Source organism: Streptomyces sp. NPDC085524, from assembly GCF_044541755.1.
Taxonomy (GTDB): Bacteria; Actinomycetota; Actinomycetes; order Streptomycetales; family Streptomycetaceae; genus Streptomyces.
In genome coordinates, this window is sequence record NZ_JBITTH010000016.1 from 115,344 (window position 1) to 170,168 (window position 54,825).

At 73.1% G+C, this 54,825-nt stretch carries 56 protein-coding genes (2 of these 56 running past the window's edge); 27 read left to right on the forward strand and 29 right to left on the reverse strand.

The annotated features are described in order from the left end of the window. From ACIGFK_RS24455 to ACIGFK_RS24465, 3 genes are all read left to right on the forward strand, one after another. Positions 1–382, forward strand: the 3' portion of a protein-coding gene (locus ACIGFK_RS24455) for a cytochrome c oxidase assembly protein (protein WP_376657132.1). The gene continues 575 nt to the left of window position 1, outside the view; only the last 382 of its 957 coding nucleotides appear in the window; its start codon lies beyond the left edge, outside the window; its stop codon occupies positions 380–382. Positions 383–414: 32 nt separating this feature from the next. After that, complete coding sequence (locus ACIGFK_RS24460; protein ID WP_376657131.1) at positions 415–573, forward strand: hypothetical protein; 159 nt, start codon at positions 415–417, stop codon at positions 571–573. Between the two features lie 84 nt (positions 574–657). After that, a complete protein-coding gene (locus ACIGFK_RS24465) occupies positions 658–1,368 on the forward strand; it encodes a lysophospholipid acyltransferase family protein (RefSeq protein ID WP_376657130.1) in 711 nt (236 codons plus the stop codon). Between the two features lie 34 nt (positions 1,369–1,402). On the opposite strand, the gene ACIGFK_RS24470 is transcribed toward ACIGFK_RS24465, so the two are convergent. The 7 genes from ACIGFK_RS24470 to ACIGFK_RS24500 all read right to left on the reverse strand — a co-directional run bounded on the left by ACIGFK_RS24470 (position 1,403) and on the right by ACIGFK_RS24500 (position 7,797). Further along, positions 1,403–3,019 (reverse strand): alpha/beta hydrolase, encoded by a 1,617-nt coding sequence (locus tag ACIGFK_RS24470; RefSeq protein ID WP_400053644.1) that lies wholly within the window; start codon positions 3,017–3,019, stop codon positions 1,403–1,405. A 246-nt stretch (positions 3,020–3,265) separates the two neighbouring features. Continuing rightward, positions 3,266–4,051 (reverse strand): urease accessory protein UreD, encoded by a 786-nt coding sequence (locus tag ACIGFK_RS24475; RefSeq protein WP_376657129.1) that lies wholly within the window; start codon positions 4,049–4,051, stop codon positions 3,266–3,268. Further along, entirely contained in the window at positions 4,048–4,743 is a 696-nt protein-coding gene (gene ureG / locus ACIGFK_RS24480; protein ID WP_376657128.1) for an urease accessory protein UreG, read from the reverse strand. Before ureG ends, ACIGFK_RS24475 begins: the two co-directional genes overlap by 4 nt. 19 nt (positions 4,744–4,762) lie before the next feature. Beyond that, positions 4,763–5,437, reverse strand: coding sequence for an urease accessory protein UreF (locus tag ACIGFK_RS24485; protein WP_376657127.1), 675 nt, complete (start codon positions 5,435–5,437; stop codon positions 4,763–4,765). A gap of 16 nt (positions 5,438–5,453) precedes the next feature. Further along, complete coding sequence (locus ACIGFK_RS24490; protein ID WP_376657126.1) at positions 5,454–7,175, reverse strand: urease subunit alpha; 1,722 nt, start codon at positions 7,173–7,175, stop codon at positions 5,454–5,456. Continuing rightward, a complete protein-coding gene (locus ACIGFK_RS24495; protein ID WP_376657125.1) occupies positions 7,168–7,479 on the reverse strand; it encodes an urease subunit beta in 312 nt (103 codons plus the stop codon). Before ACIGFK_RS24495 ends, ACIGFK_RS24490 begins: the two co-directional genes overlap by 8 nt. A gap of 15 nt (positions 7,480–7,494) precedes the next feature. Then, positions 7,495–7,797 (reverse strand): urease subunit gamma, encoded by a 303-nt coding sequence (locus tag ACIGFK_RS24500; protein ID WP_376657124.1) that lies wholly within the window; start codon positions 7,795–7,797, stop codon positions 7,495–7,497. 314 nt (positions 7,798–8,111) lie between these two features. Here ACIGFK_RS24500 and ACIGFK_RS24505 point away from each other — a divergent pair, with 314 nt between their 5' ends. Beyond that, on the forward strand, positions 8,112–8,507 hold the full coding sequence (locus ACIGFK_RS24505) for a VOC family protein (protein WP_376657123.1): 396 nt from the start codon (positions 8,112–8,114) through the stop codon (positions 8,505–8,507). Between the two features lie 8 nt (positions 8,508–8,515). Here ACIGFK_RS24505 and ACIGFK_RS24510 read toward each other — a convergent pair whose 3' ends face one another. Further along, a complete protein-coding gene (locus tag ACIGFK_RS24510) occupies positions 8,516–8,971 on the reverse strand; it encodes an ATP-binding protein (RefSeq protein WP_376657122.1) in 456 nt (151 codons plus the stop codon). 197 nt (positions 8,972–9,168) lie between these two features. Here ACIGFK_RS24510 and ACIGFK_RS24515 point away from each other — a divergent pair, with 197 nt between their 5' ends. Both ACIGFK_RS24515 and ACIGFK_RS24520 read left to right on the forward strand, forming a co-directional pair. Next, entirely contained in the window at positions 9,169–10,053 is an 885-nt protein-coding gene (locus ACIGFK_RS24515; protein WP_376657121.1) for a helix-turn-helix domain-containing protein, read from the forward strand. Positions 10,054–10,065: 12 nt separating this feature from the next. After that, positions 10,066–10,287 (forward strand): DUF397 domain-containing protein, encoded by a 222-nt coding sequence (locus ACIGFK_RS24520; protein WP_376657120.1) that lies wholly within the window; start codon positions 10,066–10,068, stop codon positions 10,285–10,287. Between the two features lie 5 nt (positions 10,288–10,292). Here the strand turns inward: ACIGFK_RS24520 and ACIGFK_RS24525 are convergent, their stop codons facing one another. Further along, on the reverse strand, positions 10,293–11,474 hold the full coding sequence (locus tag ACIGFK_RS24525; protein ID WP_386466945.1) for an 8-amino-7-oxononanoate synthase: 1,182 nt from the start codon (positions 11,472–11,474) through the stop codon (positions 10,293–10,295). Positions 11,475–11,631: 157 nt separating this feature from the next. Between ACIGFK_RS24525 and bioB the strand changes: the two genes are divergently transcribed. From bioB to bioD, 3 genes are read left to right on the forward strand one after another with little or no spacing between them, the layout of a single operon-like run. Beyond that, the gene (gene bioB / locus ACIGFK_RS24530) at positions 11,632–12,873 is read left to right on the forward strand and encodes a biotin synthase BioB (protein WP_376657118.1); all 1,242 of its coding nucleotides are present in this window, start codon (positions 11,632–11,634) and stop codon (positions 12,871–12,873) included. Then, positions 12,866–14,188, forward strand: a complete 1,323-nt coding sequence (locus ACIGFK_RS24535) for an adenosylmethionine--8-amino-7-oxononanoate transaminase (RefSeq protein WP_400053586.1) — start codon at positions 12,866–12,868, stop codon at positions 14,186–14,188. The genes bioB and ACIGFK_RS24535 overlap by 8 nt, the downstream gene beginning before the upstream one ends. 1 nt (position 14,189) lies before the next feature. Further along, the gene (gene bioD, locus ACIGFK_RS24540) at positions 14,190–14,909 is read left to right on the forward strand and encodes a dethiobiotin synthase (RefSeq protein WP_376657116.1); all 720 of its coding nucleotides are present in this window, start codon (positions 14,190–14,192) and stop codon (positions 14,907–14,909) included. 99 nt (positions 14,910–15,008) lie between these two features. Here bioD and ACIGFK_RS24545 read toward each other — a convergent pair whose 3' ends face one another. Then, a complete protein-coding gene (locus ACIGFK_RS24545) occupies positions 15,009–15,431 on the reverse strand; it encodes a GNAT family N-acetyltransferase (protein ID WP_376657115.1) in 423 nt (140 codons plus the stop codon). Between the two features lie 260 nt (positions 15,432–15,691). Here ACIGFK_RS24545 and ACIGFK_RS24550 point away from each other — a divergent pair, with 260 nt between their 5' ends. The 5 genes from ACIGFK_RS24550 (at position 15,692) to mug (ending at position 20,952) form a co-directional block, all read left to right on the forward strand. Beyond that, the gene (locus ACIGFK_RS24550) at positions 15,692–17,032 is read left to right on the forward strand and encodes a hemolysin family protein (RefSeq protein WP_376657114.1); all 1,341 of its coding nucleotides are present in this window, start codon (positions 15,692–15,694) and stop codon (positions 17,030–17,032) included. After that, positions 17,029–18,057: a hemolysin family protein gene (locus ACIGFK_RS24555; protein WP_376657113.1), complete on the forward strand. Its 1,029-nt coding sequence runs from the start codon at positions 17,029–17,031 to the stop codon at positions 18,055–18,057. Before ACIGFK_RS24550 ends, ACIGFK_RS24555 begins: the two co-directional genes overlap by 4 nt. A 53-nt stretch (positions 18,058–18,110) precedes the next feature. Beyond that, the gene (locus ACIGFK_RS24560; RefSeq protein ID WP_386466941.1) at positions 18,111–18,902 is read left to right on the forward strand and encodes an SGNH/GDSL hydrolase family protein; all 792 of its coding nucleotides are present in this window, start codon (positions 18,111–18,113) and stop codon (positions 18,900–18,902) included. Between the two features lie 71 nt (positions 18,903–18,973). Further along, complete coding sequence (gene purB, locus ACIGFK_RS24565) at positions 18,974–20,407, forward strand: adenylosuccinate lyase (RefSeq protein ID WP_376657111.1); 1,434 nt, start codon at positions 18,974–18,976, stop codon at positions 20,405–20,407. Then, complete coding sequence (mug, locus tag ACIGFK_RS24570; RefSeq protein ID WP_400053645.1) at positions 20,404–20,952, forward strand: G/U mismatch-specific DNA glycosylase; 549 nt, start codon at positions 20,404–20,406, stop codon at positions 20,950–20,952. The genes purB and mug overlap by 4 nt, the downstream gene beginning before the upstream one ends. 15 nt (positions 20,953–20,967) lie before the next feature. Here the strand turns inward: mug and ACIGFK_RS24575 are convergent, their stop codons facing one another. From ACIGFK_RS24575 to ACIGFK_RS24585, 3 genes are read right to left on the reverse strand one after another with little or no spacing between them, the layout of a single operon-like run. Continuing rightward, a complete protein-coding gene (locus tag ACIGFK_RS24575) occupies positions 20,968–21,405 on the reverse strand; it encodes a hypothetical protein (protein ID WP_376657110.1) in 438 nt (145 codons plus the stop codon). A 40-nt stretch (positions 21,406–21,445) separates the two neighbouring features. Continuing rightward, a complete protein-coding gene (locus ACIGFK_RS24580; RefSeq protein WP_400053590.1) occupies positions 21,446–22,195 on the reverse strand; it encodes an ABC transporter permease in 750 nt (249 codons plus the stop codon). Positions 22,196–22,225: 30 nt separating this feature from the next. Beyond that, the gene (locus tag ACIGFK_RS24585) at positions 22,226–23,137 is read right to left on the reverse strand and encodes an ATP-binding cassette domain-containing protein (protein WP_376657108.1); all 912 of its coding nucleotides are present in this window, start codon (positions 23,135–23,137) and stop codon (positions 22,226–22,228) included. Positions 23,138–23,245: 108 nt separating this feature from the next. Here ACIGFK_RS24585 and ACIGFK_RS24590 point away from each other — a divergent pair, with 108 nt between their 5' ends. The 3 genes from ACIGFK_RS24590 (at position 23,246) to ACIGFK_RS24600 (ending at position 26,338) form a co-directional block, all read left to right on the forward strand. Next, the gene (locus ACIGFK_RS24590; protein WP_400053593.1) at positions 23,246–24,424 is read left to right on the forward strand and encodes a sensor histidine kinase; all 1,179 of its coding nucleotides are present in this window, start codon (positions 23,246–23,248) and stop codon (positions 24,422–24,424) included. 4 nt (positions 24,425–24,428) lie between these two features. Further along, positions 24,429–25,079, forward strand: coding sequence for a response regulator (locus ACIGFK_RS24595; protein WP_376657106.1), 651 nt, complete (start codon positions 24,429–24,431; stop codon positions 25,077–25,079). 101 nt (positions 25,080–25,180) lie between these two features. Beyond that, the gene (locus ACIGFK_RS24600) at positions 25,181–26,338 is read left to right on the forward strand and encodes an ROK family transcriptional regulator (RefSeq protein WP_376657105.1); all 1,158 of its coding nucleotides are present in this window, start codon (positions 25,181–25,183) and stop codon (positions 26,336–26,338) included. Positions 26,339–26,659: 321 nt separating this feature from the next. Here ACIGFK_RS24600 and ACIGFK_RS24605 read toward each other — a convergent pair whose 3' ends face one another. After that, a complete protein-coding gene (locus tag ACIGFK_RS24605) occupies positions 26,660–27,430 on the reverse strand; it encodes a GntR family transcriptional regulator (RefSeq protein ID WP_376657104.1) in 771 nt (256 codons plus the stop codon). A 287-nt stretch (positions 27,431–27,717) separates the two neighbouring features. Between ACIGFK_RS24605 and ACIGFK_RS24610 the strand changes: the two genes are divergently transcribed. From ACIGFK_RS24610 to ACIGFK_RS24625, 4 genes are all read left to right on the forward strand, one after another. Further along, positions 27,718–28,569: an alpha/beta fold hydrolase gene (locus ACIGFK_RS24610; protein WP_400053596.1), complete on the forward strand. Its 852-nt coding sequence runs from the start codon at positions 27,718–27,720 to the stop codon at positions 28,567–28,569. 203 nt (positions 28,570–28,772) lie between these two features. After that, a complete protein-coding gene (locus ACIGFK_RS24615; RefSeq protein ID WP_400053598.1) occupies positions 28,773–30,341 on the forward strand; it encodes an alkaline phosphatase D family protein in 1,569 nt (522 codons plus the stop codon). A gap of 176 nt (positions 30,342–30,517) precedes the next feature. Further along, entirely contained in the window at positions 30,518–31,975 is a 1,458-nt protein-coding gene (locus ACIGFK_RS24620) for a GNAT family N-acetyltransferase (RefSeq protein WP_400053600.1), read from the forward strand. Between the two features lie 220 nt (positions 31,976–32,195). Then, complete coding sequence (locus ACIGFK_RS24625) at positions 32,196–33,899, forward strand: DUF885 domain-containing protein (protein ID WP_376657100.1); 1,704 nt, start codon at positions 32,196–32,198, stop codon at positions 33,897–33,899. 90 nt (positions 33,900–33,989) lie between these two features. Here ACIGFK_RS24625 and ACIGFK_RS24630 read toward each other — a convergent pair whose 3' ends face one another. Continuing rightward, entirely contained in the window at positions 33,990–34,505 is a 516-nt protein-coding gene (locus ACIGFK_RS24630) for a rhodanese-like domain-containing protein (RefSeq protein ID WP_376657099.1), read from the reverse strand. 94 nt (positions 34,506–34,599) lie between these two features. On the opposite strand from ACIGFK_RS24630, the gene ACIGFK_RS24635 reads away from it, so the two are divergent. Continuing rightward, positions 34,600–35,046: an Lrp/AsnC family transcriptional regulator gene (locus ACIGFK_RS24635; RefSeq protein WP_386466927.1), complete on the forward strand. Its 447-nt coding sequence runs from the start codon at positions 34,600–34,602 to the stop codon at positions 35,044–35,046. Between the two features lie 50 nt (positions 35,047–35,096). Here the strand turns inward: ACIGFK_RS24635 and ACIGFK_RS24640 are convergent, their stop codons facing one another. From ACIGFK_RS24640 to ACIGFK_RS24655, 4 genes are all read right to left on the reverse strand, one after another. Continuing rightward, positions 35,097–38,108 carry an AAA family ATPase gene (locus ACIGFK_RS24640; RefSeq protein WP_400053603.1) on the reverse strand — a complete coding sequence of 1,004 codons (3,012 nt, stop codon included), beginning with the start codon at positions 38,106–38,108 and terminating at the stop codon, positions 35,097–35,099. Beyond that, the gene (locus tag ACIGFK_RS24645; protein WP_376657096.1) at positions 38,105–39,274 is read right to left on the reverse strand and encodes an exonuclease SbcCD subunit D; all 1,170 of its coding nucleotides are present in this window, start codon (positions 39,272–39,274) and stop codon (positions 38,105–38,107) included. Before ACIGFK_RS24645 ends, ACIGFK_RS24640 begins: the two co-directional genes overlap by 4 nt. Positions 39,275–39,358: 84 nt before the next feature. Then, on the reverse strand, positions 39,359–39,985 hold the full coding sequence (locus ACIGFK_RS24650) for a YigZ family protein (protein WP_400053605.1): 627 nt from the start codon (positions 39,983–39,985) through the stop codon (positions 39,359–39,361). 85 nt (positions 39,986–40,070) lie between these two features. Beyond that, entirely contained in the window at positions 40,071–40,490 is a 420-nt protein-coding gene (locus ACIGFK_RS24655; RefSeq protein ID WP_400053607.1) for a hypothetical protein, read from the reverse strand. A 118-nt stretch (positions 40,491–40,608) separates the two neighbouring features. On the opposite strand from ACIGFK_RS24655, the gene ACIGFK_RS24660 reads away from it, so the two are divergent. Beyond that, entirely contained in the window at positions 40,609–41,013 is a 405-nt protein-coding gene (locus ACIGFK_RS24660) for a CoA-binding protein (protein WP_400053609.1), read from the forward strand. 34 nt (positions 41,014–41,047) lie between these two features. Here ACIGFK_RS24660 and ACIGFK_RS24665 read toward each other — a convergent pair whose 3' ends face one another. Beyond that, positions 41,048–41,680 carry a helix-turn-helix domain-containing protein gene (locus ACIGFK_RS24665; protein WP_376657092.1) on the reverse strand — a complete coding sequence of 211 codons (633 nt, stop codon included), beginning with the start codon at positions 41,678–41,680 and terminating at the stop codon, positions 41,048–41,050. Between the two features lie 105 nt (positions 41,681–41,785). Between ACIGFK_RS24665 and ACIGFK_RS24670 the strand changes: the two genes are divergently transcribed. After that, on the forward strand, positions 41,786–42,652 hold the full coding sequence (locus tag ACIGFK_RS24670) for an EamA family transporter (protein ID WP_386466919.1): 867 nt from the start codon (positions 41,786–41,788) through the stop codon (positions 42,650–42,652). Positions 42,653–42,661: 9 nt separating this feature from the next. Here ACIGFK_RS24670 and ACIGFK_RS24675 read toward each other — a convergent pair whose 3' ends face one another. Then, a complete protein-coding gene (locus ACIGFK_RS24675; RefSeq protein WP_376657090.1) occupies positions 42,662–43,408 on the reverse strand; it encodes an acyltransferase in 747 nt (248 codons plus the stop codon). Positions 43,409–43,547: 139 nt separating this feature from the next. Here ACIGFK_RS24675 and ACIGFK_RS24680 point away from each other — a divergent pair, with 139 nt between their 5' ends. Further along, complete coding sequence (locus ACIGFK_RS24680) at positions 43,548–44,093, forward strand: gamma carbonic anhydrase family protein (RefSeq protein ID WP_386466917.1); 546 nt, start codon at positions 43,548–43,550, stop codon at positions 44,091–44,093. A gap of 207 nt (positions 44,094–44,300) precedes the next feature. Here ACIGFK_RS24680 and ACIGFK_RS24685 read toward each other — a convergent pair whose 3' ends face one another. From ACIGFK_RS24685 to ACIGFK_RS24700, 4 genes are all read right to left on the reverse strand, one after another. Next, complete coding sequence (locus ACIGFK_RS24685) at positions 44,301–44,966, reverse strand: DedA family protein (RefSeq protein ID WP_386466915.1); 666 nt, start codon at positions 44,964–44,966, stop codon at positions 44,301–44,303. Positions 44,967–45,024: 58 nt separating this feature from the next. Beyond that, complete coding sequence (locus tag ACIGFK_RS24690; RefSeq protein WP_400053612.1) at positions 45,025–47,544, reverse strand: beta-glucosidase; 2,520 nt, start codon at positions 47,542–47,544, stop codon at positions 45,025–45,027. Positions 47,545–47,657: 113 nt separating this feature from the next. Then, positions 47,658–47,858, reverse strand: coding sequence for a DUF2191 domain-containing protein (locus ACIGFK_RS24695; RefSeq protein WP_376658206.1), 201 nt, complete (start codon positions 47,856–47,858; stop codon positions 47,658–47,660). A 49-nt stretch (positions 47,859–47,907) separates the two neighbouring features. Then, positions 47,908–48,366: a DUF4442 domain-containing protein gene (locus ACIGFK_RS24700; RefSeq protein ID WP_376658205.1), complete on the reverse strand. Its 459-nt coding sequence runs from the start codon at positions 48,364–48,366 to the stop codon at positions 47,908–47,910. Positions 48,367–48,463: 97 nt separating this feature from the next. Between ACIGFK_RS24700 and ACIGFK_RS24705 the strand changes: the two genes are divergently transcribed. Together ACIGFK_RS24705 and ACIGFK_RS24710 are read left to right on the forward strand one after the other, a co-directional pair. Further along, entirely contained in the window at positions 48,464–49,483 is a 1,020-nt protein-coding gene (locus tag ACIGFK_RS24705; RefSeq protein ID WP_376658204.1) for a hypothetical protein, read from the forward strand. 126 nt (positions 49,484–49,609) lie between these two features. Beyond that, entirely contained in the window at positions 49,610–50,932 is a 1,323-nt protein-coding gene (locus tag ACIGFK_RS24710; protein WP_376658203.1) for an MFS transporter, read from the forward strand. Between the two features lie 52 nt (positions 50,933–50,984). On the opposite strand, the gene ACIGFK_RS24715 is transcribed toward ACIGFK_RS24710, so the two are convergent. The 4 genes from ACIGFK_RS24715 to ACIGFK_RS24730 form a co-directional block, all read right to left on the reverse strand. Continuing rightward, a complete protein-coding gene (locus tag ACIGFK_RS24715) occupies positions 50,985–51,776 on the reverse strand; it encodes a spermidine synthase (protein ID WP_376658208.1) in 792 nt (263 codons plus the stop codon). Positions 51,777–51,854: 78 nt separating this feature from the next. After that, positions 51,855–52,700, reverse strand: coding sequence for a patatin-like phospholipase family protein (locus ACIGFK_RS24720; RefSeq protein WP_376658202.1), 846 nt, complete (start codon positions 52,698–52,700; stop codon positions 51,855–51,857). Positions 52,701–52,848: 148 nt separating this feature from the next. Further along, complete coding sequence (gene tuf / locus ACIGFK_RS24725; RefSeq protein WP_376658201.1) at positions 52,849–54,030, reverse strand: elongation factor Tu; 1,182 nt, start codon at positions 54,028–54,030, stop codon at positions 52,849–52,851. Positions 54,031–54,293: 263 nt separating this feature from the next. Next, positions 54,294–54,825 carry the 3' portion of a DNA alkylation repair protein gene (locus ACIGFK_RS24730; RefSeq protein ID WP_400053616.1) on the reverse strand. It continues 185 nt past the right edge of the window, so only the last 532 of its 717 coding nucleotides appear in the window; its start codon lies beyond the right edge, outside the window; the stop codon is at positions 54,294–54,296.

Here is a 54,825-nt window from a genome sequence, read left to right on the forward strand (position 1 = left end):
CTGGCCGATCATGGGCGTCGACCCGGGCCCGCACCGCCCCGGCTACGTGATGCGGATGCTGGAGCTCTTCGCGGGCATGCCCTTCCACGCCTTCTTCGGCATCGCCCTGATGATGGCCACCCAGCCGATGATCAAGACGTACTCGAACCCGCCGGCCTCCCTCGGGATCGACCCGCTGCTCGACCAGCAGTGGGGCGGCGGGATCGCCTGGGCCTTCAGCGAGATCCCCTCGGTGCTGGTGCTGATCGCGCTGATGTACCAGTGGTACCACTCGGAGCAGCGGGCGGCGAAGCGGTCCGACCGGGCCGCCGACCGGGACGGCGATCAGGAGCTGGCGGCGTACAACTCGTATCTCGCCTCGCTCCGCGCGCGTGGCCAGTAGCGCGGGAGCGCCTTCGCGCGCCACCATGGGGCATGACCGGATCCGTGAAGGCGATGGCCGTCCTGACCTTCGCCGCCCTGGTGGCCGTCGCCACGTACTCCGTGGCCCTCGGCAGCAACGGCTGGCTTTGGTTCGGATGGATCGTGCTGGGGCTGCTGACTGCCGGAATGGCTGCTTCCCGTAACGGTTGACGAAGTCACGTCACCCCCCTCGGGCAGGCGGGCTCACCGTCCGTAGGATGACCGTGACAACGGGACATCGACGGGAGTGACCTGGTGTTCTACCACTTGCTCAAGCACGTCTTGCTCGGTCCGCTGCTGCGGCTGCTGTTCCGCCCCCGGATCGAGGGGCTGGAGAACATTCCGGCCGAGGGCGCGGCGATCGTCGCGGGCAACCATCTGTCGTTCTCGGACCACTTCCTGATGCCGGCGATCCTCAAGCGGCGGATCACCTTCCTCGCGAAGGCCGAGTACTTCACCGGCCCCGGCGTGAAGGGGCGGCTGACCGCCGCCTTCTTCCGCAGCGCCGGGCAGATCCCGGTGGACCGGTCCGGCAAGGACGCCGGGCAGGCCGCCCTGCGGGAGGGTCTGGGGGTGCTGGCCAAGGACGAACTGCTGGGCATCTACCCGGAGGGCACCCGCTCGCACGACGGGCGACTCTACAAGGGCAAGGTGGGCGTGGCCGCGATGGCGCTGCGCGCGGGCGTGCCGGTCATCCCGTGCGCGATGGTCGGAACCTTCGAGATCCAGCCTCCCGGGCAGAAGATCCCGAACATCCGGCGGGTGACGATCCGCTTCGGCCGGCCGCTGGACTTCTCCCGGTACGAGGGCCTGGAGGGCGAGCGGGCCGTGCTGCGGGCCGTCACGGACGAGATCATGTACGCGATCCTCGAACTGTCCGGCCAGGAGTACGTCGACCGGTACGCGGCCGAGGTCAAGGCCGAGGAGGAGGAAGCACGGAAGAAGGCCCGGCGCTCCTCACGCTGAGCCTTCTCCCGTACGTCACTGCCGCTCCCGGTCCTTAACGGATGGCCGGGAGCTCCTCACGCGCCGGGAACACTGAGTCCGCCGGTGCGGCGTCGGACGTCAGCGCCCGGGCCGCGGAGGGGGCCGGAGCGACCGGGGTGGCGTGCGGGTCGCACGTCACGTCCTGGGCGTCGACCTTGCCGGTCAGCAGGTAGGCGTCGACCCGCGTGTTGATGCAGGGGTTCACCAGGCTGGTGACACCGTGCGAGCCGGCGTTCTTCTCGGTGATCAGACGCGAGCCGCCGAGACGGCGGTGCAGCTCGACCCCGCCCTCGTACGGCGTGGCCGCGTCCCGCTCGGACTGGACGATCAGGACCGGCGGCAGACCGCGCTTGGCATTCGCGCCGACCTCGATCGGGTTGCTCTGCTTGGACTTCCAGGTCGCGCAGGGCAGGTTCATCCAGGCGTTGGACCAGGTCAGGAACGGGTACTTCTCGTGCAGCTTGGAGTTGTCCCGGTCCCACTTGGCCCAGCTGGTGGGCCACTTGGCGTCCGCGCACTCGACGGCCGTGTAGACGGCGTTGCCGTTCTCCGAGGCCGCGTTGCCCGCGGTGTCCGTCATGTCCGGGGCGATGGCGTCGATGAGCGCCTGCTCGTCACCGGCGGCCCAGGCCGCGAAGGTCTGGGCGACGGGCACCCAGGACGAGTCGTAGTACGGCGCGCCCTGGAAGAAGCCGATGAGCTCCGCCGGGCCGACGATCCCGCCGAGCGGGTGCGCCTTGGCCTTGGCGCGCAGCTCCTGGTACTTGGCCTCGACCTTGGCACGGGTGTCGCCGAGGTGGAAGGACGCGTCGTTCTTGGCGACCCAGTCCTGCCAGTCGTTCCAGCGCATCTGGAAGGCGACGTCCTGGCCGAGGTTGGCCTCGTACCAGATGTTGTCCTGCGCCGGGTTGACCACGCTGTCGACGATCATGCGGCGCACGTGGTTCGGGAACAGGGTCGCGTAGACCCCGCCGATGTAGGTGCCGTAGGAGACGCCGAGGAAGTTCAGCTTCTTCTCACCGAGGGCGGCCCGGATGACGTCCAGGTCGCGCGCGGTGTTCGGAGTGGTCATGTACGGCAGCATCTCGCCGCTGCGCTCCTTGCAGCCGTCCGCGTACTCCGCGGCGAGCTTGCGCTGGGCGCTCTTGTCGGCCTCGGAGTCCGGGACCGGGTCGGCCTTGGGGGCCTTGACGAACTCCTGCGGGTCGATGCAGGAGATCGGCGCCGAATGTCCGACACCGCGCGGGTCGAACCCGACGAAGTCGTACGCCTTGGCGGTGTTGACCCACAGCGGGCTCTTGGTGGTGGACCGGCGCGGGAAGCGCATGCCCGAACCGCCGGGACCGCCGGGGTTGTAGACGAGCGCGCCCTGGCGCTCCTCCTTGGTACCCGTGCTGACCGCGCGGTCGACGGCGATGTCGATGGTCTTGCCGAAGGGCTTGGCGTAGTCGAGCGGAACCTTGACCCAGCCGCACTGGATCGGGGCGGCGAAGCCCCAGTCGGCCGGGCAGTCCTTCCAGTCGATCCCGGTACGGGCGGCCCGCGCGGCGGCGAGCTGGACGCCCAGCGCCTCCGGGAGCCCGTTGTCACGGCCGGCGGTGGCCGCCGAGGCGGGCGTGGCGAGCAGCATGCTCGCCGCCAGCGTTCCGGTGATCAGTGTGGCGGCGCTCCCCAGCGCCGCGTTGCGTATCACGTGGTTGATCCCCCTGCGTCAGATACGGCGCGGACCGCCGGGTGCGGCGGTCCGCATGCAGGGGGATCCTTGCGCCTTACCGGGAGTTGGCGACAGAGCCGGTTCGACTTCTTTGCCAACCCGATAACCGGAAAGGTGTGTACCGCTGAGCGGTGTCTGCTTCGTCCCGTGTTCGCCCCGCGGTCACCAGCAGTAGGTACCGCGGGCCTCCTCCAGCAGCGTGCGCAGTGCGAGTGCGTCGGGAGCGAGGGCCGTGACCAGGACCGCGGGTCCGGCCAGCGGGGTCACCGCCGCGAACTCCCCCAGCGTCCGGGCCTGCGGCGGCTGCCCGGAGAAGTCCGGATTCACGACGAGGAGTTGGCCGAGGACCCGGTGCCCGGCGAGGCCGGCCGGGCCGTCCCAGCCGCCGGGGGCGCCCGGTCCGCAGGCGAGCTCCTGGTCCAGCAGCGGCCGCCCGTCCCGGGTGACGGAGAGGCGGCTGCGCAGCAGGCCCGGGGCCTCGCCGCTGCGGCCCAGCACCTGTTCCTCGCGCAGCAGCAGCCGGGCGGTGGGGGCCAGCTCCACCCGCGTGCGCACCCGCAGTTCGCTGCCGCGTACGGAGACCAGCGGCTCCGGCAGCCAGCGCACGGACGCCCCGTCGCCCAGGGTCAGGCGTACGTCGTACCGCGCGGGCTCGCCGCCCCGGCCGGGCAGGGCCAGGGTGGCCGCCGCCGAGCCCATCGCGAGGTGCGCCCCGGGCCCGACCTCGGCCTCGACCGTGAGGTGGTCCCCGCCGAGGGGGGCGCTCATGGCGCCGACGAGCATCACTCCGGCCTCGGCTCCGGCGCCCCGGGTGCGGCGCAGGGCGAGCGGTCCTTCCCCGGCCAGCAGCGGCAGGGCGGTGCCGCCCCGCCCGTCGGCGGCCGCGCGGATGCGGGCGGTGGCCCGTACGCCCGCCGGGGGCGGGGAGAGGGGAGGTGCGGTGGTCACCGGGTGCTCCAGGCGGCGATCCGCCCGCGCACCCAGTCGGCCACCGGGCCCACTCCTTCGGGGCCGCGCAGCGACTGGAAGGCGACGGGCAGTTCACCGCGCTGCTCGGCGGCGTCGCGGGCCATCCGGCCGAGGTCGGAGCCGACGTGGGGGGCCAGGTCGGTCTTGTTGACGACGAGGAGGTCCGCGGTGGTGACGCCGGGGCCGCCCTTGCGGGGGATGTCGTCCCCGCCCGCCACGTCGATGACGAAGATCTGGGCGTCGACGAGTCCGCGGGAGAAGGTGGCCGTGAGGTTGTCCCCGCCGGACTCGACGAGGATCAGGTCGAGTCGGCCGTTCTCGCGGAAGGTGTCCTCCAGTTCCTCGACGGCCTCCAGGTTGGCGGAGATGTCGTCGCGGATGGCGGTGTGCGGGCAGGCGCCGGTCTCGACGGCGGCGATCCGCTCGGGGGGCAGGACGGCCTCGCGCAGCAGGAACTCGGCGTCCTCCCGGGTGTAGATGTCGTTGGTGACGACGGCCATGGAGAGCTCGCTGCGCAGGGCGCGGCACAGGGCGGCGACGGTGGCGGTCTTGCCGGAGCCGACGGGTCCGCCGAGGCCGATCCGCAGGGCGCGCCGGGTGCCGTCGGGCCGCACCGGGTCGGCGCTGTGGGTGTGCCGCTGGGGATAGGTCACGGCGTGGTCGAGGTGCATGGGGGGTCTCCTTGGGGGTTCAGGAAGCGAAGAGGCGTACCGGCCAGTCGGCATGGGCCTGTGCCGAGATGTCCAGCAGCGGTGAGGAGGCCGCGGGCAGCGCGTCCGCGCCTTCGGAGCGGGCCAGCAGCGCGGCCGACTCCGCCTCGGCGCAGACGCCGTCGAGCTCGGGGGCGAGCCGGGCCAGCACCCCGCTCGCCTCGAAGGGGTCCAGGCCGAGCAGGCGCACGGTCGCGGTGGCGGGACCGCTGACGCTCTCGTACGCCGCCACGTGCGCGGCGTCGAGGGACCTGAGCCCCGCCGCCCGGGCGGTGACGCCGAGCACCACGGGCTGGTGGGCCCCGCGCGGGAAGGCCGCGGTCAGTGCGTCCAGTTCGGGCGCCGGCCAGGTGGCCCGGGCGGCGCGCAGCAGTTGCCGGCCGAGCTTGCGGGCCGCGGAGCGCAGCGCGGGCGAGGGGGTGCGGGCGTCGGCGGCGGCGTCGAGCGCCACCGGGTCGAGCCCGAGGGCGGCGGCCGCGGCGAGGGCGGCCGCGGTGAGCCCGGAGGTGTGCAGCCGGCCCCGGCAGAAGTCCTCCAGGGTGGCGGCGTCGTGGATCCGGCCCGCCTTGCAGGCGGCCTCGGCCCCGCCGGAGTGGGCGTGCCCTCCGGCGGGGAAGCGGCCGTCGGCGAGGACGAGCAGTGCGGCGAGGCTCATCGGACTGCGCCGCCCATCAGAAGAGGAAGTATCTCTGGGCCATGGGCAGTTCCACCGCGGGCGCGGGCTCCACGGCCTCGCCGTCGATGGTGACCGTGAAGGTGTCGGCGTCGACCTCGACCCGCGGCATGGCGTCGTTGTTGCGCATGTCCGCCTTGGAGACCTTGCGGGTGTTCTCGATGGCCGTGAAGGTCTTGCCCAGGCCGAGCCGTTCGGGCAGTCCGTCGTCGAGGGCCGCCTGCGCGGTGAAGTTGAGCGAGTTCAGTGCGGGTGCGCGACCGTGGCTGCCGAACATCGGGCGGGGCAGGACGGGCTGCGGGGTGGGGATGGAGGCGTTGGCGTCGCCCATCTGCGCGTAGGCGATCTGGCCGCCCTTGATGACCAGTTCGGGCTTGACCCCGAAGAAGGCGGGGTTCCACAGCACCAGGTCGGCGAGTTTGCCGTTCTCGACCGAGCCGATGTCGCGGGCGAGGCCCTGGGCCACGGCGGGGTTGATCGTGTACTTGGCGACGTAGCGGCGGGCGCGGTGGTTGTCCGCGGGGCCGTCGCCGGGCAGGAAGCCGCGCCGCTTCTTCATCACGTGGGCGGTCTGCCAGGTGCGCAGCACGACCTCGCCGACCCGGCCCATGGCCTGGGAGTCGGAGGAGATGATGGAGATGGCCCCGAGGTCGTGCAGGACGTCCTCGGCGGCGATGGTCGAGGGCCGGATCCGGGATTCGGCGAAGGCGAGGTCCTCGGGGACGGCCGGGTTGAGGTGGTGGCAGACCATCAGCATGTCGAGGTGTTCCTCGACGGTGTTGACGGTGTGCGGCCGGGTGGGGTTGGTGGAGCTGGGCAGGACGTTCGGCTCGGAGACCACGCTGATGATGTCGGGTGCGTGCCCGCCGCCGGCGCCCTCGGTGTGGTACGAGTGGATGGTCCGCCCTGCGATGGCCGCCAGGGTGTCGGCGACGAAGCCGGCCTCGTTGAGGGTGTCGGTGTGGATGGCGACCTGGGCGCCGGTCTCCTCGCAGACGCTCAGGCAGGCGTCGATGACGGCGGGGGTGGAGCCCCAGTCCTCGTGGATCTTGAATCCGAGGGCACCGCCCCGCAGTTGGGAGTGCATGGCCTCGCGGGAGGTCGTGTTCCCCTTGCCGAGCAGGCCGATGTTGACCGGGTAGGCCTCCAGCGCCGCGAACATCCGGGCCAGGTGCCAGGGTCCCGGGGTGACGGTGGTGGCCTTGGAGCCTTCGGCCGGTCCGGTGCCGCCGCCGACGAGGGTGGTGATCCCGGAGGCGAGCGCCTCCTCTATGACCGTGGGCGAGATGAAGTGCACGTGGGCGTCTATGGCGCCGGCGGTGACGATCTTCCCGTTGCCCGCGATGATCTCGGTCTCGGGGCCGATGACGAGCGCGGGGTCCACTCCGTCCATGGTGTCGGGGTTGCCGGCCTTGCCGATGCCGCAGATCCGGCCGTCGCGGATGCCGATGTCGGCCTTCACGATGCCCCAGTGGTCGAGGACGACGACACCGGTGATCACGGTGTCGGGTGCGCCCTCCGCCCGGGTGGTGCGGGCCTGCCCCATGGACTCGCGGATCACTTTGCCGCCGCCGAAGACGGCCTCGTCGCCGGCCCGCCCGGGGCCGCCGGCCAGGTCCTGTTCGATCTCGACGAAGAGGTCCGTGTCGGCCAGCCGGATCCGGTCGCCCGCGGTCGGCCCGAAGAGGTCCGCGTACACCTGCCGGGAGATCTCAGACATCGAGCGGCCCTCCGGTCTCGCCGCGCAGGCCCGGCACGGTGCGCAGTCCGGCCAGCGGTACGAGGTCCACCGCGACCGGGATGCCCGGCTCGAAGCGGACGGCCGTGCCGGCGGCGATGTCGAGGCGCAGCCCGCGGGCGGCGAGCCGGTCGAATTCGAGGCCGGGGTTGACCTCGGCGAAGTGGTAGTGGGAGCCGACCTGGACGGGCCGGTCGGCGGCGTTGAGCACGGTGAGGCGGGTGACGGGACGGCCCTCGTTGAGGAGCACCGGTCCGTCCCCGTAGGCGATCTCGCCCGGGATCATACGGGTGACTCCCCTTCAGACGATCGGGTCGTGGACGGTGACGAGCTTGGTGCCGTCCGGGAAGGTCGCTTCGACCTGGACGTCGTGGATCATCTCGGGGATCCCCTCCATGACCTCCTCGCGGGTCAGGACGGTACGGCCGGAGGCCATCAACTCGGCCACGGTCCGGCCGTCGCGGGCCCCTTCGAGGATGTGCGAGGTGATCAGAGCGATCGCCTCGGGGTGGTTGAGGCGGACTCCACGCGTCCTCCGTTTCGCCGCGACGTCGGCGGCGACGTGGATGAGCAGTTTCTCCTGCTCGTGCGGTGTCAACTGCACAGGTATCACCATGTTTCCGGGACAAGGTCAACTTCGATGCCGGGCGACCCTAGCTGCCGGCAACACTCTGTTGACCTGCGCGTATCCGAGCCAAGCGTGTCTTGCCCAACGCAGAGGAAGGCTTTCCGTCCCGACCACCGGTCCTTTACCCGACCATGGGTGATCATTGGCGGTCGAACGTGAACCCACGCTAGGGGCTTCGCTTTTCCGCAGAGTTAACCCACGTTTCCGGGAGGCAACCGGTTCAGCCCGATGGCCCGCCGCTCGACGTTCCGTATACGGAACGCCACCCGGAATGCCCACCGAGGAGACAGATGTTCGTGAATCCCGTCCGGCACATCACCTTCGACGCCCACGACCCCTACAAGGTCGCCGAGTTCTGGTCCGCGGTGACCGGCTTCCCGATCCACCCGGACGACGAGCCTGGTGACGACGAGATCCTGCTGGAGCCAGGGCAGCCGAACGTGCCCGGTCTGCTGTTCATCCGGGTGCCGGACGCCAAGTCCGTCAAGAACCGGGTCCACCTGGACATCCAGCCCGCCACGGGCACCCGGGACGAGACCGTCGAGCGCCTGGTCGAGCTCGGCGCGAGGGTGGTCGACGACCGGCGGGCCGAGGACGGCGTCCTCGGCTGGGTCGTCCTCGCCGACCCGGAGGGCAACGAGCTGTGCATCGAGCGCAGCGCGGCGGAGCGCAGCGCGTCCGCCTGAGACGGAACTCAGCAGCCGGTGGGGGCCGTCGCCTGCGCGCCGGCACCGGCGGTCCACGGCAGGGCGATCGAGACCGTCTTGCCGCCGTCCTCGGTGGGGGTGACGGACAGCCGGCCGCCCGCCTCCGCCGTGAGCCAGCGGATGATGACCATGCCCCGGCCGTTGTCCTGCTGGACGGCGGCCGGGAGTCGCTTGGGCCAGCGCGGGTGGCTGTCGGTCACGCCGATGCGGAGCCACTCCTCCCGTTCCAGCCGGATGTCGACGGTGAACGTGGGCGACTGGCCGAAAGTGTGCTGTACGGCGTTGGTCGCGAGCTCCGAGACGATCAGCCGGATACTGTCGGCGGTATCCGCATCATCGGGAAGCCCCCATTCGCCGAGCACTTCCGCGACGTAGCGGCGGGCGGTGGCGACCGAGGCGGGATCGCTCGGCAGAGTGACGGATGCTTCCTGGTGATCTGCCATGGCGACGGTCCCTTTCCCACCGGGGCCGAGCCGCCCCGGATCTGTGCTGGACGCCAGAGTGCCACCCCTCGCCCCGCCGCACCTGCCGTTCCACCAAGATATGCATATATCTGTCGCTCGATGCGGTGAACTCTGCTACGGAAGAGCGTATTCGGACGGCAGACTGGTGCGAGCTGTGCCGGTGGAAGGAGGCGGGTGTGCAGCACGGTCCCGCGGTGCGCCGGCGGAAGCTCGGCGAGGAACTGCGTGCCCTGCGCGACCGGTCCGGACTCACCAGTGGTGAGGCGGCCCGGATCGTGGGATGGCACCAGTCGAAAATCAGCCGCATCGAAACGGGTCGCAGCGGCGTCAAACCCGAGGACATCCGCCTGCTCCTCGACGCCTACGGGGAGATCGTCAGCCCCGAGCAGCGCGCCCTGCTGGAGGCGCTGTCCGTCTCGGCCGCCGGTCCCGGACCGGGCGGGGACACCGGGCGCGGCCGCCAGTGGTGGCACGACTACCGGGGGTTGCTGCCCCAGGAGTACCGGGACTTCATCAGCCTGGAGGCCGGGGCCCGGTCGGCCCGCACCGTCGAACTGTCCGTCGTGCCCGGCCTGTTGCAGACCCCCGGGTACGCCCGGGCGGTGACCCGGGCCGCGCTGGGCGGGCTCCCCGAACCGAAGGTGGACGCGCTGGTCGACGTACGGCTGGCCCGGCAGTCGGTACTGAGGGCCGATCCGCCGCTGGAGCTGAGCGCCGTACTGGACGAGGCGGTGCTGCGTCGGCAGATCGGGGGGCCCGGGGTGATGGCGGGGCAGCTGCGGCATCTGGTGGAGGTGTCACGGCTGCCCCAAGTGCGGCTGCAGGTACTGCCGTTCAGCGTGGGGGGCCATCTCGGCCTCACCGGACCGTTCGTGATTTTCTCATTTCCGAACATGGCCGATCTGGATGTGGTGGTACTCGACCATTTGACGAGTAGCCTCTATCTGGAGCGGAAGGAAGACCTAGAGGCGTACAGCGCCGCGTTCCGCACCATCCAGGCGCACGCCCTCCCGCCCCAGGACTCGTCGGATCTCATCAGCACCCTCGCTGACGACGCGTAAGGAGGCACCCCCGTGTCCGCAACCCCCTTATCGAACAGCGGACTTCTGAACAGCGCGCGGTGGCGGCGGAGCAGCCGCAGCACCGGAATGAACAACTGTGTGGAAGCGGCCGTCCTCCCGGGCGGCCTGCTGGCCGTCCGGGACTCCAAGCGGACGGACGGCCCGGCCGTGCTCTTCACCGGGCCGGCCTGGGACGGCTTCCTCGTACACGTCAGGGCGGACGTTCCCGCGTAGCCCGCCTACCGGTCCGTGGCTCCGGCCGGAGCGGTCCGCAGGATCGTCCCGACGGCCCGGTCGATCTCGTCCCCCGTGAGATCCGCCCGGGCGGTCAGCCGCAGCCGGGAAATGCCGTCCGGTACCGACGGCGGCCGGAAGCACCCCACGGACAGACCTGCCTCGCGGCAGTCGGCGGCCCACTGCAGTGCCGCCGAGGCCGACGGGGCCCGAACCGACACCACGGCCGCGTCCGGCCGGGCCGCGGTCAGGCCGGACGCGGTGAGCCGCCCGTACAGCTGGGCGGCCACTTCGCGGGCGCGGTCCGCGCGCTCCGGTTCCCGCTGGAGCAGGCGCAGGCTCGACAGCGCCGCGCCCGCGGCGGCCGGGGCCAGCCCGGTGTCGAAGATGAAGGTGCGCGCGGTGTTCACCAGGTGCCTGATGACCTTGGCCGGGCCGAGCACGGCTCCGCCCTGGCTGCCCAGGGACTTGGAGAGGGTCAGCGTGGCGACCACCCCGGGTGCGCCCGCGAGCCCGGCGGCGTGCAGCGCCCCGCGGCCGCCCTCGCCGAGCACCCCGAGCCCGTGCGCGTCGTCCACGACCAGGGCCGCGCCCTCGTCCCGGGCGGCGGCCGCGTAGGCGGCGAGCGGGGCGGCGTCCCCGTCGACGGAGAACACCGAGTCGCTGACCAGGAGCGCCCTGCCCTCGTGGGCGGCGAGCGTCTTGCGTGCGGTGTCGGGGTCGGAGTGCGGGATCACCGCGGTCTCGGCGCGCGAGAGGCGGCAGCCGTCGACGATCGAGGCGTGGTTCCCGGCGTCGGAGACGACCAGCGTGCCGCGGCCGCTGAGCGCGGTGACGGCCGCCAGGTTGGCCGCGTATCCGGAGGACAGGACGAGCGCGGCCTCGAAGCCGCAGAAGTCGGCGAGCGCCCGTTCCAGTTCCTCGTGGAGTTCCGTCGTTCCCGTGACCAGCCGAGATCCGGTGGCGCCGGCGCCCCAGCGCTCTGCCGCCTCCCGGGCGCCACGGACGGTCTCGGGATGCCTGGTCAGGCCGAGGTAGTCGTTGCTCGCGAGGTCCAGCAGCGGCGAGGACTCCGGCCGCGGGCGCAGCGTCCTCACGAGTCCGGCCTCGGCCCGGGCGCGCTCCGCTTCGTCGATCCATGCGAAGACGTCGGCGGAGTCGGGGGTGTGCTGGGGCAACGGCGGCATCGGCAGGTCCTCGCGTTTTGTCGGCAGTCCACAGACCAGGCTCGACCCTAGCCTCCGTCACAGCTGCGCCAGGTGTGGCGATACACACACTCCCATCCGGCCATGTTGTGCGATCTCTCCTTGGCCGGGAGTGCCCGTGTAGTCCAGGATCGGCGTCATGGACCTGCTGAACAACCTGGTGGACAAGGGGCTCCGGCGCGAGCTGCCGACCCGCGAAGAGGCGCTCGCCGTACTGGCGACTTCCGACGACGAACTGCTCGACGTGGTGGCCGCGGCCGGCAAGGTGCGCCGCCAGTGGTTCGGGCGCCGGGTCAAGCTGAACTACCTGGTCAACCTGAAGTCGGGCCTGTGCCCGGAGGACTGCTCGTACTGCTCCCAGCGGCTGGGCTCGAAGGCCGAGATCCTCAAGTACACGTGGCTGAAGCCCGAGGAGGCCTCCGAGGCCGCCGCCGCGGGCGTCGCGGGCGGCGCGAAGCGGGTCTGCCTGGTCGCGAGCGGCCGCGGCCCGACGGACCGGGACGTGGACCGCGTCGGCAAGACCATCGCGGCGATCAAGGAGCAGAACGAGGGCGTCGAGGTCTGCGCGTGCCTCGGCCTGCTCTCGGACGGCCAGGCGGAGAAGCTGCGGGACGCGGGCGCCGACGCGTACAACCACAACCTGAACACCTCCGAGGCCACGTACGGTGCGATCACCAAGACGCACACCTACGCGGACCGCGTGGACACCGTGCAGAAGGCGCACGCGGCGGGCCTGTCGGCCTGCTCGGGCCTGATCGCGGGCATGGGCGAGAGCGACGAGGACCTGGTCGACGTCGTCTACTCGCTGCGCGAGCTGGACTCGGACTCGGTGCCGGTCAACTTCCTGATCCCCTTCGAGGGCACCCCGCTGGCCAAGGAGTGGAACCTCACCCCACAGCGCTGCCTGCGGATCCTGGCGATGGTCCGCTTCGTCTGCCCCGACGTGGAGGTCCGGATCGCCGGCGGCCGCGAGGTGCACCTGCGCTCGATGCAGCCGCTGGCGCTGAACATCGCCAACTCGATCTTCCTCGGCGACTACCTCACCAGTGAGGGCCAGGCCGGCCAGGCCGACCTCGACATGATCGCGGACGCCGGTTTCGAGGTGGAGGGCGCCGGTACGACCACCCTCCCCGCACACCGCGCCGACGTGGCCGCGGCCAGGGCCGGCGGCTGCGGCTCCCACGGGGGCGGCGCCTCGGTCTGCGGTTCCGCGGGCTCCGACGCCTCCGCCGAGGCCGGCTGCGGCTCGGCGTGCGGCGGCTGCTCCGGGCACGCGGACGAGGCGCCCGTACCGGCGCAGGCCGAGGCCGGCGAGGTGCGTTCCGACCTGGTGGCCGTGCGCCGCCGCGGCGCGGGGACGGACGTCGCCCCCAATGCCTGATCAGCACCAGCCGCTGTCGTCCGGCGCAGAACTCCTCGCGCTGGACCGGCAGCACGTCTGGCACCCGTACGGTCCGATGCCCGGGCGGCAGGAGCCGCTGGTCATCGCGTCCGCATCGGGGGTCCGGCTGCGGCTCGGCGTGCCCTCCCAGGGGCAGGGGCACGACGAGCTGGTCGACGGCATGTCCTCCTGGTGGTCGGCCATCCACGGCTACAACCACCCGGTGCTGAACGAGGCCGCCACCGCGCAGCTCGGCCTGATGTCGCACGTGATGTTCGGCGGGCTCACCCATGAGCCCGCCGTCCGGCTCGCCGCGAAGCTCGTCGAGATCACCCCGGCCGGACTGGAGCACGTCTTCCTCTCCGACTCGGGCTCGGTGTCCGTCGAGGTCGCGGTCAAGATGTGCCTGCAGTACTGGCGTTCGCTGGGCCGCACGGGCAAGACCCGGCTGCTGACCTGGCGCGGCGGCTATCACGGGGACACCTGGCAGCCGATGGCCGTCTGCGACCCCGACGGCGGCATGCACGAGCTGTGGCAGGGCCACCTGCCGCGGCAGGTCTTCGCGGACCCGCCGCCCGGCGGCTTCGACACCCCGGTGGACCCGGCGTACGCCGACCACCTGCGCTCCCTGATCGCCGCGCACGCCGACGAGCTGGCGGCGGTGATCGTGGAAGCCGTGGTGCAGGGTGCGGGCGGCATGCGCTTCCACAACCCGGGCTACCTGCGGGTGCTGCGCGAGCTGTGCGACGAGTACGGCGTGCTCCTCATCCTGGACGAGATCGCGACGGGCTTCGGCCGCACGGGCGCGCTGTTCGCCGCCGACCACGCCGGGATCACCCCGGACGTGATGTGCCTGGGCAAGTCGCTGACCGGCGGCTACCTCACCCTCGCCGCGACCCTGTGCACGGAGCGGGTGGCGCACGGCATCTCGCAGGGCGAGGTCCCCGTCCTGGCCCACGGGCCGACCTTCATGGGCAACCCCCTGGCCACGGCCGTGGCGCTGGCCTCCATCGACCTGCTGCTCGGCCAGGACTGGACGGGCGAGGTCAAGCGGATCGAGGCGGGGCTGCGCGAAGGCCTGGCGGACGTCGCCTCGGTGCCCGGCGTACGGGACGTACGCGTCCTGGGGGCGATCGGGGTGGTCCAGCTCGACCACGAGATCGACATGGCGGCCGCCACCCGGGCGGCGGTGGGCGAGGGCGTGTGGCTGCGCCCGTTCCGGGACCTGATCTACACGATGCCGCCGTTCGTCACGGGCGACGCGGACGTGGCCCGCATCTGCCGTGCGGTGCGCGCGGCGGCCGAGGAAGGCTGAGATGTCCGTACTGGTCGTGTCCGGCACCGGAACCGAGATCGGTAAAACCGTGGTCACGTCGGCGATCGCGGCCGCCGGGCTGGCGGCCGGCCGCTCGGTGGCGGTGCTGAAGCCGGCGCAGACGGGTGTCGGCCCGCAGGAGCCGGGGGACGCCGCCGAGGCGGTCCGGCTGGCCGGCCCCGCCGTGACGGCGATGGAACTCGCCCGCTACCCGGAGCCGCTGGCCCCGGACACGGCCGCGCGCCGCGCGGGACTGGCCACGCTGTCCCCGGCCCGGATCGCGGAGGCCGCCCGGGAGCTGTCCCTCACCCATGACCTGGTCCTGGTGGAGGGGGCGGGCGGGCTGCTGGTCCGCTTCGACGAGGCGGGGCACACCCTGGCCGACGCGGCCCGCCTGCTCGACGCCCCGGTCCTGGTGGTGGCCCCGGCGGGGCTCGGCACCCTCAACTCCACCACCCTGACGGCGGAAGCCCTCCGCGCGCGGGGGCTGACCGGGCTGGGCGTGGTGGTCGGCAGCTGGCCCGCCGCCCCGGACCTGGCCGCCCGCTGCAACCTGGCGGACCTCCCCTCGAGCTCGTCGCTCCCGCTCCTGGGCGCGGTGCCCGAGGGCTCGGGCGGCCTGGAGCCGGAGCGCTTCCGCGCCGAGGCCCCCGGCTGGCTCTCCCCCGCCCTCTCGGGCACGTGGTCGGCCGAGTCGTTCCTGGCCGCCTGGCCCGCGTAAAGGAGTGGCCCCCGGAAACCGGGGACCCCGGGTTCCCGTGTTTCGGGGCCACCCGTGCTTCCGGGGCTCCTGTGCCTCCGGGGGCTTCGGGTTTCCCTCCTACGCGAACTGCTTCACCCAGCGGCGCCAGCTGTCCTGGCGGTGGTACCCGGCCGCGGCCCACATCACGTGCGCCCGCTCGTTCGCCTCGAGGACCATCGCGTCCCCGCGCCGGCCCCCGACGGCGACGAAACGCCGTTCGGCCGCTTCGAGCAGCGCCCCGGCGATCCCCCGCCTGCGGTGGGAGGGCAGCACGGCCAGCCGGTACAGCGAGGCGCGCCAGCCGTCCCAGCCCGCGATCACCGAGCCGACGAGGAGGCCGTCGGACTCCGCGAGGATCAGCGCTTCGGGATCACGCGCGACGAGGCGGGTCACGCCGTCCAGATCGTCCGTGATCGACGTGCCCTCCGCCGATTCCTTCCAGAAGGCGAGCACGTTCTCGGCGTCGGCCGGCACAGCGGCCCGTATGCGAATCTCGGTCATGGGCAGGACCCAAGCACGCGCGGCCGCTGGCCCGCCACCGACTTCCGCCGCCCGGAACGCGGAGCGGCTCCGCCAAAAGGATGATCCGTCCCCTTTGCCTTTCCTTTACGATGTGGGACAGACATTCCGCAATCGAACGACTCAGATGAAAGGTGTGAGCGTCCGCCCATGGGCGAGCCTCCCAGTCCACGACCCTTCCGATCGCGACATCGCGCGGCACTCCTCCTCCTGGCCGATCATGGAACGGAGGTGATCGACCGATGACCGAGGTGCTCCTGCTCATCGTGGCACTGCTGCTCTGCCTTGCCTGCGGAGTCTTCGTCGCGGCCGAGTTCTCGCTGACCACCGTCGAGCGCAGCGAACTCGAACGAGCCGTCGAGCGCGGCGAGCGGGGTGCCGACAGCGCCCTGGCCGCCGTCCGCACCCTGACCTTCCAGCTCTCCGGCGCCCAGCTCGGCATCACCGTGACCGGCCTGGTCATCGGCATGATCTCCAAGCCCTCGATCGCCGCCCTGCTCCAGGGCCCGTTCGAAGCCATGGGGCTCTCGGCCGCCGCCGCGTCCTCCACCGCGCTGATCCTCGGCACCGTGCTGTCGACCGTCGTCCTGATGGTCGTCGGCGAGCTGGTGCCCAAGAACTGGGCGATCTCGTCCCCGCTCGCCATAGCCAAGCGCGTGGCGACCATGCAGCGGGTGTTCAGCCGGACGTTCAGGCCCCTGATCAGCCATCTGAACACCACCGCGAACCACATGGTCCGCCGCTTCGGCATGGAGCCGGCCGAGGAACTGGCCTCCGCCCGCACCCCGCAGGAGCTGGTCGCGCTGGCGCGGCACTCCGCGAAGGCGGGCTCGCTGGAGAAGGACACCGCAGAGCTGTTCGTGCGGACCCTGAACCTGGCCGACCTGACCGCGGAGAACGTGATGACCCCCCGCGTCCAGGTCACCGCCCTCGACGTGCAGACCACCGCGGAGGACGTGGCGAACGCGACGCTGGCCACCGGCCTGTCCCGCTTCCCCGTCTACCGGGGCAGCCTCGACACCGTCGTCGGCACCGTCCACATCAAGGACGTGCTGGCGCTGCCCGCTGAGGAGCGCCACCGCCACCCCGTGTCGCAGCTGCTGCGCGAACCCCTGCTGGTACCGGAGTCGCTGACCGTGGACCGGCTGCTGGACCGGCTGTCCGGCAGGCAGACGATGGCCGTGGTCATCGACGAGTACGGCGGCACGGCCGGCGTGGCCACCCTCGAGGACATCGTCGAGGAGGTCGTCGGCGAGGTCCACGACGAGCACGACCTGCACGAGACCCTGGACCTGGCCCCGGCCGGTACGGACCCCGACGGGCGCACGCTGTACTCCGCCGACGGTGCGGCCCGCACCGACCAGCTCCAGCGGATCGGACTGCACGTCCCCGAGGGGCCGTACGAAACCCTGGCCGGCCTGATAGCGACCGAGCTGGGCCGGATCCCGGTGGCCGGCGACACCCTGGAGCTGGGCGGCTGGCGGCTGGACGTGGTCGACGCCGGTGGGCGGCGGGCCGCGCGCGTGCTGCTGCACATGCCGGCCGAACCCGAGGACGACAAGGGTACGGAGGGGGCCCGGTGACCGCGATCCAGCTTCTGATCGGCCTGGCGACACTGGTCGTCAACGCCTTCTTCGTCGGCGCGGAGTTCGCGCTCATCTCGGTCCGGCGCAGCCAGATCGAACCGTATGCGGAAAAGGGCGACCGGCGGGCCCGAGCGGTCCTGTGGGGCCTGGAGCACGTGTCGGCGATGATGGCGGCGGCCCAGCTCGGGATCACGCTCTGCACCCTGGTGCTGGGTGTGGTGGCCGAGCCGGCCATCGCCCACCTGCTGAGCCCGCTGCTCGACGCCGTCGGGGTGCCGAGCGGCGTGACGCACGCGATCTCCTTCGTGGTGGCGCTGGCCCTGGCGACGTACCTGCACATGCTCTTCGGCGAGATGGTGCCGAAGAACGTGGCGCTGTCCGAGCCGGTGCGCACCGCGCTGCTGCTGGGCCCGCCGCTGGTGACCCTCACCCGGGCGCTGCGGCCGGTGATCTTCGCGATCAACGCCTTCGCCAACACCCTGCTGCGGCTGCTGCGGGTGGAGGTGAAGGACGAGGTCGCGGCGACCTTCTCGGACGACGAGCTGGCTCGGATCGTCAAGGACTCCAGCGACGCGGGGCTCATCGACGACCGGGCGAGCGAGCGGCTGCACGATGCCCTGGAGCTGGGCCGCCGGCCGGTCACCGACGTGGTGCTGGCCGCGGACCGGGTGGTCCCGGCCCGGGAGGGCATCACTCCGGCCGGGCTGGAGCGACTGTCGGCGGAGTCGGGGTACTCCCGCTTCCCGGTGATCGACGCGCAGCACCGGATCCTGGGATACCTGCACGTCAAGGACGCCTTGGATGCGGATCCGGACGCGCGTGACGAGCCCTTCCCGGTTGCGGCCCTGCGGCCGATCGCGCAGATCCGGGCCGAGACCCCGCTGGACGACGTGCTGACCGCGATGCGGCGCAGCCGTACGCACCTGGCGGCGGTGCTCGGGGCGGACGGGGCGATGACGGGGCTGGTGACGATGGAGGACGTGCTGCGCGAGCTGTTCGGCCGTCCGGCATCCGCCCAGTGATGCGGTCCCCGGCCCTGCGGGGCCGGGGTACCGCGCGGTAACATCTCTCCGCCATGGAGATGAATGTGCGGTACACCAGTTTCGTCGCGGTCGGCGACTCCTTCACCGAGGGCATGTCCGACCTGCTCCCCGACGGCTCCTACCGGGGCTGGGCCGACCTGCTGGCCGCCCGGCTGGCGGCGCGCGAGCCGGGCTTCCGCTACGCGAACCTCGCGGTCCGCGGCAAGCTCATCGGGCAGATCGCCGAGGAGCAGGTCCCGGCGGCGGCCGCGATGCGGGCCGACGTGGTGACGCTGGTGGGCGGGCTGAACGACACCCTGCGCCCCAAGGTGGACATGGGTCGGGTCCGGGGCCAACTGGAGGCCGCCGTGGAGCTCCTCGCCCCCTCCTGCGGGCAGCTGGTCCTCATGCGCTCCCCGGGGCGCAACGGGCCGGTGATGGAACGCTTCCGCCCGCGCATGGAGGAGCTGTTCCTCTTCATCGAGGAGCTCGCGGCCCGGCACGGCGCCCTGGTGGTCGACCTGTACGGGGCTCCCGCGCTCGGGGACCAGCGCATGTGGGACGTGGACCGGCTGCACCTGACCGCCGAAGGCCACCGCCGGGTGGCCGAGGCCGTCTGGCAGACGCTGGGCCTGCCCGCGGAGCAGGACTGGCGTGCCGAACTCCCCGCGGCCGAGCCCCCGGGCTGGGGGGTCCGCCGGGCCCAGGACCTGAGCTTCGCCCGGCAGCACCTGATCCCCTGGATCGGCCGCCGGCTGACCGGCCGCTCCTCCGGGGACGGCCGCCCGGCGAAGCGACCGGAGCTGCTGCCGTACGCGCCGTGCGGGGACTCACCCGTCTCGTAGCAAGGCACAATCGGGAGCGGGGGCCCTACCTGCGTAAACGCACAGCCCGGGCCCAAGTAGAATCCCTACACGTGACAGCCAAGCCCCGCATCCCCAATGTCCTGGCCGGCCGCTACGCCTCCGCGGAGCTCGCCGTCCTGTGGTCCCCCGAGTACAAGGTGACGCTGGAGCGGCGGCTGTGGCTCGCCGTGCTGCGCGCCCAGAAGGACCTCGGCATCGAGGTCCCCGACGAGGCCCTCGCCGACTACGAGCGCGTCCTCGAGACCGTCGACCTCGCCTCCATCTCCGAGCGCGAGAAGGTCACCCGGCACGACGTGAAGGCCCGCATCGAGGAGTTCAACGCCCTCGCCGGCCACGAGCACGTCCACAAGGGCATGACCTCCCGCGACCTCACCGAGAACGTCGAGCAGCTCCAGATCCGGCTCTCCCTGGAACTGGCCCGCGACCGCACCGTCGCCGTCCTCGCCCGCCTCGGCAAGCTGGCCGGCGAGCACGCCGAGCTGGTCATGGCCGGCCGCTCCCACAACGTGGCCGCGCAGGCCACCACCCTGGGCAAGCGCTTCGCCACCGCGGCCGACGAGCTGCTGGTCGCCTACGACCGCCTGGAGAACCTCCTCGAGCGCTACCCGCTGCGCGGTATCAAGGGCCCCGTCGGCACCGCCCAGGACATGCTCGACCTGCTCGGTGGCGACGCCGCCAAGCTGGCCGACCTGGAGCAGCGGATCGCCTCCCACCTCGGCTTCGCCCAGGCCTTCACCTCGGTGGGCCAGGTCTACCCGCGCTCGCTCGACTACGACGTGGTCACCGCCCTGGTGCAGCTGGCCGCCGCCCCGTCGTCGATCGCCAAGACGATCCGCCTGATGGCCGGCCACGAGCTGGTGACCGAGGGCTTCAAGCCCGGCCAGGTCGGCTCCTCCGCGATGCCGCACAAGATGAACACCCGCTCCTGCGAGCGCGTGAACGGCCTGATGGTCATCCTGCGCGGCTACGCCTCGATGACGGGCGAGCTGGCCGGCGACCAGTGGAACGAGGGCGACGTCTCCTGCTCCGTGGTCCGCCGTGTCGCACTGCCGGACGCGTTCTTCGCCTTCGACGGCCTCCTGGAGACCTTCCTGACGGTCCTCGACGAGTTCGGTGCCTTCCCCGCGGTCGTCGCCCGTGAGCTGGACCGCTACCTGCCGTTCCTCGCGACCACCAAGGTCCTGATGGGCGCGGTGCGGGCCGGGGTGGGCCGCGAGGCCGCCCACGAGGTCATCAAGGAGCACGCGGTGGCCTCGGCCCTCGCCATGCGCGAGCAGGGCGCGGAGCGCAACGAGCTCCTCGACAAGCTGGCCGCCGACGACCGGATGCCGCTGGACCGGGCCCAGCTCGACGCCCTGATGGCCGACAAGCTGTCCTTCACCGGCGCCGCGGGCGATCAGGTCGCGGCAGTGGTCTCCCGTATCGAGGCGATCGCCAAGCAGCACCCGGAGGCCGCCGGGTACGCGCCGGGGTCGATCCTCTGACTCCCGACGAGCTGAACGCCGCCCGTGACCGCGTCCTCCCGGACGTGGTCGCGGGCGGTCTGCGTGTGCTCTTCTGCGGGATCAACCCCGGCCTCCTCTCCGCCGCCACGGGCCACCACTTCGCCCGCCCCGGCAACCGCTTCTGGCCCGTCCTCCACCTCTCGGGCTTCACCCCGCGCCGGCTCGACCCCTCCGAGCAGGAAGAGCTGCTGACCTACCGGCTCGGCATCACCAACGTCGTGGCCCGCGCCACGGCCCGCGCCGACGAACTGAGCACCGAGGAGTTCCGCGAAGGAGCCCGCATCCTGACGGCCAAGGTGGAGCTCCTGCGCCCCCAGTGGCTCGCGGTCGTCGGGGTCACCGCCTACCGCACGGCTTTCGGCGAGCGGAAGGCGCAGATCGGCCCCCAGGAGCGGACCATCGGCTCCACCCGTATCTGGGCCCTCCCCAACCCCAGCGGTCTCAATGCCCATTGGACCGCGGAGACCATGGCCCAGGAATACGCCCGCCTCCGCGCGGCCGCCGAGTCCCCCGACGGACCCTAGGCTCCGGGTCGAGCCTCACGGCGGGTCGATCACGGTGACCCCTGCCATCAGCAGGTAGGGGTCTTCGGCGTTCCCCTGCGCGACATAGGCCACCAGCCACCGCTCGCCTGTTCGCCATAGGTGCACGTGGTCGGTGGTGTTGCTCACCTCGCCCCACGGCTCCGGTATCTCCTCCCCCTCGAACCCCCGGTCCAGCAGCGATGTGACGCTGAAAACCTGCTGATCCCCCCACCGGTCGGCCAGGGCCTGGGTGAGCGCCCCGTACTCGGCCGCCATCTGGTCGGCCGCCTCGGCCCGGCCCGAGCCGTCGTCCTCCCAGAAGTCCCCCGTCCGGCTGAGCTGGACGAGGTGGTGGCCCGGGCCGCTGCTCTGCCCGCCGGACCGGACCGGCTCGGGCGGAAAATCCGTCACCCGGAGCCGGTCGATCGTGTCGAGATGCTCTGCCGTGGTCATGCCGTCAGTATCCCGACCCCCACTGACAACTGGCCCGCCGTCATGCGTCCCGGCGCCGCACCGCCAGCCAGCCGCCGAATACCGCGGCTCCCGCCCACAGCGCCATCACACCGAGGCCGGCCCAAGGTCCGAGACCGTCCTGTGCCGACAAGTGCATCACCATCTGACCGGCACGGTCCGGCAGGAACTGGGCCACGCCGCCCGAAGCCTCGCCGACGATGAACGAGACCAGCAGGACGAAGGGTATGAGCAGGCTCAGCACTGCCGTGCCGCTCTTCAGCACGGCGGCCAGCCCGGCCGCGAACAGGGACATGAGCGCGAGGTACAGCCCACAGCCGACGATGGAACGGTAGGTACCCGGGTCGCCGAGCTCGAGGGCGTACGGGCCCATGAATGCCTGACCGGCGACGAAGGTGACCAGCGCGGTGATCTGACCCACCAGCAGGGCAAGTACGCCCACCATCACCATCTTCGACAGGTAGAACCGGGTGCGGTTGGGCACGGCGGTCAGCGAGGTCCGCAGGGCGCTGTTCTGGAACTCGGCTGACAGGGCGCTCGCGCCGAAGGTCATGGCGGCGATCTGACCGAAGAGGAGTCCGTAGTAGGCCGCGAAGAGCGGGTCCTGCCCCATACTGCCGGGCTCGGCCTGACCGATCGCCGCCGCCGTCAGCACCTGAATGCCCGCGGTGGCGGCGAGGACGGCTATCAGCGCCCAGAACGTGCCGCGCAGCGATCTGATCTTGATCCATTCGGAGTGCAGGACGGGTCGGGTGGGCAGAGCGGTGCTCATGGCGAGCCTCCAGTCAGGAAGGGGGGACGGTCAGGGGGTGGCGGCGAACTGGGCGTGGTCCGCCGTGAGGTCGAGGTAGGCCTGCTCCAGGGAGGCGCGCTCGTCGGAGAGTTCCAGCATGGGGATCCCTTCGCGGGCGGCCATGATGCCGAGCTGTTCCGCCTGGATGCCGTCGACGGACCAGCGCCCGCCATCGGCCTCGAGCAGCGCGTAGCCGTCCCGGGCGAGGGCGGCCCGCAGCCGGATCGGGTCCGTGGTGCGCAGCCGCACCCGGGGGGTGCTGCGTGCGTCGATGAACTCCTCCATCGATGTGTCGGCCAGCAGCCGGCCCGCGCCGAGCACGACCAGGTGGTCGGCCAGGGTCGAGGTCTCCGACATGAGGTGGCTGGACACCAGGACGGTCCGGCCCTCGGCGGCCAGTCCGCGCATCAGCTCGCGGATCCAGATGATCCCCTCGGGGTCGAGCCCGTTGGTCGGCTCGTCGAGGAGCAGCACCCCGGGATCTCCGAGCAGGGCGGCGGCGATGCCCAGCCGCTGGCGCATGCCCAGCGAGAAGGTCTTCACCCGGCGCTTGGCCGCCGAGGCCATGCCGGCCTGCTCCAGCACCTCCTCCACCCGGCGGGCCGGTATCCCGTTCGAGGCGGCGAGGATGCGCAAGTGGTCGCGGGCGGTGCGTCCGCCGTGGATGGACTGCGGGTCGAGGAGCGCCCCGACCCGTCGCAGCGGGTCGGCGAAAGCGGTGAACTGGCGTCCGCCGATGGTGGCGGTGCCGGAGGTCGCCCGGTCCAGGCCCAGCAGCAGCCTCATCGTGGTCGACTTTCCGGCGCCGTTGGGGCCGAGGAAGCCGGTGACCCGCCCCGGCAGCACGTCGAAGGTGAGGCGGTCAACGGCACGGGTGGTGCCGTATTCCCTGGTCAGTTCCCTGATCTCGATCGTGTTCATGTCTCAAGGTTCGCCGTCGGCCCCACCCCCTGCCCTCCCCCACGCGGGGGGATCGTCTCCCCCACGTGGGGGAGACGGAAGCCGTGAACCGACTGTCAGGATGAGGACATGCTCCGACTGCTCCGTGCCCCCCTTCGCGGGGTCACCTACACCCGCTGGCTTCATCTGCTCGTACCGATCCTGATCGTCTCCATCTGGATGTTCATAGAGCCGGAATGGCCGTGGATGCCCGCACTGATCGTCGCTCCGTTCGGGCTGGTCCCGTGGGTTCGGCTGGCCGAGGGACTGCAGGCCCAGTTCCTGCTGACCCCGCACGAGCGGGGCCGGCACGACGGTTCCATCAGCACCTCGCCGTCCACCCGTTGGGGGGACCGCTGGCGGACGGTGGCCTGGCTGGAGACGCGTCTCGTGCTGGCGGGCGCGGCCATGGTGGCGACGGTATGGCTCCCGGTGATGACCGTGGAACTCGTCACCCTCGCCATGGGGCGCTCTCTCGGGTCGGACGACGTGATCCTGCCGTTCATACCGCCGCGCTGGGCGGCCGTGCCCCTCCTGCCGGTGCCCCTGGTCCTGCTGTTCGTCATAGTGGTCCTGCTCGGCGAGGCCGTCACGGCGATAGCCGCACGGCTCCTGGGGCCTTCGGCGGCCGAGCGGCTCACCGCGCTGGAGGCGCGGACCGAGCAGCTGCTGGAACGCACCCGTATCGCGCGGGAGTTGCACGACTCGATCGGGCACGCGCTGACCGTGGCGGTCGTCCAGGCGGGAGCCGCCCGGGCGGCGGGTGATCCGGAGTTCACCGAGCGGGCGTTGTGCGCGATCGAGGAGACCGGCAGGGCCGCGATGGAGGACCTGGACCGAGTACTGATGGTGCTCCGGGAGTCGGGCCGGCCTCCCTCCCAGCGGCCCACGCTGGCGGATGCCGACCGGCTGCTGGAGTCGGCGCGTGCATCGGGCGCCCCGGTCGACGCCGAACTGTCGGGCCCGCTGGAGAAGTTGCCCGGCCCGGTGACGCGTGAGGGGTACCGGATCCTGCAGGAGGCACTGACCAACGTGCTGCGGCACAGCGGGCCGGTCCCGGTCCGCGTACGGATCGAAGTGGCGGTGGGAAGACTGGACTTGGAGGTGACCAATCCGCTCCCGGCCGAGGCCGCGCCGGTGACGGGCCGCGGCTCGGGTCTGCGCGGCATCCGTGAACGGGCCGCGCTGCTCGGCGGGGAGGCCGAGACCGGCCCGCACGGGGGCAACTGGAGAGTGCGCGCCCGGCTTCCGCTGGAGCGAATACGCTGACCGGATGCCGGTTACCGTACTTCTCGTCGACGACGAGCCCCTCGTGCGCGCAGGTCTGCGCGCCGTCCTGGAAGCCCAGCCCGACATCGAGGTGGTCGGCGAGGCGCCCGACGGGGCCTCCGTGGTCCCGCTCGTGCGGCAGCTTCGGCCCGACGTCGTGGCGATGGATGTACGGATGCCGCTGCTCGACGGGATCGAGGCGACCCGGGCGATCCTGAAGACGGTGGACTCCCCGCCGAAGATCCTCGTGGTCACCACCTTCGAGAACGACGAGTACGTCTACCAGGCGCTGCGGGCCGGAGCGGACGGGTTCCTGCTGAAGCGGGCCCGGCCTTCCGAGATCGTGCACGCGGTCCGGCTGGTGGCGGAGGGGGAGACGCTCCTCTTCCCCGCTGCGGTGCGGGCTCTGGCCGCGGAGTACGGAAACCGCCAGGCCCGGGCCGTGGTGGAGCGGGCGGCCCTGACCGAGCGTGAGGAGGAGGTCCTGAGGCTCATGGCCCGGGGACTGACCAACGTGGAGATCGCGGGCCGGCTGATCGTCGGCACGGAGACGGTGAAGTCCCATGTCAGTGCGGTCCTGGCGAAGCTGGGGGCGCGGGACCGGACCCAGGCAGTGATCATGGCGTACGAGTCGGGGTTCGTCGCGCCGGCCTGACTGGAGGGCCCAGTTCCGGCCGATGGGGGGCTGGTTCTCGCCGGAACAGCAGGTGGGCAGTACGATCCGGCTGACGGGCTCGCTAGCTGGGAGGACACACGTTGGGGCAGCTGACCGGCGGGGACCCCTCTCTGCTGAGGCGGATCAATTCCGCCGTGGTGCTGCGTGCACTGCGCGCGGCCCAGGCACCGACGCTCACCGACCTCACCCGGGTCACCGGACTCTCCCGGCCGACCGTCGAAGGGGTCGTCGAGGGCCTGATGGGGACCGGCCTGGTCGTCGAGGCCGACGTCGAGGAAGGTGCGCGGCGCCAGGGACGGCCGGCGAGACGGTTCCGGTTCAGGGCCGAGGCCGGGCACCTGCTGGGCATCGAGATCGGCTCGCACCGGGTCGCCGTGCTGCTCTCCGGCCTGGACGGACGGGTCATCGGCGCGGGCACGAAGGAGGTCGCGGAGTCGGCGTCCGCCGACGAGCGGCTGGAGAAGGTCCGCTCGGCCGTGGCCGATCTGCTGCGCCGGGCCGGGGTGCCCCGGGACTCCCTGCGCGCGGTCGGCGTCGGAAGCCCCGGGATCGTGGAGGCGGACGGCACGGTCCGCCTCGGCACGGCCCTGCCCGGCTGGACGGGGCTGCCGCTGGGGGAACGGCTCCAGCGCTCGTTCCGCTGCCCGGTGAAGGTGGAGAACGACGCCAACGCCGCGGCGGTGGCCGAGCACTGGAAGGGAGCCGCGCGCGACACCGACGACATCGTGTTCGTCATGGCGGGCCTCAGCCCCGGTGCCGGCTCGCTGATCGGCGGCCGGCTCCACCGGGGTTTCGGCGGAGCGGCCGGGGAGATCGGCGCACTGCATCTGCTGGGCCGTGAGGTCACGCCGGAGAAGCTGCTGTCGACGACGGGTGAGCCGTTGCACCCGCTGGACGAGCCGGCGGTCGCCGAGGTCTTCGCGATGGCCAAGCGGGGCGACGAGCGGGCGGTGGCCGCCGTGGAACGGTTCCTGCAGCGGCTCGTGCACGACGTCGCGGCGCTGGTCCTGGCGATGGATCCGGAGCTGGTGGTGGTCGGCGGCTGGGCGGCCGGGCTGGACGGGGTGCTGGATCCCCTGCGCCGGGAGCTGGAGCGCTACTGCCTGCGCCCGCCGAAGGTCGCGCTGTCCCTGCTCGGTGAGGCTGCGGTGGCCACCGGCGCCCTTCGGCTCGCGCTGGACCACGTCGAGGAAGAGCTGTTCGCGGTGGAGAGGACGGTCACGGCCCGCCGCCGCTGACCGTGCCGTGCGGCCCCGGGCCCCGGAGCGGAATCACCGCGCGGTACGGCTCGCCCAGTACGCACTGCCCGTGCACGCGGGACGCGCGCAGTGTCCGTGGCCAGCGGATGCGAATGGCGGCCGTGCGCACCGGACGCGCAGGGCAGCCGCGGGCACTGAAGGCGGGTGGCGCCGCGGGCACTGAGCCCCCGTGTCCCCGTGGGCTACCCCGGCCCGGCGAGCCGCACTGCGCGGTGCTCGCCGGGTCCTGCGTCTCGTCCTGGAGGCCGTGCCCGCCCGGCGGGGCGGCCGGCTGCGGCCGGGGACAACCCCGGGCCCGTGTCAGGAGGCGACGCGCGGCTCGTGGGTGATCTCGACGTCGCCCGAGTCCCCGAAGGTGAGGCGGCAGGTGTCGGCGCGGTAGGTGGCCACCGAGACCGCAGCGGTACCCGCGCTGGTGAAGTAGCGCGTGGTGACGACGAGTACGGGCGCGCCGGGCAGCCGGTCCAGTTCCTTGGCGTCGTCGGCGCGCGCGGAGCCGAGCTCCACCGAGCGGTCCTGGCCGTCGAGGACCAGTCGCTGCAGCTCGCGCAGGACGGTGCGGGCGCGGGCAGGGCCGGCCGCGGCGTCGATCGCGGGGAGTCCGGGCACGGAGGCGGCCGGGACGTAGAGCAGTTCGGCGGCGACGGCCTGGCCCTGGGTGACGCGGGTCCGGCGCACGGTGTGGACCGGCTCGTCGGCAGAGAAGGCCCCGCCGGTGCCCAGCAGCTTCAGCACCGCGGCCGGCGGCAGCGCCTCGGCGGCGTCCACCGGCTCCCAGCCGTCGGCCTGCTCGCCGGGCCAGCTGTGCCCGGCGGTGCCGACGGCGACACCGACGCGCGGCGGGGCGACGGTGGTTCCGACCCCGCGGCGGCGTTGCAGGCGGCCTTCGAGCTCCAACTGCTCCAGCGCCTGGCGCAGGGTCGCGCGGGCGACGCCGAACCGGGCAGCGAGTTCACGCTCGTTCGGCAGGACCTCTCCGACGGCGAAGTCCTGATCGAGTGCTTCGCTGAGGACGGTCTTGAGGTGCCAGTACTTCGGCTCCGGCACCGTTTCGAGCTGCGTGGTCCCCACCCTGACTCCTCCTGCCATCGCCGCACTCGCCGTGTGTTCCGGCGGCAGTTCCGCGCCTTTGTTTATTAAAGGTTCCTGCACTATCCCTGCGACGATAGGACGGTGCACCCCCTTGGTCAAGACCAATGGTCACCCCTGTACCGGGCAGATCGGGCATACGCATCAAGCCGTTCACAGGATGTTCTCGTGGGCGCCGAAGGCTTGTAGTCAAGGGCTACCGGACGGTAATGATGGCGGCAGGGCTGCTGACAGCCTGTCTCGCACGCGTCCAACCGACGAGGAGCAGCATGACCGCCACGGTCTCCTTCACGATCGATTCGCCGCTCGGCCCCCGCACCGCCACCGTCGCCTACGAGCGCAAGGGCGCGGGCGAACCGCTCCTGCTGCTCCACGGCATCGGCCACCACCTCCAGGCCTGGCACCCGGTGACCGACATCCTGGCCGCGGAACACGACGTGATCTCCGTCGACCTGCCCGGCTTCGGCACCTCGGAGCCGCTGCCGGAAGGCGTTCCGTACGACCTGGCCACCGTGGCGCCGGCGCTCGGGGCGCTCTGCGCGGCCCTCGGCGTCGAGCGCCCGCACGTCGCGGGCAACTCCCTCGGGGGCCTGCTCGCGCTCGAAATGGGCCGGACCGGCCTCGCCCGCTCGGTCACCGCCCTCTCCCCCGCCGGCTTCTGGACCGAGGGCGAGCGCCGCTACGCCTTCGCCACCCTCCTCGCGATGCGCGCCGGCGCCAAGGCACTGCCCCGTCCCGTACTGGAGCGGCTCTCGCGCGGCGCCGCGGGCCGGGCCGCTCTCACCGGCACCATCTACGCCCGCCCGGCCCGCCGTTCGCCCGAGGCCGTGGTCGCCGAGACCCTGGCCCTGCGCGGGGCCACCGGCTTCGAGGCGACCCTGGCCGCGGGGGGATCCGTACGGTTCACCCACGACGTTCCCGGCCTGCCGGTCACCATCGCCTGGGGCGCCCGCGACCGGCTGCTGCTGCGCCGCCAGGGCGTACGCGCCAAGCACACCATCCCCGGCGCGCGGCTGGTCCGGCTCCCCGGATGCGGCCACGTCCCGATGAACGACGATCCGGCGCTGGTCTCCCGGGTGATCCTGGACACCGCCCGCAGCCGTATCCCCGTGGCCGCCTGACCCCGGCGGGGCTGCAGCGAGGCGGAGCGGCCGCCGGACCGGGCCGCACGGGCAGGGCTGCCGCAAAGGCAGGGCGGCCGGGAAGCTGAACGGCTGAGCGGCTGGCGGCTGTTCATCCCGGGTTCGCGTGGGCGACGCGGCCGGGCCGGGGTGCGACGGCACGCTGGTCCGACCCACCCCCGCCCGCCCCTGGAGACGCACCGATGGCACCGATGCCGCACACCCGACGGTCCCTGATCGGCGGTTCCCTCGCCCTGTCCTCCGCGCTGTTCGCCGTTCCGGCGCTCGCGGCCCCCGCCTTCGCCCGCTCCGGCCGGCCGAACGCGCTCTGGGGCGTGCAGTCCGGCGAGATCACCGCCCACTCGGCCACCGTGTGGACCCGCTCCGACCGCCCGGCGTGGATGTCCGTGGAGACCTCCCCGAGCGAGGGGTTCCGGTACGCCGTACGCCGCCACCGCGGTCCGCTCCTCGGCCCCTCCGGCGACTTCACCGGGACGACCGTCCTGCGCGACCTCCCGCCCGGCCAGCAGATCCATTACCGGGTGGTCCTCGCCGACCCCGACGACCCGCGCCGCACCTCCGAGCCGGTCCACGGCAGCTTCCGCACCACGCCCGTCTCCCGCCGGCACGACGTGCGCTTCGTGTGGTCCGGGGACCTGGCGGGCCAGGGCTGGGGCATCAACCCCGACCTCGGCGGCTACCGGGTCTTCGAGGAGATGCGCCTGCGCAACCCCGACTTCTTCCTCTTCAGCGGGGACACGATCTACGCCGACGGCCCGATCAAGCCCGCCGTCCCCCTCCGCGACGGCACCACGTGGCGCAACATCACCACCGAGGAGAAGTCGAAGGTCGCCGAGACCCTGGCCGAGTTCCGCGGGAACTTCCGCTACAACCTGCTCGACGACAACCTGCGCGCCTTCAACGCCCAGGTCCCCGTCCTCGCCCAGTGGGACGACCACGAGGTGCGCAACAACTGGTACCCGGGCCAGGTGATCGACGATCCCCGCTACACGGTGCGGGACGCCGACACCCTCGCCGCCCGCGCCCGCCAGGCGTTCGGCGAGTACTTCCCCGTCACCGACCTGCGCGGCGGCCGCGCCGAGGGCCGGATGTACCGCGTCATGCGGTACGGCCCGCTCCTCGACGTCTTCGTCCTCGACATGCGCACGTACCGGAACGCCAACTCCCCCGGCACCGCGACCGAGGACCCCATCGGGATCCTCGGCGCCGAGCAGCTGGCCTGGCTGCGGCGCGAGCTGACCCGCTCCCGGGCCACCTGGAAGGTCATCGCCTCCGACATGCCGCTCGGCATCGTCGTCCCCGACGGTGCGGCGAACTTCGAGGCCGTGGCCCAGGGCGACCCCGGTGCCCCGCTGGGCCGCGAGCTCCAGATCGCCGAACTGCTGCGCCACATCAAGCACCAGCGCATCACGGGCACCCTCTGGCTCACCGCCGACGTGCACTACACCGCCGCCAACCACTACGCGCCGGAGCGGGCGGCCTTCGCCGACTTCGCTCCGTTCTGGGAGTTCGTCTCGGGCCCCATCGGCGCGGGCGGCTTCCCGGCCGGGCGGCTCGACGCCACTTTCGGCCCGGAGACTGCCTTCGTCCAGTCGGCGCCGTTCGCCAACATGTCCCCCTCGGAGAACCCGCCCTACTACGGCGAGGTCGACATCGACGGCGGCAGCGGGGAGCTCACCGTCCGCCTGCGGCGCCAGGGAGGCGGCGTGCTGTTCACCAAGACGCTCCAGCCGGGGCGCGTCGGCCAGTAGGACGAGGAAGAGGACGAGGCCACGGGCAGACCAGAGGCGATCCGGCGGCGTGCAGGGCGCCGCCCGGATTCCGGGAATGCCCAGGAAAACGGGGTGAAATCGACCAGATGGATACTTAACCAGCCGGTCACAGACCGTTCGTGATCACGCAACACCCCTGCGCCACAGTGGTGTGCATGACTGACCGTGATCTTGCCCCTGCCCAGCGTCCCCACCGCCACCACTGGCGCCGTGACGTCGTCGAACTCGCCGCCCTCTTCTGCGCCGTCGCGGTCGCCGACGCCATCGCCAATCTCGTCGCTCACGGCCCCAGGGGCCCGGTCCTGCTCGTCGCATCCGCCGTCGCGCTGCTCGTCACCGCGGCCTTCCACACCTGGTGGGCCAGGCGTCACAGCCATGCGCCGCCGCCGGACACCGGGCCGGCGGCCGCCCCGGGCACCGGCACCGGCGCAGCCGGCACCGCCGGTTCGCCGACCCCCACGCTGTGGCGGATGCGCACGACCGTACGGGACGAGCCCGGCTCCCTGGCCGCCCTCTGCACCGCTCTCGCCCGCAACGGCGTCGACATCCTCACCCTGCAGACGCACCCCCTCCCCGAGGGCGGCACGGTAGACGAGTTCCTGCTGCGCGCCCCGCACCAGCTGCCGTCCGGCGACCTCACCCGCGCCGTCGCGCTGGCCGGGGGCCACAGCACCTGGATCGAGCGCGCCGACGCCCACGACCTGGTCGACACCCCGACCCGGGTCCTGAGCCTGGCCACCCGCACCGCCCTCGACGCCGCCGAGCTGCCCCTCGCGCTGCGCCAGCTGCTCGGCCGCTGCACCATCCACTCGATCCCCGCGACCACCCTCTCCGGCCGCCCCAACGCGGGCGCCGACGCCCCGGTGGAAGGGGTCCTGGAGGCCACGGTGATGCGGCTGCGCGACCCCTCGGGCGGCGCGATCACCGTGGAGCGCCCTTACCTCCCCTTCACCCCGACCGAATTCGCCCGCGCCCGAGCCCTCGTCGAGCTCGACGCCCGCCTCGGCCCCCGCGTCCCGCGCAGCCTGGACGTGCTGACCCTGCCCGAGGGCAACGAGGTCACCGTGCGCCGCGCCGACGGCTCCGACCTGACCGCCGCCCGCGCGATGCACGACCGGTGCTCCGAGCGCACGCTGTCGCTGCGCTACCACGGCCCCGTCTCCGACGCCGACCGCTACCTCGGCCACCTGCTCAGCCCCAGGTTCGGCCGCACCCTGGCCGCCACCACCGCCTCCGGCAGGCTCGTGGCCCTCGGCCACCTCCTGTGGGACGGCGACGAGACCGAGGTCGCACTCCTCATCGAGGACGAATGGCAGCGCCGCGGCATCGGCTCCGAGCTGCTGCGCCGGCTCGTCGCGATGGCGGTCGAGGCCGGGTGCGAAAGCGTGTACGCCGTCACCCAGGCCTCCAACACCGGCATGGTCGCCGCCATGCGCGGGCTCGGCCTCCCCCTCGACTACCAGATCGAGGAGGGCACCCTCGTGATCACGGTCCGGCTGGACGCGTCCCCCGTCAGCTCGCGCCTGCCGTACGACGTCGCCCACAAGGGCACGCAGCCGGCCGCGCACGGGCTCCCCCGGCGCGAACCGCAGCCGCCCCGCAACCACCACTGACACGACAGACCACTACCAGCCACAACCGGCCACCACGGAACGCCCCTTTCGCCCCGACCCGCACCCCGGCCGCACCCCGGACCTCACCCGACGCGGCCCCCAGCCCGGCAACCGCCGACGGCAGGGTGCGGGTCGGCGGCATTTCCGAAAGCCGCCCAGGTCAGCAGACTGGCGTCATACGGTGATGACGCAGGCCCGTCTCACGTACGAAGATGGCCGCATGTCAGAGATCTTCAACAACGGCAGCACTCCGAAGCTGCCCCGCCAGGTGGCCGACGCGTACGTCGACGACCTCATCGCCCTCGACCCGATCACGGGCACCTACCTCGGTGTCGCCGCGAGCTCCGGCAAACTCCCGGACTTCTCCCCGGCCGGCCGCGCGGCCGTCGCCGAACTGGCCCGCACCACCCTCGCCCGGCTCGACGCCGCCGAGCAGCTGCCGGGCGCGGACAGCGACGCCGAGCGCCGTTGCGGCCGGCTGCTGCGCGAGCGCCTGACCGCCGAACTCGCGGTCCACGCGGCCGACGAGGACCTCTGCGCGGTCAGCAACATCCACAGCCCCGCCCACGCCGTCCGCGAGGTCTTCACCCTGACCCCGGCCGACACCGACGAGGACTGGGCGGCCATCGCCGAGCGGCTGCGCGCCGTGCCCTCCTCCCTCGGCGGCTACCGCGAGAGCCTGGCGCTCGGCCTGGAGCGCGGCCTGTACGGAGGCCCCCGCGCCACCGCCACCATGATCGGCCAGCTCACCACCTGGGCCGGGCAGGACGGCGACGAGCCCGCCTTCTTCGAGGACTTCGCCTCGGCCGGCCCCGAAGCGCTGCGCGCCGAACTGACCGGGGCGGCCACCGCCGCCACGGCCACCCTCCTCGAGCTGCGCGACTGGATGCGCGACGTGTACGCCCCGGCCGTCGAGGGCAAGCCGGACACCGTGGGACGCGAGCGGTACGCCCGCTGGTCGCGCTACTTCAACGGCACCGACCTGGACCTGGACGAGGCGTACGCCTACGGCTGGTCCGAGTACCACCGCCTGCTCGCCGAGATGAAGGCCGAGGCGGCCAAGATCCTTCCGGGCGCGGGCCCCTGGGAGGCGCTGCGGCACCTGGACGAGCACGGCACCCACATCGAGGGCGTCGACGAGGTCCAGGCCTGGCTCCAGGGCCTGATGGACGAGGCCATCGAGAACCTCGACGGCACCCACTTCGAACTCGCGGAGCGGGTCAAGAAGGTGGAGTCGAAGATCGCCCCTCCGGGCGGCGCAGCGGCTCCGTACTACACGAACCCCTCCGAGGACTTCTCCCGTCCGGGCCGCACCTGGCTGCCCACGATGGGCCAGACCCGCTTCCCGGTCTACGACCTGGTGTCCACCTGGTACCACGAGGGCGTCCCCGGCCACCACCTGCAGCTCGCGCAGTGGACGCACGTCGCGGACCAGCTGTCCCGCTACCAGGCCAGCGTCGGTCTCGTCAGCGCCAACGCCGAGGGCTGGGCGCTGTACGCGGAGCGCCTGATGGACGAGCTGGGCTACCTCAAGGACGCCGAGCAGCGCCTGGGTTACCTGGACTGCCAGATGATGCGCGCGGCGCGGGTCATCGTGGACATCGGCATGCACCTGGGCCTGGAGATCCCGGCGGACTCGCCGTTCCACCCGGGCGAGCGGTGGACGGTGGACCTGGCGCAGGAGTTCTTCGGCCTGCACAGCGGCCGGCCGGGCGACTTCATCGAGAGCGAGGTGACCCGCTACCTGTCCATGCCGGGACAGGCCATCGGGTACAAGCTGGGCGAGCGCGCCTGGCTGCTGGGCCGCGACAACGCGCGGGCGGCGCGCGGCGAGTCCTTCGACCTGAAGGCCTGGCACATGGCGGCGCTGTCGCAGGGTTCACTGGGGCTGGACGACCTGGTGGACGAGCTGTCCAAGCTCTGAGGACACCGGGAACGCGGACGGGCCGCTCGTCTCCCCCTGGGGTGAGCGGCCCGTCCGCCTGTGCCGGACCCGGCTCGTAAGGCGTGCACGTCAGCAGCCGCAGTCGTCCGAGTCCGTCGGCGCGGTCAGCGGGTCGGCCTCCGCACGCTGCTGGCTGCCCTGCCAGGTCTCGACCTCGAAGCCCTCGCGGATCCAGTACTCGATGCCGCCGAGCATCTCCTTGACCTGGAAGCCGAGTTCGGCCAGGGCCAGGGCCGAGCGGGTGCCGCCGTTGCAGCCGGGGCCCCAGCAGTACGTCACCACGGGGACGTTCTTGTCCAGGAGCCGCTCGGCCTGCTCGGGGATGAGGGCGGTGGGCAGGTGGATGGCGCCGGGCACGTGGGCCTGGTCCCAGGACGGGGTGGAGCGGGAGTCGATCAGCTGGAAGCCGAGCTCCGCACCCTGCTCGCGGTGGGCCTTGAAGGCCGCGGCGACGTCCGAGACGTCCGCGTGGAAGGCCAGGCTCGCGGCGAAGTACGCGGCGGCCGCGGCCGGGGAGGCCGGGGGCACCCGGAGCACGGGGTTGACGGTGGCGGCGGGGGACGGGGTGTTCTGCGTCGTCGTCATGGCGAGAAATCTACGAGTTGTTGATCAACCTCGGAAGTGATTTTCCCCGGCCTTCTCCTTGTCCGACCGGGGAATCCCCTGCTAGACCTGCCACATGACCGGCTATTCCCCTGACGCCACCGACTGGCGGATCCTCGAGGCCCTCCAGCAGGACGGCCGCGCCAGCTTCACCGAGCTCGCCCGCTCCGTGTCCATGTCCGCGAGCGCCGTCACCGAGCGGGTGCGCCGGCTGGAGGAGGCCGGCGTCATCACCGGTTACACGGCGGTGGTGGACCCCGAGAAGCTCGGCAAGGCGATCCTCGCGCTGGTGCGGCTGCGCTATCCGCACGGCAACTACAAGCCGTTCCACGACTTCCTCGACGCCACCCCGGAAATCCTGGAGGCCCACCACGTCACGGGCGACGACTGCTTCGTGCTGAAGGTCGCGGCCCGCTCGATGGCGCACCTGGAGGAGGTCACGGGCCGGATCGCCGGCCTCGGCCCGGTGACGACGAGCATCGTGTACTCGTCCCCCCTCCCGAGGCGCCCGCTCAGTCCGTGAGCGCACCCGTCGGCCCGTGAGCGCGCCCGTCCGTCCCTGAGCGCGCCCGCTCAGTCCGTGAGCGCCGCCGTGCGGTGGCGCACCACCGAGCCGCCGCGCTGCTTGACGACCTCCAGCTGGGCCTGGACCCGGGTGCGCAGGTCGGCGACGTGGCTGACGATGCCGACGCTGCGGTCCCGCTCGCGCAGCGAGTCCAGTACGTCGAGCACCTCGTCCAGCGCCTGGTCGTCGAGGCTGCCGAAGCCCTCGTCGATGAAGAGGGTGTCGAGCCGCATCCCGCCCGCCTCGTCGGTGACCACGTCGGCGAGGCCCAGCGCCAGGGCGAGCGAGGCGAAGAAGGTCTCGCCGCCCGACAGCGTGGCCGTGTCCCGCTCGCTTCCGGTCCACGCGTCGACGACGTGCAGGCCGAGCCCGGAACGCCCCCGTCCGCCCGCCCGCGCGTCGGAGTGCACGAGGGTGTAACGGCCTCCGGACATGCGCAACAGGCGTACCGTCGCGGCCGCCGCGACCTGCTCCAGCCGGGCGGCCAGCACGTAGGCCTCGAGCCGCATCTTGCGCTCGTTGTCGGCGGAGGTGCCCGCGGTGAGTCCGGCCAGCCGGGCCACCCGGTCGTAGGCCTCGCGCAGCGGGCCCAGAGCGCGCAGTTCGTGCTCCGCCTGCCGGGAGAGCCGGTCGAGCTCCTCGCAGCGGACCCGGGCCGCGTCGAAGGCCGATCCTGCCGTACGAAGTTTCGCCGCGGCCCGGGCCGCGTAGGCCTCGGCCTCCTCCGGTGCGGCCGGGGGCAGTGCTCCGGCGGCGGCGGTGTCGCTCTCGGCGAGGCGGTCCGCCAGCATGGCCTCTTCTGCCTGCCAGGCGTCCAGCCGGTGTTGGAGCGCCGTGCGTTCGTAGTCGGGGAGGACGGCGTCGGCCGCGTCCTCGATGGTGTCGAATCCGGCCTTGAAGGCGGCGTCGGCGAGCTGGTCGTCGGCCTCCTTCAGCCGCGCGGCGGTGGTCTCGGCGCGGCGCAGCGCGGCGGCGGCCCCGGAGACCATCCGGACCCGGTCCTCCAGGAGGCGGGCACGGGCGGCGACCGTGGGCGCCCCCTCCCGCACCTGTGCGAGCTCCGCCTCCAGCGAGGCCTGCTCCCGGTCCAGCGCCTCGCGGCGCGAGGCCCTGGCGGCGGCCCTGCGTTCGGCGTCGAGCCGGTCGGCGCTGCGCGCGGCGTGCTCGCGTTCGGCGCGGGCGAGGCGCTCGCGGGCGGCGTGCAGTCCGGCGGCCGCGGCGTGGGCGGCGGCGTGACGGGAGCTCAGGTCGGAGGTCAGCGCGAGGAGTTCCGCGGTGGTGGCGTCCCCGGCGGCGGCCGCGGCCTCGGCGCGGGCCTGCCGGGTGGCGGCGAGGCTGCGTTCGACGGCGGCCCGGGCCTGTTCGGCCCGCTCGAAGAGGGCGTGGGCGGCGTCCTCGGCGGCACGGTCCACATGGCCGGGGGCGGGGCGGGCGGGATCGGGGTGCTCGGCGCAGCCGCAGACCGCGCAGGCCTCGCCGGCCACCAGCGCCTCGGCGAGTTCGGCGGCGATCCCGCGCAGCCGGGCTTCCTTCAGCTCCAGCCAGCGCTCCCGGGCGGCCGCGGACTCCTCGCGCAGGGTGCGGAGTTCACGCTCGGTGCGCTCGGCCTCGGCCGCCAGCTCGTCGCGCCGGCGGGCGAAGTTCAGGTGCATGCGGGCGGGTTCCAGCCTGCCCGCGAGCTGCTCGGCGAGGGTCGCGGCCTGCTGGGCCGCGTCCGCCCGCTCCTGCAGCGCGGCCCGGGTCGTCTCCCAGCGCTCGAGCCACTCGGCCGACTCCAGGTGGGCCTCCTCGGCGGCCCGGGACTCCCGTTCCAGGTCGGCCCGTTCGCGGCCGATCTCGGCGCTGCGCTGCTCGTCCCGGCGGGCCGCTCCCAGCGCGCCGAGTGCCTCGCGCAGCTTCTGCTCGACGCCGGCCAGCTGCTCGGCGCCCGCCTCCCTGAGCGTCGGCGGGAGTTCGGCCCGGGCGGACGTCTCCGCGTGGGCGGCGGCGAGCCGCGCGGCCGAGGCCGCTCCGCGCAGTTCCAGTGCGGGGGCCACCAGGGCGCCGCGCCGCGCCCGGTCGAGGAGGCCGCGCACGCGCTCCCGCTCGGGCTCCGCCTCGGCGAGCAGGGCGGCGCGGCGGGTGGTCTCCGCGTGGCGGCGCTGCAGTCGGTCCAGCTCCCGGGCGTCGTCGGCGGCCCGCCGGGCGGCGGCGTGCCGGCCCTCGACCGCCGCCAGGGCGTACTCGGCGACGGTGCGCCGCTCGCGGGCGGCGCACCGGGCGACGGCCGCCCAGGCGCGGACGGCTCCGGCCAGTCCGGGGTCGCCCGGCTGGTGGCCGGGCATGGGCCAGGCCCGCAGGTCGGCGCTGTCCCCGGCGGCCTGGGCGAGCCGCTGGGCGGTGTGCAGCACCCTCTCGTCGCCGGCCCTCACCTTGGCCTCGGCGGCCCGGCGGCGGTCGCCGAGCAGGGTCTCGACGGCGGCGAAGCGGCGGGTGTCGAAGAGCCGGCCGAGCAGCCGGCCGCGCGCGGCCTCGTCGGCGCGCAGGAACTTGGCGAACTCCCCCTGCGGCAGCAGCACCACCTGGCAGAACTGTTCCCGGCTCATGCCGAGGAGCTGTTCGATCTCCTCGCCGATCTCCTGGTGGGAGCGGCTCAACGCCTCCCAGCCCTCGCCCGTGTGCTCGCGCAGCCAGCTCTGCGCCTTGTCCTTCGTGGTGCCCGTGCCGCGCTTCTTCGGCCGGTCCTGCTCCGGGCGGCGGGTGATCTCCAGGCGCCGCCCGCCCGCGGTGAGTTCGAGGGTGACCTCGGTCGGGGTCTCGGCGGCGGCGTGGTCGCTGCGCAGGCTGGTGCCGGGGGCCTGGCGGGGGCCGGGTACGGATCCGTAGAGCGCGTAGCAGACGGCGTCGAGGACGGAGGTCTTGCCGGCGCCGGTGGGCCCGTGCAGCAGGAAGATCCCTGCGCCGGACAGGGCGTCGAAGTCGATCTCCTGGGGTTCGGCGAAGGGCCCGAACGCGGTGACCACCAGCCGGTGCAGCCTCATCGGTGGGTCTCCCGGCGGCTGTCGTCGGTCCGTACGTCGTCGAAGGCGCTCCGCAGCACGGCCCGTTCGGCCTCGTCCGCGTGTCCGCCGCCGCGGACGTGGGCCACGAAGTCCTCGGCGATCTCCTGGTCGCTGCGGCCGCGCAGCCGCTGGGCGTAGGAGGTGCCGGCCTCCTCCTCGCGGCCCTCGGGGTCGAAGGCGAGGCTGAGGGTGTGCGGGAAGCGGGCGGCGAGCCGGGCCATGGGGTCCTCGGGCCGGACCGGGTCGGTGAGGGTCGCCTCCACCCAGGCGTCCTCGTGGACCGCGTACGCGGGTTCCTCCAGCAGGGTCTCCAGCGGTCCGCGCAGCCGGGCGAGGGCCCGCGGCACGGGGGTGTCGATCCGCTCGGCGCGGACGATCTCCCCGGCCGCGCCCAGCTCCACGAGCCACATGGTCTTGCGGTGGTCGGCCTCCGAGAACGAGTAGGCGAGCGGGGAACCGGAGTAGCGGACCCGTTCGCCGATCGTCTGGCAGCCGTGGAGGTGGCCGAGGGCCGCGTAGTCCACCCCGTCGAAGACGGAGGCGGGCACGGCCTCGACGCCGCCCACGGAGATGTCGCGCTCGCTGTCGCTGGCCTGTCCGCCGGTGACGAAGGCGTGCGCGAGCACGACGGACCGGGTCCCGGCCGGCCTGGTCGCCAGATCGGCCCGGATCCGGTCCATGGCCGCGCCCAGCACCGCCTCGTGGCTGACCTTCTGCGCCGCGAACTCGTCCTTGACCAGGGCCGGTTCCAGGTAGGGCAGCCCGTAGAACGCCACGTCGCCGTGTACGTCGGCCAGCACCACGGGGTCGGCGCAGCCGGCCGGGTCGGTCCTGAGGTGGATCCCGGCCCGGTCGATCAGCCCGGCCCCGACGCCGAGGCGGCGGGCGGAGTCGTGGTTCCCGGAGATCATCACGGTGGGCACGCCCAGCTCGGCGAGGCGGTGCAGGGCCTGGTCGTACAGCTCGACGGCCGGCAGCGGGGGCACGGCGCGGTCGTAGACGTCACCGGCGACGAGGACGGCGTCGACCTCGTGCTCGCGGACGGTCTCCACGAGGTGGTCGACGAAGGCCGCCTGGGCGCCGAGCAGGTTCACGCGGTGGAAGGACCGGCCGAGGTGCCAGTCGGAGGTGTGCAGGAACTTCACTCGCCGGTCCCGCCGCACATGCCGTGTCCCCCTGGTCGTCTTCCGCTCGCCTGACCCCTCTACGCTAACCCGTCCCCGGGGCGCTCAGGGCGCGTACGTCTCACCGCCGAGCGTCAGGGTGGCGCTGCCCGCCGTGCTGTCGGCGAGCCAGGCCTCGAAGCCGGGCAGGTCGGCCTCCGGCAGCGCGACCTCGATCTCGACCGCGGCCCCGTAGCGCAGGTCCACGACGGTGCGCCCGGTGGAGCGCAGGTCGTTCTGGGTCTTGCCGGCCCGCTGGTGGTCCACGGTCACGGTGGCCAGCCGGTACCGGCGGCGGGTGACGGTACCGAGCACGTCGAGGGCCTCGCCGACGACGCCGCCGTACGCCCTGATCAGGCCGCCTGCGCCGAGCTTGACGCCGCCGTAGTAGCGGGTGACCACGGCGACCGCGTACCGGACGTCCCGGCGCATGAGCATCTGCAGCATCGGGACCCCGGCGGTGCCGCCGGGCTCGCCGTCGTCGCTGGCCTTCTGCACGGCGGCGTCGGCGCCGATCACGTAGGCGAAGCAGTTGTGCGAGGCGGTGGGGTGCTCCTTGCGGATGCGCGCGACGAAGTCCTGCGCCTCCTGCTCGGTCGCGGCGGGCGCGAGCGAGCACAGGAAGCGCGAGCGGTTGATCTCGGACTCGTGCATGCCCTCGCGGGCCACCGCCACGTACTGGTCTGCCTTCACTTCTCCACCCTAATCCGTGGTGGGGAGCGGTCCGGCCGGACCGGAACCGGGGGCCGCGCGGGCACCGGCGCCGCACCGAGGACGCCTACCGGTCCGGGGACCTCACCCAGGGAGCGAAGCGCTGACCTGCGGCGGCGTCCTCGCGCCAGTAACGCAGGACCGACTCCTCGACGATGTCGAGCCGCTCGCCGTCGATCAGGCACGGGACCGGCTCCTGCCCGCCGGCGTCGGCCTGGAAGGCGACCACGACGGGCGGCTCCTCGCCGAACCGGCGCGTGAGTCGCCCGATCTCCTCGGGGGACGGGGCGCGGAAGGCCGGATCGTGGAAGGCGGACGGGCAGTTCACGAAGAACGGATCGCTGAAAACCAGCTCCAGGCCGTGGTGGTACGTCAGGTCGTAGCCGGCGGCGAGGGTGAGCCGTCCGGCGTTCCAGTCGACGACGTCCCAGTCCCACCAGGACCCTTCGGGGAGCCGGATCCCGCCCCGCGTTCGGTCAGCGTCCACGCTCGGGCCCCCTCGTACCGTCCGATTGGATCGACAGGCTACCGGGGAAGACGACGCGCGGTTTTTCCGTTGAGGGGTCGGAGTACGACGACCATCGGACCAGCAGGAGGCGGCACACGTGTACGGCGATCCGGCAACCATCCGCAAGATCCTCACCGAGCTCGGGGACACCTGGGCCGTGGTGGGCCTGTCCAACAACCAGGACCGGGCCGCCTACGGAGTGGCCCGCGTGCTCAAGCAGTTCGGCAAGCGCGTGGTCCCCGTGCACCCGAAGGCCGAGGCGGTGCACGGCGAGCCCGGGTACGCCTCGCTGGAGGAGATCCCGTTCAAGGTGGACGTGGTGGACGTGTTCGTGAACAGCGCCCTGGCCGGGGCGGTCGCCGACTCCGCGGTGGCCGCGGGTGCGGAGGCCGTCTGGTTCCAGCTGAACGTGGTCGACGAGGCGGCGTTCGCCCGAACCCGTGAGGCGGGGCTGGACATGGTCATGGACCGCTGCCCGGCGATCGAGATCCCGGCCCTCTAGGCACCGCCCCCCGGCAGCGGCTCCGGGCGGCCGGTCAGCTCTGCGGCTCGGCCGCCCGGGCGGGCGGGGCGGCGTGCACGGGGGCCGGCACCGGTGCCGACACCGGCGGGACCGACACCGCGAGGGTCATCTCCATCGGCACCGTGCCGTCGTTGCGGTAGGCGTGCGGGAGGTTGGCCTCGAAGGCGGCCGCGGCCCCGGCCGGCACGCGGAACTCCTCCTCGCCGACCACCAGCGTCAGGTCCCCCGCCGTGACGTGGAGCATCTCGATGGTGCCGGAGGGGTGCGGAACCGATTCCGTCCCCTCCCCTGGCACGAGGTGCCAGGTCCACAGTTCCATCGGCCCGCGCTCGTCGGTGCCGATCAGCATCGTCGTCGAGCTGCCCGCCTCGCTGGACCAGATCCGCACCGTCTGGCCGGGCCCGACGATCCGCACCTGCGGGCCCCTGCCGTGGTCGAGCAGCGTGGAGATGCTGACACCGAGCGCGTCGGCCAGCTTCACCGTCGTGCCGACGCTCGGGTTCGTCCGGGCCTGCTCGATCTGGATGATCATCCCCCGGCTGACGCCCGACCGGGCGGCCAGGGCGTCCAGGGTGAATCCGCGCTCACCGCGCCAGCGCTTGAGGTTCCGTGCGAGTGCCTGGGTGAGCTCTTCGAGATCCGACACATTCCGTCCAAGATCTTGGATGACACAGTCCAACAGAATGAACTACCGTGCGGAGTGTTCGATGCTGCACCCCACCGTTCATCACACTGTACTGCGAGGCCCGTCATGACCGCCCTCTTCGCCCTGGCCACAGCCGTGCTGTGGGGCCTGGCCGACTTCGGCGGCGGGCTGCTGACCCGCCGGATCCCCGCGCTCACGGTGGTCGTGGTCTCGCAGATCGCCGCCGTGGCCGTGCTCGGCGCGGTGGTCCTCGGCACGGGCGCCTGGCGGGAGGCCGGCCCGCAGCTGTGGTTCGCGGTCGGCGCGGGCCTCGTCGGGCCCGTTGCCATGCTCAGCTTCTACAAGGCACTGGCCCTCGGCCCCATGGGCGTGGTCTCCCCGCTCGGCTCCCTCGGCGTGGTCGTGCCGGTCGGCGCGGGGCTGCTGCTGGGCGAACGGCCCGGCGCCGGCCAGTTCGCGGGGATCGCGGTGGCCGTCGTCGGCATCGTCCTCGCGGGCGGCCCCGAACTCCGCGGCGCCCCCGTACAGCGGCAGGCCGTGGTCCTCACCCTGGTCGCGGCCTTCGGGTTCGGCGCGGTGATGGCCCTGATCGCACAGGCCTCCACGACCGTGACCGGGCTGTTCCTCGCGCTGTTCGTGCAGCGGGTCACCAACGTCGCCGTCGGCGGGGCAGCCCTGTGGGCGCAGACCCGCCGCGGCACCCCGGCCCTGCCCGCGGGCACCGGTCCGCGGATCCTGTGGGGGCTGCTGCCCGCACTCGCCTTCGTCGGCCTCGCGGACGTAGCGGCGAACGGCACCTACTCCGTCGCCGCCCAGAACGGCCCCGTCACCGTGGCCGCGGTGCTGTCCTCGCTCTACCCGGTGATCACCGCGCTCGCCGCCTTCGCCGTACTCAAGGAACGGCTGCGCACCGTACAGGCGGCCGGCGCGGGCCTCGCCCTCGCCGGAACGGTTCTCCTCGCGGCGGGCTAGGGCAGGTCGCTAGCCCTGCTCGGCCTCCGCCAGCTGCGCCAGCCCGCGCAGCTGCTCCGGGGTCATCCCGTCCGGGATCGGCACCGGGGCCGGGGTGCGCAGCGGCGGCTGCCAGCCGGTCTCGGGCTGCCACCTGCGCACGATGCGCGCCGGAGCCCCCGCCACCACGGCGTGGTCGGGCACCTCGCCGCGTACGACGGCCCCCGCGGCCACGACGACGTTGCGGCCGAGCCGGGCGCCCGGCAGGATCACCGCGCCCGTGCCGAGCCAGCACCCCGGACCGATCTCCACCGGGGCGCTGCGCGGCCACTGCCTGCCGACGGGCTCGTGCGGATCGTCGTAACTGTGGTTCGTGGACGTGATGTAGACCCCGGGCCCGCAGAAGGTGTTGGCCTCGATGGTGATCCGGGCGTCGGCGATGACATGGCTGCCCCGGCCGATGACGACCCCGTCGCCGAGGACGAGCATCGGCTCCGCACCCAGGTCGAGGTCCGGCATCATCCCGGCGGTCAGGGTGACCTGCTCGCCGATGATGCAGTGCTCGCCGAGGCGGATCCACTGCTCGCCGAACACCGTGCCCTGCGGGAAGGCGAGCCGGGTGCCGTGCCCGATCGCGCCGAACCGCAGGCGCCCCGGGGTCTGCGCGGTGACCGCGCCGGCCTGCTGCATCCAGCGCCAGCCGGCGTGGACCGCGCGGTTCGCCAGCCGGCGACGCAGGGCCGTCAGCGATGAGAACGTGTTCTGGTTCTTCGGCACCCGGCCACGTTAGTGCGCGGGGCGCCGGTCGACCGGGCCACGATCCTGTGATCTTCACCCCATCGCAGGTGCGGGGAGCTGCGTGCCCTACGGTGCTGTGAGCGCGGCAGCGGCATCCGGAGAGACGAAGGAAGAGAACATGACGCACCAGGGGTCCCAAGCACTCGTTGCGGGCGTCGGCGGCAAGAACCCCGACATCGACGCGACGGCCTTCACCGCGCCCACCTCGGTCGTGGTCGGCGAGGTCACCCTCGGCGCCGGCGCGAGCATCTGGTACTCGGCGGTGCTGCGCGCCGACTGCGGCCCGATCACCCTCGGCGCCGACAGCAACGTGCAGGACAACTGCACGGTCCACGTGGACCCGGGCTTCCCGGTCTCCATCGGCGAGCGCGTCTCGATCGGCCACAACGCCGTCGTGCACGGCTGCACGGTCGAGGACGACTGCCTGATCGGCATGGGAGCGACCGTCCTGAACGGCGCGGTGATCGGCGCGGGCTCCCTGGTGGCCGCGCAGGCGCTGGTCCCGCAGGGCATGGTGGTCCCGCCCGGCTCGCTGGTCGCGGGCGTCCCGGCCAAGGTGCGCCGCGAGCTGTCCGAGGAGGAGCGCGAGCACATCCGGATCAACGCCCAGATGTACGTGGAGCTCGCCAAGCAGCACCGCGCCTCGGTGACCCCGGAGGTCTAGAGGCCGTCCCTTCCGGAGCCGGGCCGGCAGGCCCGGCCGCGGCGAGCGCTGCCCGGAGTAGCGCATCCGCCCGGCCGGGCCGCACGGATCGGCGCCCGCGTCGAGCGGGGCCGCGTCGCCGGCCTCGGCCGTGCGCCCCAGCCCGTTCGCCAGCGGGTCGTACTCCTGCGACCTCCACCGGCCACTCGCCCGCCGGCGGCTGCGGCATCAGTCGTTGGCCGGCACGCGCGCCCCGGACTGGGCGGGGACCGCGGCCTCGGCCGCCGCCGCGGCCGCCTTCTTCATCCGGCTGCGCACGACCAGCGTGACCGCGAGCCCGAACAGCACGGCGACGGCGAGCGCCGCCCAGGAGAACCGCTTCAGCCACGGCTCGGCGACGATGCCGACCGAGTAGATGACGGCCGTGGTGCCGCCGGCCCAGAGGATCCCGCCGAGGATGTTCGCGATCAGGAACCGCCAGTACGGCATGTGCAGCACGCCCGCCAGCGGCCCGGCGAAGATGCGCAGCAGCGCCACGAACCGCCCGAAGAAGACGGCCCACATGCCCCACTTCTCGAAGGAGCGTTCCGCCACGGCCACGTGCTCGGGCCCGAAGTGCTTGGGGAAGCGCCGGCCCAGCTTCTCCAGCAGCGGCTTGCCGCCGCGGCGTCCGATCGCGTAGCCGATCGAGTCGCCGACGATCGCTCCGGTGGTCGCGCAGATGCCGAGCACGACCGGGTCGATCTCGCCGTGCTGGGAGGCCAGCAGCGCCGAGCTGACCAGGATGATCTCTCCGGGCAGCGGGATGCCGAGGCTTTCCAGCCCGATGACCAGACCCACCAGGAGATAGATGCTGACCGCCGGAATCGTCTCCAGCCATTCCTGGATGTGCACCGGTACGTCCTCCCGTGTCGTCCCCGGCGCGCCCCCAGTGACACGCCGAACGGGCAGCCTATCCGCTCCTCACCACAGCCTTCGTCCTCAGTGGCAGTTCACGGGAGGAACGGCCCGCGAACACCTCACGACGGCCGGTACCCGGCACCCAGGCCCGCCGCTCCGGATCCCATGACGACAGGGCGCGCGCGTCCACGTCGACGGTGACCCGCTGCTCCGCTCCGGGCGCGAGGGTGAGCCGCCGGTACCCGGCCAGCACGCGCACCGGCTGGTCGAGCTTCAGGTCCGGGGACGGGCCGACGTACACCTGGGCCACCTCGGTGCCCTTGCGGCGGCCGGTGTTGCGGACGGTGAATTCCACGCGGAGCCCGCCCCGCTCGGGGCGGACGGCCAGCTTCTCGTACTGCCAGGTGGTGTACGAGAGCCCGTGCCCGAAGGGGAACAGCGGGGCCACGTGCTGCGCGTCGTACCAGCGGTGGCCGACGTGGACGCCCTCGGTGTACTCCTGCCGCCCGCCGACGCCCGGGTAGCGCACCGGGTCGCCGCCGACCGGGGTGGCCCGCTCGTCGGCCGGGAAGGTCTGGGTGAGGCGGCCGCCCGGGTCCGCGTCCCCGAAGAGGACGTCGGCGGTGGCGCCCGCGCCCTCCTGGCCCGGGTAGTACATCTGGAGGACCGCCCCGGTGTGCGGGAGCCACGGCATGGCCGTGCTGGAGGAGGTGTTGAGCACGACGGCGGTGCGCGGGTTCGCCGCGGCGACGGCTTCGATCAGCCCGGCCTGTCCGCCCGGGAGCGCCAGGGAGGTGCGGTCACTGCCTTCGGTGGCGTCCTCGTAGGCGAACAGGACCACGCTGCGGGCCGCCTTCGCCGTCCGCACCGCCTCGGCGACGTCGGCGGCCCGGGTCGCCTTCGTGGTGTGCCTGAGCCGGAAGCGCTGGCCCTTGGACCCGCCCGGGGCCGTGACGGCGAGCCGGTGGGTGCCCGCCTTGAGGGAGAGGGTGCGGCGGCGCACGCTCATGCCGTCGGGCGCGGAGCCGAGCAGTCCGCCCGCGAACTGCTCGGCCGCCCCCTGGCGCACCGGGAACAGCTCCTCCCCGTCGAGGCGTACGCCCGGCCGCTGTCCGGTGTAGTGGACGAGCAGGGTCCACTCGTCGTCCTCGGCCAGGCGGAACTCGCCCTCGTGGCTCCAGCTCCGCCCGGCCTCCACGCTCCGGTCGTCCAGGTCGGCGGCCGGGGTGAGCAGCTTCGGCGGGAGCGGCCGTCCGTACAGGTCCTCGCCGAGGGCGTAGCGGACGGTCGAGCCGTTCCCGGCGCGCTGCTTGATGGCGGTGAGCGGGGAGGCGGCCCGGTCGGGGACCACGTGCGAGCTGCCGCCGCCGCTGACGAAGGGGACCTGGCCGGTGGGGCCGATCACCGCGATGGAGCGGGCGTCGGCGCCGGTCAGCGGCAGGGTGCCGTGTTCGTTGCGCAGCAGCACCGCGCCGGCGGTCGCCACCTTGCGGGCGAGCCGGGCCCCGGCTGCGGGGTCGCGCGCGGGCCGCGCGGCCGGGCGGGCGGCGAGCAGCCCGAAGCGGTCCATGGTGGTCAGGATCCGGTGCACGGCGAGGTCCACGAAGGCCTCCGGCACGGAGCCGCCGCGTACCGCCTGCCGCAGCGGGCCGCCGAAGTGGGTGCCGCCGGGCATCTCCATGTCGAGCCCGGCGCCGATGGCGGCGACGGTGCTGTGGGTGGCGTCCCGGTCGGACATCACCCAGCCGTCGAAGCCCCAGGTGTCGCGCAGCAGTTCGTGGAGCAGCGGTTTGCTCTCGCAGGCGTAGACCCCGTTGACCTTGTTGTACGCGGCCATCACGGCGCCCGCACCGGCGGCCACGGCGGCTTCGAAGCCGCGCAGTTCGGTCTCGTGCAGGGTCCGGTCGGCGGCGATCATGTCGACGGTGTCGCGGCCGCGCTCCTGGTTGCCCAGGGCGAAGTGCTTGACGGTGGCGACGAGTCCCTCGTCCTGGATCCCGCGGACCACCTCGCCGACCAGGTCCGCGGTGAGCCTGGGGTCCTCGGCGAAGGTCTCGAAGTTCCGGCCGGCGTACGGGGTGCGGATGAGGTTGGCCATGGGCGCGAGCAGGACGTCCTGGCCGAGCGCCCGGCCCTCCCGGCCGAGGACCCTGCCGTACTCGCGGGCCAGTGCGGGGTCGAAGGCGGAGGCCAGCATCACCGGAGCCGGCAGGGCGGTGGCGGGCTTGGCGACCCGTACGCCCGCGGGCCCGTCGGCGAGGCGCAGGGCGGGGATGCGCAGGCGCGGTACGCCGGGCACGTAGCCGGCCTGGCCCTGCGGGGCGGGGTCCCGGGCGCCGTGCAGCAGGGCGGTCTTCTCGTCGAGGGTGAGGCGTTCCAGCAGGGCGTCGATCCGGGCGGCGGCGGCCGCTCCCCGGGCGGCCGGGGCGGGTGGGGGTGGGGGCGAGGCCTTGCTCCGGCCCGCGCCCGGCGGCACGGTGGCCGCGCAGCCGCCCGACCCGAGGACCGCGCCGGCCGCGCCCGCCGCGCCGAGCAGCCGCAGCGCCGTACGTCTGGACACGGCCTCACTCATGGGCGCTCCCTGCGTGGGTCGGCGGGAGCGGCCCGCGCCGGACCGCTCCCCCGCCCACTGTGCGCCGGGCGCCCGCCGGGCCCGCCGAGACGCGCCACCGCGGGCGCCGAGTTTCAGCCCTGCGGCGGCGGGGGCAGGCTGTCGGCGTCCCGCCGTGCCTCGTCCTGGAGCTGCACGCGGGCCTCGGTCCGGTGCCCGCGCGCGATGTAGTCCCGTACGACGGCCTCCACGGCGTCCTGCGGCGACCCGACCCCGGCGAGGACCATCACCTCCACCACGAGCTCTGCGTCGAGGCTGATGCTGACCTTGGCCACGGGCACTCCCTCCATCGTCGTGCGAGGGACTCTAGTGGCAGCGGGCGCGCTACGCCGGGGTGTTGGGGCGCAGGGTCCAGACGACCGTCATCTCGCCCGTCACGGCCTCGTCCTCGCGCTGGATGGCGATGGTCACGGGGAACTCGGGGCGGCCGCCCGCGTCGAGTTCGGCGACGACCTCGGCCGCGGGGCGGCCGAGGGTGGCGGTGGCGGTGACGACGCCCTTGGCGAGCTTCTTGTAGCCGATCTCGGCCTTCACCGCGAGGGGCACGGCGCGCGAGAGCTGGTCGCCGAAGGCGGCCAGGACGATGGCGCCGCTCGCCGACTCGGCGAGGGTGAACATGGCGCCGGCGTGCGGGCCGCCGACGTGGTTGTGGTAGTCGGGCTGGTCCGGGAGCCGGACGACCGCGCGCTCGGGGGTGGTCTCCAGGAACTGGAGGTTCAGGGTCCGGGCCATCGGCACGGTCGCGGCGAGCAGTTCGCCCACGTTCATCTGATCTGCGCTCATGAAAGGCGATGTTACCCACGAGTAGGCATGCTTGGCCAGACCCTGCACGGGGGGCGGCCGTGGCCCATGCAGCCCGCTCCCACTATCGTTACCGGCCATGTGGCCAGGACAGCAGCAGCCGCCCGGGGGCGAACAGAACCCCCAAGGCGCACAACAGAACCCGTACGCGCAGCAGCCGGGGCAGCCGAACCCCTACCAGCAGCAGCCCGGTTACGGATATCCGCAGCAGCCGGGCTACCCGCAGCCCCCGACCGTGGTTCCCGGCCAGCAGTGGGGGCAGCAGCCGCAGCCCCCGCAGGCCCCGGGCGGCGGCGGGAGCCCCTACCAGACCAAGACCGTGGCCATCGTCGCGGCGGCCGCGGTCATCGTGGTGGCCGCCGCCACCGGCGCGTTCGTCCTCACCCGGGACGACAAGAAGACCGACGAGGCCGACAGCAAGCCCGCCGCATCCTCCTCGGCGCCCGCCGCCAGCGAGCCCGCCCCGGCCGGCAGCAGCGCGAACCCGCGCGCGGGCGGCGAGCTCAAGCCGACCGTCCCGGGCTGGAAGGTCGTCACCAACCCCAAGTACGGCACGGCCTTCGACGTCCCGCCGGAGTGGAACGTGCTGGGCGCCGGCACGTCCATCGGCTTCCTGGACGAGGCGAAGAAGGACGGCTCCGCGGCCGTCATGATGTCCGGGCCCGCGTACCTGAAGGAAGACTGGTGCAAGGTCGACGCGGACAAGAACGGCAGCGAGGAGACCACCGCGCTGGCCGGCACCGGCACCAAGGGCGGCCAGGGCGCCAAGGACACCGCCGAGGCCGTGCGCAACGAGGCCGGGAACTGGGCGTGGGCGGGCTACGCGCAGAAGGCCCCGAAGGGCACCACCAAGGTCTCCGACCCGAAGGAGTACACCACCGCCTCGGGGCTCAAGGGCCACATGGCGACGGCGAGCGTGACCGGCCTGCCCAAGGAGAACAAGTGCTCCTCCGACGGCAAGTCCATCGCCTTCAGCTTCAAGACCGCCAACGGTGACTTCTCCTCCTGGATCCTCTACAGCGCCGCGGGCGTCCCGGACGAGGTCAAGCAGGAGACGATGGAGAAGGTCCTCAGCACGGTCCGCCTGACCACGAGCTGACGCTCCCGGGGCGCTGCCGGGACACTCCGGGGCCGGGGCCCCCGGGACCCTCTCGGACGCGCCTCACCACCGCCCCGGGCCGACAATCCGTTTGGATTCCCGGCCCGGGGCGGACATAGTCCCGTGGTGAGCTCTTCCCGCACCACTTCCTCCCGTACGCCCGCACGCCGCCGCCGGCCCGAGTGGGCCGGGCGCAACTACACGCTGCTGACGGGCGCGGCGGTCGTCACGAACCTCGGCAGCCACGGAGCGCTCATCGCGGCCGCGTACGCGGTGATGGAGGCGGGCGGATCGACCGGCGACGTGGGCCTCGTCGCCGCCGCCCGCACGCTGCCCCTCGTCCTCTTCCTCCTGATCGGCGGCGCGATCGCCGACCGGCTGCCGCGTCACCGCGTCATGGTCGCGGCCAACGCCCTGAACTGCCTCTCGCAGGCCGCCTTCGCCGTACTTGTCCTGACCGGGGAACCCCGGCTGTGGCAGATGATGCTGCTGACCGCCCTGTGCGGCACCGGCACCGCCTTCTTCAACCCGGCGGCAGAGGGCATGCTGCTGTCCACCGTCTCCGGCGAGCACGCCAACCGCGCCTTCGCACTCTTCCGCATGGCGATGAACGGCGCGGGCATCGGCGGCGCGGCCCTCGGCGGGGCGATGATCGCCGCGCTGGGACCGGGCTGGGTCCTGGCCCTGGACGCGGGCGCCTTCGCCGTCGCAGGTGCTCTGCGCGCCTTCCTGGACGTCGCCCCCACCCGCGGCCGGGCCCCCGGCGGCGGCATGCTGGCCGATCTGCGCGAGGGCTGGGTGGAGGTCCGCACCCGCCCGTGGCTGTGGAGCATCGTGCTCCAGTTCTCCGTGGTCGTGGCCGTCGTCGGCGCCGCGGAGGCGGTCTACGGTCCCCTGGTCGCCCGGGACCGGCTCGGCGGCCCGGCACCGTGGGGCCTGGCACTGGCCTGCTTCGGGGCGGGGACCATCGCCGGGGCGGTCCTGATGATGGTGTGGAAGCCGCGCAGGCTGCTGCTGACCGGCACCCTGTGCGTGTTCCCGCTGGCGCTGCCGTCGGCCGGACTGGCGGTACCGCTGCCGGTGTGGGGGCTGTGCGCGGTGATGTTCGCGAGCGGCACGGCCATCGAGGTGTTCGGCGTGAACTGGATGACGACCCTGCACCAGGAGATCCCGGAGGAGAAGTTCTCGAGGGTCTCCGCCTACGACTGGTTCGGCTCGCTGTCGATGCTCCCCCTGGCCACCGCGCTCGCGGGCCCGGCCGAATCGGCCTTCGGCCGCACCCAGGCGCTCTGGGGCTGCGCGACCCTGGTCGTCCTGGCCACCGCCCTGGTCCTCCTGATCCCGGACGTCCGCCGGCTGACCCGCCGGGCGGCCGTACCCGTCACGGCCCCGGCCCCGTCGGCCGCATCCAGCCCCGCCGCGGACAACCCCAGCCCCGCCGGCGTTTGAGGCGCCGGGGTCCGGGGGCAGCGCCCCCGGCAGCGGCGCGGGGCCGGGCCGATCACCCCAGGCTGAACGCACCCTCCGGCGGCGGCGGCGAAGCCACCGCGTCCGCATCGGCCACGGGAACCGCCCCGCGCAGAAGGCGGGCCAGCCCGTCCCCGAACTCCACCCTGGCGGGGAACGCGTCGGCCGCGCACAGCCGGGCCACCGGGGCCACCGGAAGCTCCTGGTCCGAAGCCACCAGCACCGCGTTCCCGAACCGCCGCCCCCGCAGCACCGCCGGCTCCGCGATCAGCACCAGTTCCGTGAAGGCCTCCCCGAAGTTGGCCAGCTGGGCCCCCAGGAACCCGAACGGGGCCCCGTCGGCCAGGTTCGCCACGTACAGCCCTCCGGGCCTCAGCACCCGGGCCGCCTCCCGTGCGTACTCCACGGAGGTCAGCTGCGCGGGCACCCGCGAGCCGCCGAACACGTCGGCCACCACCACGTCCGCGCTCCGCGCCGGCGCGGCCTCCAGCCAGGCCCGGGCATCGGCGGCGTGCACCGTGATCCCGGCCCCTTCCGGCAGCGGCAGGTGCTCCGCGACCAGCTCCACCAGGCCCTCGTCGAACTCGACGACCGTCTGCCGCGAGCCCGCCCGGGTGGCTGCAACGTAGCGCGGCAGGGTCATGGCGCCGCCGCCGAGGTGCAGGACGTCCAGCCCGCGCCCCGGCTCCGCCGCGCAGTCCAGGACGTGTGCGAGGCGGCGTACGTACTCGAATTCCAGGTGGAGCGGGTCGTCGAGGTCCACGTACGACTGCGGCGCCCCGTCGACGGTCAGCAGCCAGGCCCGCTCCCGGTCCACGTCCGGCATCAGCTTGGCGGTGCCCTGGCCCACTTCCCGGATCACCGGGATCTGTTCGTCGCTCACCCCACCATTGTCGGGCCGGACTCAGCCCGACCAGACCGCCGCGGCCTCGGTCACGTGCTCCGCGGCCTGCGCCAGCCCCGCCCGGGCCGCCGGGTCCCGCCGGGCGGGATCCAGTACGTTGCGCCCGAAGGCCTTGCGGGCCGCCGCCGACGGGGTGATCAGCAGCACCCGTGCCCCCGCCTTCCGCAGACGCCCTGCCTGCGCCGCGGGCGAGGGGACGAGCCCCGAGCCGAGCGCGATCGGCGCGACGATCACCACGCGGGCGTAGCCGGCCGCGAGGTCGGCGTTGGTGGCGGAGCGGACGCCGCCGTCGATGAACCGCCGTCCGCCGACCGTCACCGGCGGCCACACGCCGGGCACGGCGCAGCTCGCCGAGACCGCGTCGACGAGGCCGGCGCCGCTCGCCCGGTCGAAGTCGGCCGGCTCCCCGGTGTGCGCGTCCACGGCGGTGACCACGAACCGCCGCTCGGGCCATTCGTGGGAGACCAGCCGGGCGGCGAGCACCTTGCGCCGCTCGGCCTCCGCCTCCGTGGCGGCGGCCAGTGCCATCGCGCCGATCCGCTGCCGGTAGGCCGTGGAGTTGCGCGAGCGCACCATGGCCAGGGCGAACCGCGCCATGACGCCCGCCCCGAGCTTCGCGGCCAGCTCCCCTCGGGCGTCGCCGAGCTGGCGCTCGTAGAGCTCCTGTGCGGAGAGGAGTCCGGAGGTGAGCTGGGCGCCGACCACCGAGCCCGCCGAGGTGCCCACGACGAGGTCGGCGGTGGTGAGGTCGACCCCCGCGCGGGCGAGCCCGTAGAGGATTCCGCACTCCCAGCCGATGCCGGTCAGTCCCCCGCCGCCCAGCACCAGTGCCGTGTCGCCGCCCATCGCCGTCCGTCCCTCCGTCCCTGTCTGTGGTGACGGCAGTCTGACGCAGCCGGTCCGCCGTCACCACACAAGGGTCCGGATCGGCCGGCCCGATCAGCCGGGCCGATCGGGCCGGCCCTTCGAGCCGGGCCCGACCGGCCCGGCGGGGTCAGCCGAGCACCTCGGTCACGGTGCCCGCGCCGACCGTCCGCCCGCCTTCGCGGATCGCGAAGCCGAGCCCGGACTCCAGTGGGACGTCCCGCCCGAGCTCGACGGTCATCGTGACCGTGTCCCCCGGCCGGGCCAGGCCCGCCCCGCCCAGGTCCACGTTCCCCACCACGTCGGCCGTGCGGATGTAGAACTGCGGCCGGTAGCCGGTGGCGACCGGCGTCGTACGGCCTCCCTCGCGCCCGGAGAGCACGTACACCCGCGCGGTGAAGCGGCGCTTCGGGGTCACGCTGCCGGGGGCCGCCACCACGTGTCCGCGGCGCACCCCGTCGCGGTGCACCCCGCGCAGCAGCAGCGCGACGTTGTCGCCGGCCTCGGCGGACTCCATCGGCTTGCCGAAGGTCTCCAGGCCGGTGACCACCGTCTCGACGGGCTCGCCGTCGCCGCCGAGCACGCTCACGCGGTCGCCGGTCCGTACGGTCCCCCGCTCGACGGCGCCGGTCACGACGGTTCCGCGCCCGGTGATCGTCAGTACGTTCTCCACCGGCAGCAGGAACGGGGCCTCCGTGTACCGCACGGGTGTCGGCACGTACGTGTCCACCGCGTCCAGCAGTGCCTGGATCGCCCCGGTCCAGCGCGGGTCGCCCTCCAGCGCCCCGAGCCCGGAGACCCGTACGACCGGGGTGACGTCGCCGCCGTAGCCGTGCGCGGTGAGCAGCTCCCGGACCTCCAGCTCGACCAGGTCGGTCAGCTCGGGGTCGCCCGCGTCGGCCTTGTTGAGCGCGACCACGATGTGGTCGACGCCGACCTGCCGGGCCAGGAGCACGTGCTCGGCGGTTTGCGGCATGACCCCGTCGAGGGCGGAGACGACGAGGATCGCCCCGTCGAGCTGGGCGGCGCCCGTCACCATGTTCTTGATGTAGTCGGCGTGCCCGGGCATGTCGACGTGGGCGTAGTGGCGGGTGTCGGTCTCGTACTCGACGTGCGTGAGGTTGATGGTGATCCCGCGCCGGGCCTCCTCCGGGGCCCGGTCGATGCGGTCGAAGGGCACGAAGGACGCGCCCCCTCGCTCGGCGAGGACCTTGGTGATGGCGGCGGTGAGGGTGGTCTTGCCGTGGTCGACGTGACCCATGGTGCCGATGTTGAGGTGCGGCTTGGTCCGCACGAAAGCCGTCTTGGCCATGATCATTTTCCCGTGCTCGAAGCTGGAACGGGACCCCTGGAGCGAGCCGACCCTCCCCCTCTGGGGTCCGCCGGACGATCCGGGAAGGGTCAGCTTCGTGCGCCGTCGAATGCGGCGAAGGGAAATGCCTCTGCGGGAACGGCAGCCTTCGGCACGTCCGCGACTGCGGACGGTGCGGTGGGGAAGGCGTACCGGGACATGGCCCTGATCCTGCCGGACGGGCTGTCGTCCGTCGAATGATTTACCGGCGAAGTACCGTGGGCTCAGAGGTTCTTCAGCGCCTCGCGCACGGACAGCGGCGACAGGGAGCCGCGTTCGGCCTCGACGAAGGCGCGTACCGCCGTGGGGTCCGTCTTCGCGTACTCGCGCAGGGCCCAGCCGATCGCCTTGCGCAGGAAGAAGTCGGAGTCCCCGGCCCGGCGGCGGCAGTGGGCGAAGAGCCGGCCGCCGTCGGTGGCGCCCTTGTAGCGGAGCTGGTGCAGGAGGGCGGTGCGGGCGAGCCAGAGGTCCTCGTCCTCGATCCATTCGTCCATGACGGCCCCCAGTCCCGGATCGGCGGCCACCAGCGGGCCGACCGTGTGCGCGGCCAGCAGGTCCACGGTGTCCCACCAGGGGACGGTGACGACCAGGTGCCGGACCACGGGCAGGAAGCCGGAGGAGCAGCGGGCGACGTGGCGGCGCAGGTAGTCGACGGCGAAGTAGTGGTACTCGCGCTCCGGGAGGCGCCAGCAGCCGAGGGCGAGCGCCGCGCAGTCGGACTCCGACGGCACCGGGGCGCCCCTGGTCACCGCCTTC

Bases quoted from the DNA above. Each gene is read 5' to 3' on its own strand.
- tuf (WP_376658201.1), bottom strand. From the start codon at position 54,030: ATGGCCAAGACGGCTTTCGTGCGGACCAAGCCGCACCTCAACATCGGC.
- ACIGFK_RS24525 (WP_386466945.1), bottom strand. From the start codon at position 11,474: ATGCCGCCGTTGCCCCAGCACACCCCCGACTCCGCCGACGTCTTCGCA.
- ACIGFK_RS24550 (WP_376657114.1), top strand. From the start codon at position 15,692: ATGACCGAGGTGCTCCTGCTCATCGTGGCACTGCTGCTCTGCCTTGCC.
- ACIGFK_RS24560 (WP_386466941.1), top strand. From the start codon at position 18,111: ATGGAGATGAATGTGCGGTACACCAGTTTCGTCGCGGTCGGCGACTCC.
- ACIGFK_RS24485 (WP_376657127.1), bottom strand. From the start codon at position 5,437: ATGAGCCTCGCCGCACTGCTCGTCCTCGCCGACGGCCGCTTCCCCGCC.
- ACIGFK_RS24670 (WP_386466919.1), top strand. From the start codon at position 41,786: ATGACCGCCCTCTTCGCCCTGGCCACAGCCGTGCTGTGGGGCCTGGCC.
- bioD (WP_376657116.1), top strand. From the start codon at position 14,190: ATGTCCGTACTGGTCGTGTCCGGCACCGGAACCGAGATCGGTAAAACC.
- ACIGFK_RS24495 (WP_376657125.1), bottom strand. From the start codon at position 7,479: ATGATCCCGGGCGAGATCGCCTACGGGGACGGACCGGTGCTCCTCAAC.
- ACIGFK_RS24635 (WP_386466927.1), top strand. From the start codon at position 34,600: ATGACCGGCTATTCCCCTGACGCCACCGACTGGCGGATCCTCGAGGCC.
- ACIGFK_RS24705 (WP_376658204.1), top strand. From the start codon at position 48,464: ATGTGGCCAGGACAGCAGCAGCCGCCCGGGGGCGAACAGAACCCCCAA.
- ACIGFK_RS24575 (WP_376657110.1), bottom strand. From the start codon at position 21,405: ATGACCACGGCAGAGCATCTCGACACGATCGACCGGCTCCGGGTGACG.
- ACIGFK_RS24625 (WP_376657100.1), top strand. From the start codon at position 32,196: ATGTCAGAGATCTTCAACAACGGCAGCACTCCGAAGCTGCCCCGCCAG.
- ACIGFK_RS24595 (WP_376657106.1), top strand. From the start codon at position 24,429: ATGCCGGTTACCGTACTTCTCGTCGACGACGAGCCCCTCGTGCGCGCA.
- ACIGFK_RS24640 (WP_400053603.1), bottom strand. From the start codon at position 38,108: ATGAGGCTGCACCGGCTGGTGGTCACCGCGTTCGGGCCCTTCGCCGAA.
- ACIGFK_RS24585 (WP_376657108.1), bottom strand. From the start codon at position 23,137: ATGAACACGATCGAGATCAGGGAACTGACCAGGGAATACGGCACCACC.
- ACIGFK_RS24470 (WP_400053644.1), bottom strand. From the start codon at position 3,019: ATGCTGCTCGCCACGCCCGCCTCGGCGGCCACCGCCGGCCGTGACAAC.
- bioB (WP_376657118.1), top strand. From the start codon at position 11,632: ATGGACCTGCTGAACAACCTGGTGGACAAGGGGCTCCGGCGCGAGCTG.
- ACIGFK_RS24535 (WP_400053586.1), top strand. From the start codon at position 12,866: ATGCCTGATCAGCACCAGCCGCTGTCGTCCGGCGCAGAACTCCTCGCG.
- ACIGFK_RS24490 (WP_376657126.1), bottom strand. From the start codon at position 7,175: ATGTCTGAGATCTCCCGGCAGGTGTACGCGGACCTCTTCGGGCCGACC.
- ACIGFK_RS24505 (WP_376657123.1), top strand. From the start codon at position 8,112: ATGTTCGTGAATCCCGTCCGGCACATCACCTTCGACGCCCACGACCCC.
- ACIGFK_RS24620 (WP_400053600.1), top strand. From the start codon at position 30,518: ATGACTGACCGTGATCTTGCCCCTGCCCAGCGTCCCCACCGCCACCAC.
- ACIGFK_RS24630 (WP_376657099.1), bottom strand. From the start codon at position 34,505: ATGACGACGACGCAGAACACCCCGTCCCCCGCCGCCACCGTCAACCCC.
- ACIGFK_RS24460 (WP_376657131.1), top strand. From the start codon at position 415: ATGACCGGATCCGTGAAGGCGATGGCCGTCCTGACCTTCGCCGCCCTG.
- ACIGFK_RS24610 (WP_400053596.1), top strand. From the start codon at position 27,718: ATGACCGCCACGGTCTCCTTCACGATCGATTCGCCGCTCGGCCCCCGC.
- ACIGFK_RS24715 (WP_376658208.1), bottom strand. From the start codon at position 51,776: ATGCCGGACGTGGACCGGGAGCGGGCCTGGCTGCTGACCGTCGACGGG.
- ACIGFK_RS24590 (WP_400053593.1), top strand. From the start codon at position 23,246: ATGCTCCGACTGCTCCGTGCCCCCCTTCGCGGGGTCACCTACACCCGC.
- ACIGFK_RS24580 (WP_400053590.1), bottom strand. From the start codon at position 22,195: ATGAGCACCGCTCTGCCCACCCGACCCGTCCTGCACTCCGAATGGATC.
- ACIGFK_RS24720 (WP_376658202.1), bottom strand. From the start codon at position 52,700: ATGGGCGGCGACACGGCACTGGTGCTGGGCGGCGGGGGACTGACCGGC.
- ACIGFK_RS24615 (WP_400053598.1), top strand. From the start codon at position 28,773: ATGGCACCGATGCCGCACACCCGACGGTCCCTGATCGGCGGTTCCCTC.
- ACIGFK_RS24545 (WP_376657115.1), bottom strand. From the start codon at position 15,431: ATGACCGAGATTCGCATACGGGCCGCTGTGCCGGCCGACGCCGAGAAC.
- ACIGFK_RS24680 (WP_386466917.1), top strand. From the start codon at position 43,548: ATGACGCACCAGGGGTCCCAAGCACTCGTTGCGGGCGTCGGCGGCAAG.
- ACIGFK_RS24700 (WP_376658205.1), bottom strand. From the start codon at position 48,366: ATGAGCGCAGATCAGATGAACGTGGGCGAACTGCTCGCCGCGACCGTG.
- ureG (WP_376657128.1), bottom strand. From the start codon at position 4,743: ATGCACCTCGACCACGCCGTGACCTATCCCCAGCGGCACACCCACAGC.
- ACIGFK_RS24690 (WP_400053612.1), bottom strand. From the start codon at position 47,544: ATGAGTGAGGCCGTGTCCAGACGTACGGCGCTGCGGCTGCTCGGCGCG.
- ACIGFK_RS24510 (WP_376657122.1), bottom strand. From the start codon at position 8,971: ATGGCAGATCACCAGGAAGCATCCGTCACTCTGCCGAGCGATCCCGCC.